The 54,693-nt window shown below is 65.1% G+C and carries 60 protein-coding genes and 1 pseudogene (1 of these 61 only partly in view); 18 read left to right on the forward strand and 43 right to left on the reverse strand.

Annotation, left to right across the window (positions count from 1 at the left end; genetic code table 11):
• Positions 1-197: 197 nt before the first annotated feature.
• The gene (locus tag RBB18_RS09800; protein ID WP_103763898.1) at positions 198-737 is read left to right on the forward strand and encodes a hypothetical protein; all 540 of its coding nucleotides are present in this window, start codon (positions 198-200) and stop codon (positions 735-737) included.
• A 49-nt stretch (positions 738-786) separates the two neighbouring features.
• Here RBB18_RS09800 and RBB18_RS09805 read toward each other — a convergent pair whose 3' ends face one another.
• Positions 787-1,665 (reverse strand): DMT family transporter, encoded by an 879-nt coding sequence (locus RBB18_RS09805; protein ID WP_103763899.1) that lies wholly within the window; start codon positions 1,663-1,665, stop codon positions 787-789.
• A gap of 295 nt (positions 1,666-1,960) precedes the next feature.
• Between RBB18_RS09805 and RBB18_RS09810 the strand changes: the two genes are divergently transcribed.
• Entirely contained in the window at positions 1,961-2,224 is a 264-nt protein-coding gene (locus RBB18_RS09810; RefSeq protein ID WP_103763900.1) for a glycine zipper 2TM domain-containing protein, read from the forward strand.
• A 67-nt stretch (positions 2,225-2,291) separates the two neighbouring features.
• Here the strand turns inward: RBB18_RS09810 and queF are convergent, their stop codons facing one another.
• The 9 genes and pseudogenes from queF to RBB18_RS09855 form a co-directional block, all read right to left on the reverse strand.
• Complete coding sequence (queF, locus tag RBB18_RS09815) at positions 2,292-2,756, reverse strand: preQ(1) synthase (protein WP_103763901.1); 465 nt, start codon at positions 2,754-2,756, stop codon at positions 2,292-2,294.
• An 11-nt stretch (positions 2,757-2,767) separates the two neighbouring features.
• Positions 2,768-3,514 (reverse strand): 7-carboxy-7-deazaguanine synthase QueE, encoded by a 747-nt coding sequence (gene queE / locus RBB18_RS09820; protein WP_103763902.1) that lies wholly within the window; start codon positions 3,512-3,514, stop codon positions 2,768-2,770.
• The gene (locus RBB18_RS09825; protein WP_103763903.1) at positions 3,493-3,849 is read right to left on the reverse strand and encodes a 6-pyruvoyl tetrahydropterin synthase family protein; all 357 of its coding nucleotides are present in this window, start codon (positions 3,847-3,849) and stop codon (positions 3,493-3,495) included. The genes queE and RBB18_RS09825 overlap by 22 nt, the downstream gene beginning before the upstream one ends.
• Positions 3,849-4,541, reverse strand: coding sequence for a 7-cyano-7-deazaguanine synthase QueC (queC, locus tag RBB18_RS09830; protein WP_103763904.1), 693 nt, complete (start codon positions 4,539-4,541; stop codon positions 3,849-3,851). The genes RBB18_RS09825 and queC overlap by 1 nt, the downstream gene beginning before the upstream one ends.
• Positions 4,542-4,590: 49 nt before the next feature.
• Positions 4,591-5,978, reverse strand: a pseudogene (locus tag RBB18_RS09835) (MATE family efflux transporter).
• Between the two features lie 113 nt (positions 5,979-6,091).
• Positions 6,092-7,006 (reverse strand): nickel/cobalt transporter, encoded by a 915-nt coding sequence (locus RBB18_RS09840; RefSeq protein WP_103763906.1) that lies wholly within the window; start codon positions 7,004-7,006, stop codon positions 6,092-6,094.
• A complete protein-coding gene (locus tag RBB18_RS09845) occupies positions 6,991-7,629 on the reverse strand; it encodes a DUF1007 family protein (protein ID WP_306111275.1) in 639 nt (212 codons plus the stop codon). The genes RBB18_RS09840 and RBB18_RS09845 overlap by 16 nt, the downstream gene beginning before the upstream one ends.
• 127 nt (positions 7,630-7,756) lie before the next feature.
• A complete protein-coding gene (gene ppk2, locus RBB18_RS09850) occupies positions 7,757-8,656 on the reverse strand; it encodes a polyphosphate kinase 2 (RefSeq protein WP_306111312.1) in 900 nt (299 codons plus the stop codon).
• Positions 8,657-8,851: 195 nt separating this feature from the next.
• A complete protein-coding gene (locus tag RBB18_RS09855) occupies positions 8,852-9,163 on the reverse strand; it encodes an ETC complex I subunit (RefSeq protein WP_103763909.1) in 312 nt (103 codons plus the stop codon).
• 224 nt (positions 9,164-9,387) lie between these two features.
• Between RBB18_RS09855 and uvrB the strand changes: the two genes are divergently transcribed.
• Entirely contained in the window at positions 9,388-11,586 is a 2,199-nt protein-coding gene (uvrB, locus tag RBB18_RS09860) for an excinuclease ABC subunit UvrB (RefSeq protein WP_306111276.1), read from the forward strand.
• Between the two features lie 216 nt (positions 11,587-11,802).
• Here uvrB and RBB18_RS09865 read toward each other — a convergent pair whose 3' ends face one another.
• Together RBB18_RS09865 and RBB18_RS09870 are read right to left on the reverse strand one after the other, a co-directional pair.
• Complete coding sequence (locus RBB18_RS09865; protein WP_306111277.1) at positions 11,803-12,120, reverse strand: antibiotic biosynthesis monooxygenase; 318 nt, start codon at positions 12,118-12,120, stop codon at positions 11,803-11,805.
• A gap of 40 nt (positions 12,121-12,160) precedes the next feature.
• Complete coding sequence (locus tag RBB18_RS09870) at positions 12,161-12,862, reverse strand: hypothetical protein (protein ID WP_274593416.1); 702 nt, start codon at positions 12,860-12,862, stop codon at positions 12,161-12,163.
• Positions 12,863-13,026: 164 nt separating this feature from the next.
• Between RBB18_RS09870 and RBB18_RS09875 the strand changes: the two genes are divergently transcribed.
• The gene (locus RBB18_RS09875) at positions 13,027-13,521 is read left to right on the forward strand and encodes a hypothetical protein (RefSeq protein WP_306111278.1); all 495 of its coding nucleotides are present in this window, start codon (positions 13,027-13,029) and stop codon (positions 13,519-13,521) included.
• A gap of 58 nt (positions 13,522-13,579) precedes the next feature.
• Here RBB18_RS09875 and RBB18_RS09880 read toward each other — a convergent pair whose 3' ends face one another.
• The 8 genes from RBB18_RS09880 to RBB18_RS09915 form a co-directional block, all read right to left on the reverse strand.
• A complete protein-coding gene (locus RBB18_RS09880) occupies positions 13,580-14,329 on the reverse strand; it encodes a hypothetical protein (RefSeq protein ID WP_306111279.1) in 750 nt (249 codons plus the stop codon).
• A 76-nt stretch (positions 14,330-14,405) separates the two neighbouring features.
• Positions 14,406-15,377, reverse strand: a complete 972-nt coding sequence (locus RBB18_RS09885; protein ID WP_274593414.1) for an SH3 domain-containing protein — start codon at positions 15,375-15,377, stop codon at positions 14,406-14,408.
• A gap of 178 nt (positions 15,378-15,555) precedes the next feature.
• Positions 15,556-15,783, reverse strand: coding sequence for a zf-TFIIB domain-containing protein (locus tag RBB18_RS09890; RefSeq protein ID WP_152475150.1), 228 nt, complete (start codon positions 15,781-15,783; stop codon positions 15,556-15,558).
• A gap of 67 nt (positions 15,784-15,850) precedes the next feature.
• Positions 15,851-16,258 (reverse strand): universal stress protein, encoded by a 408-nt coding sequence (locus RBB18_RS09895; RefSeq protein WP_103764085.1) that lies wholly within the window; start codon positions 16,256-16,258, stop codon positions 15,851-15,853.
• A gap of 66 nt (positions 16,259-16,324) precedes the next feature.
• Complete coding sequence (locus RBB18_RS09900; RefSeq protein WP_306111280.1) at positions 16,325-17,224, reverse strand: DMT family transporter; 900 nt, start codon at positions 17,222-17,224, stop codon at positions 16,325-16,327.
• A gap of 99 nt (positions 17,225-17,323) precedes the next feature.
• Entirely contained in the window at positions 17,324-17,722 is a 399-nt protein-coding gene (locus RBB18_RS09905; protein WP_306111281.1) for a DUF4864 domain-containing protein, read from the reverse strand.
• Between the two features lie 60 nt (positions 17,723-17,782).
• Entirely contained in the window at positions 17,783-18,226 is a 444-nt protein-coding gene (locus RBB18_RS09910; RefSeq protein ID WP_103763919.1) for a c-type cytochrome, read from the reverse strand.
• Between the two features lie 153 nt (positions 18,227-18,379).
• Positions 18,380-19,030, reverse strand: a complete 651-nt coding sequence (locus tag RBB18_RS09915) for a DUF3047 domain-containing protein (RefSeq protein WP_103763920.1) — start codon at positions 19,028-19,030, stop codon at positions 18,380-18,382.
• Positions 19,031-19,190: 160 nt separating this feature from the next.
• Between RBB18_RS09915 and RBB18_RS09920 the strand changes: the two genes are divergently transcribed.
• Complete coding sequence (locus RBB18_RS09920; RefSeq protein ID WP_103763921.1) at positions 19,191-19,373, forward strand: hypothetical protein; 183 nt, start codon at positions 19,191-19,193, stop codon at positions 19,371-19,373.
• A 65-nt stretch (positions 19,374-19,438) separates the two neighbouring features.
• Entirely contained in the window at positions 19,439-19,729 is a 291-nt protein-coding gene (locus RBB18_RS09925) for a hypothetical protein (RefSeq protein WP_103763922.1), read from the forward strand.
• Here the strand turns inward: RBB18_RS09925 and RBB18_RS09930 are convergent.
• From RBB18_RS09930 to RBB18_RS09940, 3 genes are read right to left on the reverse strand one after another with little or no spacing between them, the layout of a single operon-like run.
• Entirely contained in the window at positions 19,726-20,709 is a 984-nt protein-coding gene (locus RBB18_RS09930) for an Ldh family oxidoreductase (RefSeq protein WP_306111282.1), read from the reverse strand. The genes RBB18_RS09925 and RBB18_RS09930 overlap by 4 nt on opposite strands.
• A 35-nt stretch (positions 20,710-20,744) precedes the next feature.
• Complete coding sequence (locus RBB18_RS09935) at positions 20,745-21,428, reverse strand: ABC transporter ATP-binding protein (RefSeq protein ID WP_103763924.1); 684 nt, start codon at positions 21,426-21,428, stop codon at positions 20,745-20,747.
• Entirely contained in the window at positions 21,421-22,734 is a 1,314-nt protein-coding gene (locus RBB18_RS09940; RefSeq protein WP_103763925.1) for a lipoprotein-releasing ABC transporter permease subunit, read from the reverse strand. The genes RBB18_RS09935 and RBB18_RS09940 overlap by 8 nt, the downstream gene beginning before the upstream one ends.
• Before the next feature lie 128 nt (positions 22,735-22,862).
• On the opposite strand from RBB18_RS09940, the gene RBB18_RS09945 reads away from it, so the two are divergent.
• Positions 22,863-24,185, forward strand: coding sequence for a ferredoxin reductase family protein (locus RBB18_RS09945; RefSeq protein ID WP_306111283.1), 1,323 nt, complete (start codon positions 22,863-22,865; stop codon positions 24,183-24,185).
• A 114-nt stretch (positions 24,186-24,299) separates the two neighbouring features.
• Here the strand turns inward: RBB18_RS09945 and RBB18_RS09950 are convergent, their stop codons facing one another.
• Both RBB18_RS09950 and proS read right to left on the reverse strand, forming a co-directional pair.
• A complete protein-coding gene (locus RBB18_RS09950; RefSeq protein WP_306111284.1) occupies positions 24,300-24,809 on the reverse strand; it encodes a DUF2937 family protein in 510 nt (169 codons plus the stop codon).
• 122 nt (positions 24,810-24,931) lie between these two features.
• The gene (gene proS, locus RBB18_RS09955) at positions 24,932-26,326 is read right to left on the reverse strand and encodes a proline--tRNA ligase (protein WP_306111285.1); all 1,395 of its coding nucleotides are present in this window, start codon (positions 26,324-26,326) and stop codon (positions 24,932-24,934) included.
• A 134-nt stretch (positions 26,327-26,460) separates the two neighbouring features.
• Here proS and RBB18_RS09960 point away from each other — a divergent pair, with 134 nt between their 5' ends.
• The 4 genes from RBB18_RS09960 to RBB18_RS09975 are packed head-to-tail and all read left to right on the forward strand — an operon-like array spanning position 26,461 to position 32,055.
• Positions 26,461-27,528: an AI-2E family transporter gene (locus tag RBB18_RS09960; protein ID WP_274593404.1), complete on the forward strand. Its 1,068-nt coding sequence runs from the start codon at positions 26,461-26,463 to the stop codon at positions 27,526-27,528.
• A complete protein-coding gene (locus RBB18_RS09965; protein ID WP_274593403.1) occupies positions 27,528-28,202 on the forward strand; it encodes a DnaA ATPase domain-containing protein in 675 nt (224 codons plus the stop codon). The genes RBB18_RS09960 and RBB18_RS09965 overlap by 1 nt, the downstream gene beginning before the upstream one ends.
• 48 nt (positions 28,203-28,250) lie before the next feature.
• On the forward strand, positions 28,251-30,425 hold the full coding sequence (locus RBB18_RS09970) for an RNA degradosome polyphosphate kinase (protein WP_103763931.1): 2,175 nt from the start codon (positions 28,251-28,253) through the stop codon (positions 30,423-30,425).
• Between the two features lie 52 nt (positions 30,426-30,477).
• On the forward strand, positions 30,478-32,055 hold the full coding sequence (locus RBB18_RS09975; protein WP_103763932.1) for a Ppx/GppA family phosphatase: 1,578 nt from the start codon (positions 30,478-30,480) through the stop codon (positions 32,053-32,055).
• 30 nt (positions 32,056-32,085) lie between these two features.
• Here the strand turns inward: RBB18_RS09975 and RBB18_RS09980 are convergent, their stop codons facing one another.
• The 8 genes from RBB18_RS09980 to RBB18_RS10015 are packed head-to-tail and all read right to left on the reverse strand — an operon-like array spanning position 32,086 to position 38,852.
• Positions 32,086-32,448, reverse strand: a complete 363-nt coding sequence (locus RBB18_RS09980) for a hypothetical protein (protein WP_103763933.1) — start codon at positions 32,446-32,448, stop codon at positions 32,086-32,088.
• Between the two features lie 31 nt (positions 32,449-32,479).
• On the reverse strand, positions 32,480-33,517 hold the full coding sequence (locus RBB18_RS09985) for an endonuclease/exonuclease/phosphatase family protein (RefSeq protein WP_103763934.1): 1,038 nt from the start codon (positions 33,515-33,517) through the stop codon (positions 32,480-32,482).
• 3 nt (positions 33,518-33,520) lie between these two features.
• The gene (locus RBB18_RS09990; RefSeq protein WP_103764086.1) at positions 33,521-34,201 is read right to left on the reverse strand and encodes a molecular chaperone DjiA; all 681 of its coding nucleotides are present in this window, start codon (positions 34,199-34,201) and stop codon (positions 33,521-33,523) included.
• Between the two features lie 10 nt (positions 34,202-34,211).
• Positions 34,212-34,721 carry a GNAT family N-acetyltransferase gene (locus RBB18_RS09995; protein WP_306111286.1) on the reverse strand — a complete coding sequence of 170 codons (510 nt, stop codon included), beginning with the start codon at positions 34,719-34,721 and terminating at the stop codon, positions 34,212-34,214.
• Complete coding sequence (locus tag RBB18_RS10000; RefSeq protein ID WP_306111287.1) at positions 34,718-35,329, reverse strand: VOC family protein; 612 nt, start codon at positions 35,327-35,329, stop codon at positions 34,718-34,720. The genes RBB18_RS09995 and RBB18_RS10000 overlap by 4 nt, the downstream gene beginning before the upstream one ends.
• A 1-nt stretch (position 35,330) precedes the next feature.
• Entirely contained in the window at positions 35,331-35,813 is a 483-nt protein-coding gene (locus RBB18_RS10005) for an MAPEG family protein (protein WP_103763937.1), read from the reverse strand.
• Positions 35,813-37,945, reverse strand: coding sequence for a methylmalonyl-CoA mutase (gene scpA / locus RBB18_RS10010; protein WP_103763938.1), 2,133 nt, complete (start codon positions 37,943-37,945; stop codon positions 35,813-35,815). The genes RBB18_RS10005 and scpA overlap by 1 nt, the downstream gene beginning before the upstream one ends.
• On the reverse strand, positions 37,917-38,852 hold the full coding sequence (locus RBB18_RS10015; protein ID WP_306111288.1) for a hypothetical protein: 936 nt from the start codon (positions 38,850-38,852) through the stop codon (positions 37,917-37,919). The genes scpA and RBB18_RS10015 overlap by 29 nt, the downstream gene beginning before the upstream one ends.
• Before the next feature lie 175 nt (positions 38,853-39,027).
• On the opposite strand from RBB18_RS10015, the gene RBB18_RS10020 reads away from it, so the two are divergent.
• Positions 39,028-39,483 carry a DUF4174 domain-containing protein gene (locus tag RBB18_RS10020; RefSeq protein ID WP_306111289.1) on the forward strand — a complete coding sequence of 152 codons (456 nt, stop codon included), beginning with the start codon at positions 39,028-39,030 and terminating at the stop codon, positions 39,481-39,483.
• A 13-nt stretch (positions 39,484-39,496) separates the two neighbouring features.
• On the opposite strand, the gene RBB18_RS10025 is transcribed toward RBB18_RS10020, so the two are convergent.
• From RBB18_RS10025 to RBB18_RS10065, 9 genes are all read right to left on the reverse strand, one after another.
• Positions 39,497-40,012 carry a hypothetical protein gene (locus RBB18_RS10025; RefSeq protein ID WP_306111290.1) on the reverse strand — a complete coding sequence of 172 codons (516 nt, stop codon included), beginning with the start codon at positions 40,010-40,012 and terminating at the stop codon, positions 39,497-39,499.
• A 4-nt stretch (positions 40,013-40,016) separates the two neighbouring features.
• Positions 40,017-42,062 carry an acetyl/propionyl/methylcrotonyl-CoA carboxylase subunit alpha gene (locus tag RBB18_RS10030; RefSeq protein WP_306111291.1) on the reverse strand — a complete coding sequence of 682 codons (2,046 nt, stop codon included), beginning with the start codon at positions 42,060-42,062 and terminating at the stop codon, positions 40,017-40,019.
• Positions 42,063-42,198: 136 nt separating this feature from the next.
• Positions 42,199-42,405 (reverse strand): hypothetical protein, encoded by a 207-nt coding sequence (locus RBB18_RS10035; RefSeq protein WP_103763943.1) that lies wholly within the window; start codon positions 42,403-42,405, stop codon positions 42,199-42,201.
• Between the two features lie 373 nt (positions 42,406-42,778).
• Complete coding sequence (locus tag RBB18_RS10040) at positions 42,779-43,138, reverse strand: hypothetical protein (RefSeq protein WP_306111292.1); 360 nt, start codon at positions 43,136-43,138, stop codon at positions 42,779-42,781.
• Positions 43,139-43,228: 90 nt separating this feature from the next.
• A complete protein-coding gene (locus RBB18_RS10045) occupies positions 43,229-43,375 on the reverse strand; it encodes a hypothetical protein (protein ID WP_170067231.1) in 147 nt (48 codons plus the stop codon).
• Positions 43,376-43,589: 214 nt separating this feature from the next.
• On the reverse strand, positions 43,590-43,994 hold the full coding sequence (locus tag RBB18_RS10050) for a DUF6497 family protein (protein WP_306111293.1): 405 nt from the start codon (positions 43,992-43,994) through the stop codon (positions 43,590-43,592).
• On the reverse strand, positions 43,991-44,323 hold the full coding sequence (locus tag RBB18_RS10055; protein ID WP_306111294.1) for a hypothetical protein: 333 nt from the start codon (positions 44,321-44,323) through the stop codon (positions 43,991-43,993). Before RBB18_RS10055 ends, RBB18_RS10050 begins: the two co-directional genes overlap by 4 nt.
• Positions 44,324-44,492: 169 nt before the next feature.
• Positions 44,493-45,200 (reverse strand): hypothetical protein, encoded by a 708-nt coding sequence (locus RBB18_RS10060; protein WP_306111295.1) that lies wholly within the window; start codon positions 45,198-45,200, stop codon positions 44,493-44,495.
• A gap of 9 nt (positions 45,201-45,209) precedes the next feature.
• Positions 45,210-46,742: an acyl-CoA carboxylase subunit beta gene (locus tag RBB18_RS10065; RefSeq protein WP_103763946.1), complete on the reverse strand. Its 1,533-nt coding sequence runs from the start codon at positions 46,740-46,742 to the stop codon at positions 45,210-45,212.
• A 324-nt stretch (positions 46,743-47,066) separates the two neighbouring features.
• Between RBB18_RS10065 and RBB18_RS10070 the strand changes: the two genes are divergently transcribed.
• From RBB18_RS10070 to RBB18_RS10080, 3 genes are all read left to right on the forward strand, one after another.
• Positions 47,067-47,336 (forward strand): hypothetical protein, encoded by a 270-nt coding sequence (locus tag RBB18_RS10070; protein WP_306111296.1) that lies wholly within the window; start codon positions 47,067-47,069, stop codon positions 47,334-47,336.
• A 107-nt stretch (positions 47,337-47,443) separates the two neighbouring features.
• Positions 47,444-48,658, forward strand: a complete 1,215-nt coding sequence (locus RBB18_RS10075; RefSeq protein ID WP_103763948.1) for a multidrug effflux MFS transporter — start codon at positions 47,444-47,446, stop codon at positions 48,656-48,658.
• Positions 48,659-48,729: 71 nt separating this feature from the next.
• The gene (locus RBB18_RS10080) at positions 48,730-50,130 is read left to right on the forward strand and encodes a short-chain fatty acyl-CoA regulator family protein (RefSeq protein WP_306111297.1); all 1,401 of its coding nucleotides are present in this window, start codon (positions 48,730-48,732) and stop codon (positions 50,128-50,130) included.
• Between the two features lie 143 nt (positions 50,131-50,273).
• Here the strand turns inward: RBB18_RS10080 and RBB18_RS10085 are convergent, their stop codons facing one another.
• Positions 50,274-51,830: an ABC transporter substrate-binding protein gene (locus RBB18_RS10085; protein ID WP_103764088.1), complete on the reverse strand. Its 1,557-nt coding sequence runs from the start codon at positions 51,828-51,830 to the stop codon at positions 50,274-50,276.
• 303 nt (positions 51,831-52,133) lie between these two features.
• On the opposite strand from RBB18_RS10085, the gene betI reads away from it, so the two are divergent.
• The 3 genes in view from betI to RBB18_RS10100 are tightly spaced (each overlapping or abutting the next) and all read left to right on the forward strand, a layout consistent with a single transcriptional unit that may run on beyond the window.
• Positions 52,134-52,724 (forward strand): transcriptional regulator BetI, encoded by a 591-nt coding sequence (betI, locus tag RBB18_RS10090; RefSeq protein WP_170067232.1) that lies wholly within the window; start codon positions 52,134-52,136, stop codon positions 52,722-52,724.
• Positions 52,721-54,235: a choline-sulfatase gene (gene betC / locus RBB18_RS10095; protein WP_306111298.1), complete on the forward strand. Its 1,515-nt coding sequence runs from the start codon at positions 52,721-52,723 to the stop codon at positions 54,233-54,235. The genes betI and betC overlap by 4 nt, the downstream gene beginning before the upstream one ends.
• Positions 54,235-54,693, forward strand: partial view of a glutathione S-transferase family protein gene (locus RBB18_RS10100; RefSeq protein WP_103763952.1) — the 5' portion only. It continues 189 nt past the right edge of the window; 459 of the gene's 648 nt are visible here — the first part of the coding sequence; the start codon lies at positions 54,235-54,237; its stop codon lies beyond the right edge, outside the window. Before betC ends, RBB18_RS10100 begins: the two co-directional genes overlap by 1 nt.

Consider the following 54,693-nt stretch of genomic DNA (forward strand, 5'->3'; position numbering starts at 1 on the left):
ACGGCGCCCTCGGCGACACCTCCACACTCGCAGACCCCTCCGTCGTCGACGACCTCATCGACAACAGAATGAACAAGAGCTGACCTCGTAGGGTGGGCATCCTGCCCACCTCACCACGCCACGGGGCCGGTGCCGCAGGTGCCGGCCCTTTTTCCTGCCCTGCCGTCTTTGCCTCCGTCAGAGGACGCCCTCTCGAAATGCGCAACTGGAAAATCGCCGCAGCGGAACTATTTCTCTTTCTCGAAATATCCACCGGAGGATCCCTCATCGCACATCCCATCCGCGCCCTCATCTCTGCCGCCGTCCTTGCCGCGACACCCGCGCTGGCCGAACAGCCGGTGTCGGGCCAGCTTGGCGAAGGCAAGCCCAACGACATCCACCTGGAGATGACCCGCGATGCCGACGGCGGCGTCGCGATTTCGCAATCCGAATTCCGGCTGGCCCATGGCGGCTACTACCGGCTCAACGTGGTCTGCCCGCAGGCGGTCACGCCCGAGACCGGCTTTCATTTCGAGTCCCCGCAGCTGATGGAAAACGCACATATCCGCGTTCTGTCGGTCCTCGAAAGCGAAATGGAGTTCTACGCCCAGGGTCTCAGCTTCCGCGCGATCCAGTGCGACGGCAAGGGCGGTGCCCGGTTCAGCTTTCACCCCATGCGCAAGGGCGAATACCCGTTTCTGGTCAAGGATCATTCCGCCCCGCCAAAAGAGGCCCGTGGCGTTTTCATCGTAGAGTGACGTGACGCAACAGGGTCGCACGCGCCTCCCACCCCGCGCATTGCCGCCGCTATGCCGCCTTGCGCGTCGCCAGCACCACGCCGACACCGGCCAGCGCCATGCCGCCCCAGGCCAGGGGAGGCATCACCTCGCCCAGCATGACCCACGCGATCACCGCGGCCAGCGGCGGCACCAGGAAGAAAAGCGCCGATACCTTGGCGACGTCACCCACCCGGATCATCGCCAGGAGCAGCCCCACCGCCAGCAGCGAATTGCCCACCACCAGGTAGAACAGCACGCCGACGAACGGCCAGCTCCAGTTGATCGACAGATCCTCCTGCAGCGCCAGCAACGGCAGGATCCCCAATAGCCCGGCGGCATAACCGACAAGGTTCGAGGTCACCGGGTGGTGTCGCAGCCCGTACCGCTTTTCCCAAAGCGACGCGGTGACGATGCCCCCAAGTCCGATCATCGCAAAGACGAACCCCATGAGGCTGGGCGGCTCCACCGCCGAGCGTGCTCCGATCACCATGCCAGCCCCGACAAGCCCCAGGATCAAGCCGGACCACTGCTTCAACCCCGCGCGCTCGCCTGTCCAGCGCGGCGCGATCAGCGCCACCAGGATCGGCTGCAGCGTCATCAAAAGCGCCAACGTCCCCACCGCGACACCCGCTTCCAGCGCGCAGTACGACATACCGAAATAAACCGATTGGATCAGTAGGCCGACAATGGCCAGATGTCCCCATTCCGCGCGGCTTTGCGGCAAAGGCGGACGCAGCACGGCCCAAAGTACCGCCATCGCCACCACCACCAACCCAAAACGCAGCGCCAGGATCGTCATCGGCGCGGCATAGACCAGCCCGACCTTCGCCACGCCATAGCCTCCCGACCACAGCAAGAGAAAGATGAACGGTGCAAGCCGTAGCCAGACGGGGCGGTCTGATGACATGAAAGGGCGCAGGTCCTTCGGCTGATCCGTCGCTGTTATGGGCCGACGGCGCCCCGAGCAACAGCCCTTTTTGCCCGCAAGTCTGTGTGCGGGTTCCGGTCCGCCCTCTGCGCCATGGCTGCCGAGAGCTTCAGACCAAAAGGTATCCTGATTACACCACCCTGATGTAGGGAAGCGTATTTCCGCCGACAGCCCTGCCACTTACGCAGATTTACGCGGATGAAAAATCATGTGACCTGACGTGGAACTCTTGGGCTCTAAAGTCGTTGGAGGTACAGCAAAAGGAAGAGGACTCATGAAAAAACACATCACAGCACTTGCTACCGCCGCCGCCCTGACCGTCACTGCATGTGACACACTGACCGAGGAGGAACAGGGCGCCCTGATCGGCGCAGGCGCAGGCGCCGTTGCCGCCCAGGCCTTTGACGCAAATCTCGGCTGGACCGTTGTGACCGCAGCTGGCGGCGCCGCTGCAGGCGCGCTTATCGCGCGGAACCAGCGCACCGACCAATGCGCCTATGCGGACGGCCGTGGCGGTTATGTGACGCGCCCCTGCTAAGCATCGGAAAATTTTTCGAATTTTCGAGCCCCAGAGTCTTCGCACGAAGACTCTGGGGCTTTGCGTTTCAGCCCCGCCCGCGATACGGTGGCACGCCCTGATCCGGCACCCAGACACCGGCCGGTATCTCACCGGTCTGCCAAAAGACGTCGATCGGGATACCCCCACGCGGATACCAGTATCCCCCGATCCGCAGCCATTGCGGTTCCAGATAATCCACCAGACGTCGCGCGATCGAAATGGTGCAGTCCTCGTGAAAAGCCCCGTGATTACGGAAACTTGTGAGGAAAAGCTTAAGCGACTTGCTTTCCACCAGCCACTTGCCCGGAACATAGTCGATCACCAGATGCGCGAAATCCGGCTGGCCGGTCATCGGGCATAGCGATGTGAATTCCGGTGCGGTGAACCGCACGTTATAGGCCACATCCGTCTGCGGGTTCTCGACCCGCTCCAGTTCGGCCTCTTCGGGGCTTTGCGGCACTTTCGTTTCGCCGCCCAGCTGCTTGAGATCCTTGTAGATATTGTCCGCCATTCCGTCCTCCGTCAGACCCCGCGCATGTTGCCCCACAGGGTCACGTGCAATTGCGGCAGCACCCGCGCGTCATACCACTTTTCTTCGGTCACCCTGTCCACCAGCCAGCGCATCCGCGCTTCCAGCCCGTCGCGGTCGACTTGGGCCGTGTCGTCATCGGGCGGCGGCGGCGTATGGTTGCCCGGCTGCAGGTAGACGGGCAGTTGCGGAAACATCGCCGCGGCCTCGCGCGCATAGGCAAAATCCGCCTCGTCGAACACTACGAGCTTCAGGATGGTCTGCGTGCCCTGGCCCGCCTCGACGCATTCCGCCACCAGCCCCCAGTCGGTCGGCATCCCGCTCGACGGCGGCTTGGGCGACAGCACCAGCATGTCCAGCGCCTCGAACCAACCGCGCACGACCGACCCTTGGGTTTCCATGGCGAAATAACAGCCCTGTTCCTGGCCAAGCCGGATCAGGTCCGCCATCGGCTGAATCGCCGGGTTGCCCCCCGAGAGCGTGATCAGGATCGGCTTGCCCCCTGCCAGGCGCGCCACTTCTTCCATGATCGCCTCGGGCGTCATTGCCTTCCACGTATCGCGATAGTCATTGTCCACCGCGTGCATGCTGTCGCACCACGAACAGCGGAAATCGCAGCCACCCGTGCGCACGAACACCGTCGGCTGGCCGATCAAAGCCCCCTCGCCCTGGATCGTCGGCCCGAAAATCTCGGAGACACGGATGAGGTGCTTCTCGCTCACGGCCGATACTCCGCCCATGTCTTCGGCGTCTCGCTGACCTTTGCCGCCGCCACCTCGGGCCACCGCGCATGGCACCAGTCATGGAAATGCTTCGCCAACCGCTCGGCGGTCACACAATCATCTCCCAGCACATCATTCAGGTGCCGATGATCCAGCGTCTCATCAACGTACCGCTTGAACTCCGCCAGATCGAGGTAATCCCGCACGAACCCATGCCCGTTCAACTCGGCGGCGCGAAGCTCGATAACGACCACATAGTTATGCCCGTGCAGCCGCGCGCATTGATGGTCCTCGGGCAACCCGTGCAACTGGTGACTGGCCGAGAAATGAAACTCCTTGGTGATCGTATACATCACGCCACCCCCGTCGCCGCTTTCCAGAACGTCTCATCCGCGTAGGCGGTCGGGTCCGGGACACCCGCCAAGTGAAACGCCTCGCGCCGCTCCACGCAGGTGCCGCAGCGCCCGCAATGCACGTCGCCGCCCTTGTAGCACGACCATGTCTCGGCAAAGGGCGTGTTCCAGCGCGCGCCCTCGGCAACGATATCCGCCTTCGACCCCGTCAGGAACGGCGTGTACAGCTGCACCTCGGCCACGCCCTCCAGCGCCTGATCCTGCATCGCCTGGAACGCCTCGACGAACCCGGGCCGGCAGTCAGGGTAGATGAAATGATCTCCGCCATGCACGGCGGCCGCCACCGCCTCGGCCTTCTCGGCGGCGGCCATGCCAAAGGCGATGGCCAGCATGATCGCGTTGCGGTTCGGCACGATGGTGATCTTCATCGTCTCTTCCGCGTAATGCCCGTCCGGCACGTCCACGTCATCGGTCAGGGCCGAGCCACCCAGCGCCGCGCCCACGCCCGAGATGTCCACCACCTTGTGCGGCACGCCCAGCCGCTTGGCACAGGCCGCGGCATATGCCACTTCCTTCACATGCCGCTGGCCATAGTCGAAAGACAACAGCCCCCGCAGCGTCCCCTCGCCCGCCACCTTGTGGGCAAGCGACACGGAATCAAGCCCGCCAGAGCAGATCACGATCGTATCCATTGATTTGGTCCTTGTTTTTTAACGCGGGTAGGCTGCGACCGCAGGGCGTTCACCTAGCGGTTTCGCGGCTCTCTTGCAAGACCCGCGCCGCCACGTTCCGGCCCGACCACCACCAGAAGCGCCACATCAGGAACACGCCTGCCAGCGCCAGCCCCACGGCCAGCCCCAGCCAGATGCCCACACCGCCCCAATCCAGCCAGAACCCCATCGCGTAACTTACCGGCAGCCCACGATCCAATAGCTGACGACGGCGATCAGCATCGGCACCCGCGTGTCCTGCACGCCGCGCAACAGGCCCAAGGCCATCACCTGCGCCGCGTCCACCAGCTGAAACAGGGCCGCCGCCGCCAACAGGCCCACGCCCACGGCGACCACCGCGTCGCGCTCCGGCTCATCAGGGTTCAGGAACGCCGCGATCATCGGCTCCGGCAGCGTCAGGAACAGCACCACCGTCACCGCCGCAAAGACGCCCGACAGCGCCAAGACCACCTTCGCCCCGTCCCGCAGTCCCGGCCCGTCACCGCGCCCGAACGCGTTGCCCGCCCGGATCGTCGCCGCGTTGCTCAGCCCCAGATGCACCATGAACGTGACCGAACTGACCTGCAGCGCGATCCCGTGCGCGGCCAGTGCGATCGTCCCCAGCCAGCCCATCATCACCGTCGAGGCGGCGAACAGGCTCACCTCCGCAAGGCTGGTCATCCCGATGGGCCAGCCCAGCCGGAACACCTGCCCGAACGCCTCCCAATCCGGCCGCCAGACGCGGCGGAACAATGCGTGCTCGGGCGTAACCTTGGCCGCATAAACCGCCAGCGCCACGAAGCTCGCGCTCGTCACCACCAGCGACGCCACGGCGGCCCCGCGCACCCCCATCTCCGGCGCGCCCCAGTTTCCGAAGATCAGTGCGTAGTTCACCACCACGTTCAGCCCAACCGCCGCCACAGTGACCCAAAGAACCACTTGCGTGCGTTCCAGGGCCGCCAGGTGCGACTTCAGCACCATAACCAGCAGCGCCGGGAACAACGCGAAGCCCACGATCCGCGCATACTCCCCGGCCAGCGCCGACGTATCCGCCTCCTGCCCCGCCCACACGAACAGCGGCCCCGACCAGATCATCACCGGCAACGCACAGGCGGCAAACAGCACCGAGGCCCAGCCGCCCATCCGCGTCACCCGCCGCACTTGCGTTTCATCCCCCGCGCCCTGCGCTGCCGCCACCAGCGGCATCACGGCCCAGGCAAAGCCCGACCCGAAAATGAACAGAACGAAAAAGAGCGTGCCCCCCAGCACCTCCGCCGCCAGCGCCTCGACCGAGTACCAGCCGAGCATCAGCGCGTCCGTCAGCGTGATCGCCAATTGCGCAAGGTGGCTGCCCACGAGCGGCAGCCCCAGATTCAGCGCCGCCCGGGCGTGTGCACGATATGTCGTCACATCGGTCATACCCCAGCCCATAGAGGCTTTCCCGCGTCCGCAATACCCCTTTCGACTGGCCCGCACAACCTCGTACACAGCCTCGCTTTTTCTTGCCAGAAATACTCATGGCGCAGCGTCGCCTACAGCACCGCCGCCACCAGTTGCAACGACACCACGGCGATCAGCGCCCCGGCGGCCATCTCGATCACCGGCAGCGCCCTTGCGCCCGCCCCTCCCGTGGCCAGCCGCGCCAACACGCCTGTCCGCAAGCTGACGGCAGCCACGGCCACAACCATGGTCACGCTCGCCGTGCCCAGCCCCATGATGAAGGCGCCGGCAATGCCCGCCAGGTCGATCCCGAAGCGCCATGTCAGGATCAGCAGGAACAGCGCCCCGGTACAGGGCCGGATCGCCACCGCGCCCACCAACGCAGCCGCCTCCCGCCAGCCATGCACATTGGCCGCTTCCTCCACGCTCGGCCCGTGTCGATGCCCGCAGGTCGAACAGACGCCGTCACCGTGATCGTGGGAATGGTCGTGGTGATGCCCGTGGCCGTGGCCCCTCGCCCGCCACAGCTTCATCGCCCCGCGCAGCACCAGCCACACGCCCACCAGCGCAATCGCGCCATAGCTCACCGCCGCCAGTGTCCGATCGGCCAGCCCCGTCACGGCCTCGCGCCCCAGCCCCAGCGCGTAAAGTCCCGCATAGACCAGCAGCACCGCCGCCGCCGCCTGCGCCAGGCTCGACGCCAGCGCCAGGCCCACCAGCCGCTTGACCGGCACCGCGCGACCCACGCCGTACCCGCCGATCAACAGCTTCCCATGCCCCGGCCCCGCCGCGTGAAAAAACCCGTAGGCAAAGCAGATCCCCCACAGGCCCATCAACGCCCCGGCCTCCCCGGCCCGCAACTTCTGCAAATAGCCCGCCATCGCCTGCTGCACCTCGCGCTGACCCTCCAGCGCCCAGGCCTGCACGGCACCTGCCCCGCCAAAGCCCCACAGCCAGACCGCCAGCGCCACCACGACAAGACCAAGCGCCGTCACGATCCCGCGCATGTCACCTCGGCGGTAAAGGCATAGTGGACACCCACCTTCGCCTCTTCAAAGAACAGCTCGTCGTTGCTGTTGCCCATTTCGGCCACCCGCGCATCGGCGGCATCCGTGTCCGGCGGCACGATCCGCGCCGTGCAGCCGTCTGGCAGGCCGTCTATGCCCACCAGGCTCAGCGCGGCATAGTAATAGGGATCATAAGGCTTCAGCCGCAGCACCTCGCCCGCATCGATCTCCCGCGCCGCAACCGGCCTGCGATGCCGCGTCACCAGCGCCCCATCCTGCATCCCCACCGACAGCGCCTCCGCCGGACCCAGCGCCACCGCTCCGTCCTCGTCATAGGCAAACAACGCGCCGTCAAAGCCCTCGGGCCAGTCCTGCAGGTCAAAGCCCAGCAACAGGGCCTTTTCCTCCTCCGTCAGGCTCAGATCCGCATCCGCATCCAGCCCCCGGTCACTCAACACCAGCATGGTGAATAGTGGATCATAGACCCACGTCACCTCGACCCCGTCAACGCGCCCCTCCGCATCGGTCTCCAGGGCAAGCGTCACATCCACAAAGACATGCGGATGCGCCTGCGCCATCGGCGCGGCAATCAGGCCACAGAGAAAGGTCAGGCAACGCCACATGCCGCAAGGTCTAGGCCCTCGCCGCCCCCACGGCAAGAGCCCCTGCACCGGCCATCGCGCGCCACCGGAAAATGCGCATTTTCCGGCCCATTTCCTGCGCAGGAAATGGCCGCGGCCGTCGCGCGCCTCAAGACCCCTTGCGCGTGTCGGGATGCAGCGACTTGCCCAGAATATGATCCGTGCCGTGCAACACATGCTGCGCCGTCGACACGATCAGCGGGTCAGGCCTTTGCACGATCTCCTCGTCCTTGCCCGGATAGTCCAGCGAGGCCAGGAAATGCCGCATGCAATTCAACCGCGCACGCTTCTTGTCGTTCGACTTGACGACGGTCCAAGGCGCATCGGCAGTGTCGGTGTAGAAGAACATCGCCTCCTTCGCCTCGGTGTAGTCATCCCACTTGCCAAGGCTCTGCTTGTCGATCGGGCTCAGCTTCCACTGCTTCAGCGGGTCCGTGGCGCGGCTGTCGAACCGCCGCTTCTGCTCCTCCTGCGTGACCGAGAACCAGTACTTGTACAGCCGAATGCCCGACCGCGTCAGCATCCGCTCCAACTCGGGCGTCTGGCGCATGAACTCCAGGTATTCATGCGGCTGGCAAAAGCCCATCACCCGCTCCACGCCGGCCCGGTTGTACCACGACCGGTCATAGAACACCATTTCGCCCACAGTCGGCAATTCGTTGATATACCTCTGGAAATACCACTGCCCCTGCTCTTCCCAGGTGGGTTTGTTCAACGCCACCACGCGGGCCTGCCGCGGGTTCAGATGCTCGGTGAACCGCTTGATCGTGCCCCCCTTGCCCGCCGCATCGCGCCCCTCGAACAGCAGCACGAATTTCTGCTCGGCCTCCTGCGCCCAGTGCTGCACTTTCAACAACTCGGCCTGCAACGGTGCCTTCTCCGCCTCGTAGGCGTCGCGGCTCATCTTCTCCTCGTAGGGATACTCGCCCGTCTCGAAGGCGCGGCGAAACGCGGTCACGCTGTCCTGCCCGCTCTCCGCCGTCCCGTTACCACGGGCCTTGGCGTTCATCTGTTCCACGACAGCCATCGCGCATCTCCTTCGCTCAATCAAATCAAGCGAAGTATACCGCCCTCTGCCATCCGGCACCTTGATCCCTGTCAAGCTCGCGCGGGCAAGAGCGCCGCATCGAACTGCCCCGCGGCAGAGGCAAAGCTCTGCACCCACGGCACCGGCCCGCCATCCCGCGCGCCCGATGCAATGGGCTCAGTGGGTCCAGGCGCCCCGGCGGTTGGTGGCGAAATTCTCGCCATAGCCGCCCCTCCGGATGTTGGGCTTGCGCTTGTGCGGCTCTGCCACGACCACGTCGATGCCGTGCTCCTTGGCATAGTCCAGCGCCGCCTCCTTGCTGGAAAAACGCAACCGCACCTGCGCCTGCGTGTCCGACGAACTGGTCCAGCCCATCAATGGATCCACGTCGCGCCCGGTCTCGTTGACATGCTCCAGCACCCAGGTGTTGGTTTTGGCCTGCCCCGATTGGGTGGCTGTCCGCGCGGGCTGGTAGATACGTGCTGGCATGATACGTCTCCGATCTGGTCTTGTCCTCCCGATTACCCCAAGCGGCCCCACTGTCACAAGAGGCCATTTGCGCGCGCCCCGCGGCTTTTTCTTGCCAAAAATACTCAAATCCCCACGCGCACCTCCTGACAAATCCCGTCACCATTCCAGGCACCATCGCCCGCCCGCCTTGAACTTGGGCTCGCAGGCATCAAGTCTGGGGCAAGTTTCAAGGAATCGCCCCCATGCCCTACGCCCATTCCGACAAGTCCACCGCCCTGATGCACGCGCCCGCACCCGACGTGAAGGCGCGCGAAAAGCTCGAGGGCGGCAAGCGGTTCGAGATGGTGACCGAGTTCTCGCCCGCCGGCGACCAGCCCACCGCCATCGCCGAGCTGTCCTCGGGCGTCAACGACGGCGAGCGGGACCAGGTCCTGCTCGGCGCCACCGGCACCGGCAAGACCTACACCATGGCATCGGTGATCGAGGAAACCCAGCGTCCCGCCATCATCCTCGCGCCCAACAAGACGCTGGCGGCCCAGCTTTACGGCGAGTTCAAGAATTTCTTTCCCAACAACGCGGTCGAGTATTTCGTCAGCTACTACGACTACTACCAGCCCGAGGCCTACGTGCCGCGCTCGGACACCTATATCGAGAAGGAATCCCAGATCAACGAACAGATCGACCGGATGCGCCACTCCGCCACCCGCGCGCTTCTGGAACGCGACGACGTGATCATCGTGGCCTCGGTCTCCTGCATCTACGGCATCGGGTCGGTCGAGACCTACGGCGCCATGACACAAGATCTGAAAGTGGGCTCCGACTACGATCAGCGCGCCGTCATGGCCGACCTTGTCGCCCAGCAATACCGCCGCAACGACCAGGCCTTCCAGCGTGGTACATTCCGCGTACGCGGTGACAGCCTCGAGATCTTCCCCGCCCACCTGGAGGACCGCGCCTGGAAGTTGAGCTTCTTCGGGGAAGAACTTGAATCCATTACGGAATTCGATCCCCTGACGGGCGAGAAAACCGACAGCTTCGACCAGATCCGCGTCTATGCCAACTCGCACTACGTGACGCCCAAACCGACGATGCAACAAGCCATCATCGGCATCAAGAAAGAGCTGCGCACCCGCCTCGACCAGATGGTCGGCGAAGGCAAACTGCTCGAGGCACAGCGGCTGGAACAACGCACCAATTTCGACCTCGAAATGCTCGAGGCGACCGGCGTCTGCAACGGCATCGAGAACTATTCACGCTACCTGACGGGCCGCGCCCCGGGCGAGCCGCCCCCCACGCTGTTCGAGTTCATTCCCGACAATGCCATTGTTTTCGCGGACGAATCCCACGTCTCCGTCCCCCAGATCGGCGGCATGTACAAGGGCGACTACCGGCGCAAATTCACCCTGGCCGAACACGGCTTCCGCCTGCCCAGCTGCATGGACAACCGCCCCCTGAAGTTCGAAGAATGGGACGCCATGCGCCCGCAATCGGTCTTCGTCTCCGCCACCCCGGCCAAGTGGGAGATCGAGCAAACCGGCGGCGTCTTCACCGAACAGGTGATCCGCCCCACCGGCCTCCTGGATCCCCAGGTCGAGATCCGCCCGGTCGAGATGCAGGTCGACGACCTGCTGGACGAGGTGCGCCGCGTGTCCGAGGCCGGCTACCGCACGCTGGTGACCACCCTCACCAAGCGCATGGCCGAGGACCTGACCGAGTACCTGCACGAACAGGGCATCCGCGTCCGCTACATGCACTCCGACATCGATACCATTGAAAGGATTGAGATTCTTCGCGATCTGCGCCTTGGCGCTTTCGACGTTCTGATCGGCATCAACCTGCTGCGCGAAGGGCTGGATATCCCCGAATGCGGCCTCGTCGCCATTCTGGACGCGGACAAGGAAGGCTTCCTGCGCTCCGAGACCTCGCTGATCCAGACCATCGGCCGCGCCGCGCGCAACGCCGAGGGCCGCGTGATCATGTATGCCGACCGCATGACCGGCAGCATGGAACGCGCCATCGGAGAGACCAACCGCCGCCGCGAAAAGCAGATCGCCTATAATGAAGAACACGGCATAACCCCCGAAACCATCAGGAAAAACGTCGAGGACATCCTGCAAGGCCTCTACAAGGGCGACGTCGACATGAACCGCGTCACGGCCAAGGTCGACAGGCCCCTCGTCGGCGCCAACCTGCAGGCCCATCTGGACGGCTTGCGCACCGAGATGCGCAAGGCGGCCGAGAACCTTGAATTCGAAGAAGCCGCCCGCCTGCGCGACGAGGTCAAACGCCTCGAGGCCGTCGACCTCGCCGTCCACGACGACCCCCTGGCGCGGCAGTCCGCCGTCGAGGCCGCGTCGGACACCGCCACGAAGTCACAGGGCCGGTCGACGGCGGGTCGCCCGGGGCAACGAGGTGGGAATGTGAAGCGGAAGAAGCGGTAGCGCGGCAAGACAATTCCGCATTCCGCAAGACCCGTGCTGGGCCAGCGCCGACCCGCGGGGTGGCGCATCCGACGGCTGGTCGGCTCACTTTATCCCCGCCACATCCGCCCGCGTTCGGGTCGATGCGCTTACCTCACCCAAGCGCCGCCCCTGGGGGCGGGTCGGCGCTGGCCCGGCACCTTCGGTGCTATTCGGGCCGGGTCTGCCAAAGACCCCTTAAAACACCCCCGCCACCTCGTACATCACCGGCTCGAACCGCGAGCACATCGCCGCAAACTCCCGGTTCCGCCGCCGCATCTCCTCGGACCGCAGCATCGCCTGGAAATCCTCCCGCCGCTGCCATTGCGAGTAATTGGCGATCCGCGTCTGCGCGTCGTTCACATGCAGCGCGGCGGCGATGAACCCGGTCTGTTTCGAGATAAATTCCGCATAAGCCGCCTCCAGCGCCTCCAGCAAATCCGCGCAGGTGCCCGGCGAGCATTCGAACGTTGTGACGACAGTCTGGCACGTGGCCCCGGCCTCGATCTTCAACATGGGCGATTCCTCCTCTGCTCGAGCCTAGCACAGCACCGCCTCAAAACGAGATCGTATCCACCAGTCGCACCCGCACGCCCTCGATCACCTGTTCCTGCCCCGGTACGCGTGCGGTCCGCAGCGTCTTCTGCTGCTGCAGGATCCGGTCCACCACCGCCTGGTCCCGCGGCGACAGCCGGTTCTCGTCACAGGCGTCCGTCCGGGCCCACAGGTTGCGCGAGATCGGCCCCGCGATGGCGCTCGCCACCGTGTCCTGGCTGAAATCCCGCGCCACGATCCGCCGGTCACGCTCCAGCGTCTTCAACGTCTCGACGAAAATATCGACCGTTTCCTGAAACGCCATGTCGCGAGTCTTCAGCTGTTCCGGCGTCGCCTCCGGGTCCTGCACGCAGCGTCGCGCGGCGAAAAGCCAGTCATGCACGATATAGACCGGTCCGTAACTCCAGGGCGAAAACCCCCGGAACGCCTGCGCCACGCGCGGAATCGACCCGCCATCGGTATACATCACGCCGGGCGCGATGACGGCCGGCACGCTCCCCTCGGGACGGATGAAACGCAACTCGAATCCCGGCACCGGCACATAGACGAACCGCCCGCCGCTGCCCGAGCCCGCAGTGCTCTGTTCCAGCCAATAGACCGACACCGCGCCGTCGAATTCCCCCGCCCGGGCGCTCTCGAAATCCACCTCGGCACAGCCCGAAAGGCCCGCCAAGGCCAAGAAAATCGCCCCAAGCCGCTGCATCCAACCCCCTTCTTTTCAAGCGTCGCGCCGGGTCATCATGGCACGTTTCCGCCGATTTCCAAAACCTGCCGGGAACCACCATGCCCACGACGCGGTTGTATCGCCGAACGCCACGAGGGATGCGCCACGGGGCCATCCGGCGTTCGCAGAAAAGGAGTAGAATGATGAAATCGTTTCTCAGAACCACCGCGCTGGCAGCCCTGCTTTCCCTGCCGCTCGCCGCGACCGCAGCTGAAACCGCTGTCTCGGACATTTCCGTCGAGGCCGACCTGAGCTCCATCCAGAACGCCACCGCCGCCAATGTCTGGGCCAACCTGCCCGCCGACCTGAAAAGTACTCTGGCCGTGCAACTGGCCGACCAGATCGCCCCCGAGGGCGAAGACGGCGCCCAGATCATGATCGACATCACCTCGGTCGAGCTGGCCTCGTCCTTCGAGAACGTCGCCGACCTGGCCGACTCGAAGATTTCCGGCGACGTGGTCATCGAACGGCCCGGCGACCAGTATGACGAAGCCTACAGCCTGACCGTCAACGCCGAGCAGGCCGCGGTTCTGCTTCCGGCGGACGCCGACATCATGCTGCTCGCCCCCGGCAGCATGGAGTTCTACAACGCGATGGTCGGCGCCTTCGCCAACAACATCGCCGAGAAGATGCAGTAAGCGACCAAATCCCTAACGGTCTTCGCCCGTCCCGCTTCGCCGGGGCGGGCGATTTCGTTCAGACGCGCAGCGCGCGTTCCGACAATTTCTGGAAAAAGGGCGCGTGGTGCCGCAGGTAGTCCAGCAGATGCGGCGCCTTCTCGACCAGCGCGTCGAATTCCATCTCCTTGCGCAGCATTTCCTCCGGGTCCGCCGTGCGGATGCCCGAGGACGTGCGCGCTTCTTCGTGCCACGCGCTGACATGCTCCCAATCCTCGGGCGGGGCCTGCCAGTCGAACGCGGCCTCGGTCCACTCCAGCCCGATCCGCGCCCAAAGCGCGCGCATGATGCCCTTGGGGTCGGCCCGCACCGCCTCTGCCTCGATTACCACGGGCGACAGCCCTTCGGCCTCGGCCGCCTGGTACAGCCGCCATTGCGCCTCCAGCCCGACGTTCTCCAGCGTGAAGTCCGGATCCAGCTTGTGATAACTCAGCAGCGACGCCACCGGCGGACGGACCAGGAAAACATGGGTGATCCGGCGCAGCATCCGCGCGTCCTCCAGCATCCGCGGCACCACGTAAAACGCCATGTCCTTGAAAAACACCGGGCCAGCCTCGGCCCGCTCCTGCAACATGTCGCAGATGCCCTCATAAGTGGTCGGATGCCCCGGCACCGGCTCGAACCCCGGAAAATCCCGGCCCTGGCCCACGTAATAGTCGTACATGAACGGCTCGTGCAGCACGTCCAGGTCGCCGCGTTCGCGCATGATCCGTTCCGTCGCCGTGGACATCGACCGCGGATGCGCCCAAAGCGCGATGATCTTGTGCATGCAACGGCCCTCCTGCGACGGACCCTACAAAGCGCGCGTCAGAGTTTCTAGGCCTTTCACCCGCCGGCTCCCTCGCTCAGAGCGACCCCTCGTCGGTCAGTGACATGGGCCGCGTGGTGGACCCGTCGCGATAGGCAATGCACTGCCACGGCGCCTGCCCCGGCCCCACGCCCACGATCACCTCCGTGCCCGCCTCGGAAAAACTCGAACTCAGCAGGACCACGTCAGGATTGTTGGTCTCCTCGGTCACAGCCTGCAGACAGGCCTGCTCGGCGGCGCTTGGCATATCGGAGGCCGCTGCGTCCGAGCCGCTCGCCGTCCCGGTCGTCCCTGCCGACGGGTCGTTGCTGCCTTCCACAAGGTAGTCTCCTGCGGCCCAGCCCTCAAAACCCGGATCGGCCAGTGTCGCCACCCGGCACCAGCGCCGCGCTTCTTCCATCCGGCAGCCCAGGTTGCGGACGTTCTGCCCGTTGTTCAGCGTCGTCACCACGGCCGCGCCGCCCGACGGAGCTTCGCGCAGATTCAGCACACCGCCGCCCGACGTCGCCACGCGGTAAAAATCCGGCCCGCCCTGCAGCCCGTCGGCATAGTCGTTCTGTACCGTGTCACCGGTCGCGCCCTCGATGCTGATGGAAAGCTCGTAGTCAGACACTTCCTCGCGCCGTGCCGCGCTGCGCATCATGTAGACCGAGATCGTGTAGGTCCCGGATGCAGGCAGCACCCCGTCGAACCGGTTCAGATCGGGCACCATCTCGCCCATCGTCCCGGCATTGGCAATTGCCTCGTCGCCCGGCCCCTTTCCGGGGGCGTAGACGTTGAAATAGGTGGCCAGGTTCGTCGGCTCCAATCTGACCTGCATCCGCTGCCCGGCCTCTGCACCCAACGTGTAAAGCACGCTTTCATAGCCGGTGATGCTGTCGGTGATCGTCGTGCCGCTGGTGCCCGCGTCGAAGCGGACCGTTTCCGTCCGCGTGTCATCCTGCGCCACCAAAGCGGCAGGCGCCCCACAAGCAATCGCCATTGTCAGGAAAAATGCTCTCGCGTTCATCAGTGGTCTCCCTTGAACTGTAGCTGTTCAGTCAAAGGCCCCGATAACTAATGAAAACTCGCTTGTTTAAAGAAATGGGCCTGCCCGCCGAACCGCGGGCAAGCCCAGCATAGCAAATTCCTGACGCCAGCAGCCCAAGAAAGAACCGTCGGTCAAAACGACAGATCCCGGGGCAGCCTCAGAAGTCGAACAGCTCTTCCAGGAACCCGCCGCGCTTTTTCTTCTTCTGCGGGCGGCTGTCGGCCTGCCAGACGCGGGCATCCGGCGCCTCGGGCGTGGTCCGCTCGATGATCTTGTCCAGCTCGCCACGGTCAAGCCACACCCCACGGCATTGCGGGCAATAGTCGATCTCGACACCGGCGCGGTCGGTGATCACCAGCGTTTCTCCGTCAACCGGACATTTCATCGGGCAGTCCTCCTGTAATCCTGTTCATTGCATTCCAGATGGGCATCGCCCGCCGGTTTCTCAAGCCTCAGCGCAGGACATGCACCGCGCAGGCGGCATGCCGCACAACGTATTGCGCGGTCGATCCCAGCAGCAGGTCCTGCATCCCCGGGCGGTGCCCCGCGATCACGATGCAATCGACCTTGTGGCTGTCGGCATAGTCCACGATGGTGCGCCCCGAATGGCCATCCACCACCACGCCGGCGGCGTGCTCCAGGCCCGAGGCTGCGCTGTCCAGCTCCGCCTGAATCGCGATCTTGCGTTCTTTCACGTAACCGCCGGGCAGATAGGTCGCGGCATAGCTCGGGATCTGCTCGATGACGTGAAACAGCGTGATCTTCGCGCTGTGCTCGGCCAGCACTTCGGCCACGTGCATCGCGCCTGCCGCATCGCGATCTTCGTCAAAGGACACAGGCACAAGGATATGGGTATACATGACGGTCTCCTCCTCTTTGGACACGCCATTGTCCCACAGCCGCGCCCCCGCCCACCTTGACATGGATCACCCCCGGCGCAACACGCGCCCGTCCGTCACCAGCAGCCCCAGCGCGATCAGGCCGAACCCGACCCACGCCTCCGCGCTTAGTCGCTCGCCCAGGAACACCGCGCCAAGCCCCGCCGCAAAGGGCGGGATCATCAGCGTCACCAGCATCAGGTTCGCCGCGCCCGCGCGCCGCAGGATGGCGAAGTAAAGCAGGTAGGCCAGCGCCGTCGACAGCGCCGCCAGCGACACCAGCGCCGCCCAGACATGCATCGAAAGGTCGAACCGCGGCACCCCGTCCACCCACAGCGCCACGGGCAGCATCAGCAGGCTCGATCCGATCAGCATCCCCAGCGCGTTCATCTGGGGCGCCTGCCCCGCCAGCGCCCGCTTGGCCCAGACACTGGCCAGCGCATAGCTCAGCGCCGCGCCCAACACCGCAAGCTGTGCAAGGTTGCGAAGGTCCACACCGCGCAGCAGGTCCGGCCCCATGATCGCCGCCACGCCCGCCAGGCCCAGCAAGGCGCCCACGATCTTGCGCGGCACCATCGGCTCGTCGCGCAACAGCAGCCCCGCCACCACCGCACCGAACACCGCCGTCGTCCCATTCAGGATCGAGGCCAGCCCGCTCTGGATCGCCACCTGCGCCCAGAAGATCAATGAGAACGGGAGCGCGTTGTTCAGCGCCCCCATCACGAGATAGGCGCCCCAGATCCTTGGCTCCCTTGGCAGCTGCAGCCCCAGCGTTCGCACGACCACCAGCAGAATCGGCACCGCCCAGACGACCCGATGCAGCGTGATGGTCAGCGGCGGAACCTCGGTCAGCGCAATTTCCGCGAAAAAGAACGACCCGCCCCAGACGGCGGCCAGCGCCAGCAGCATCAGGGCGGAGGATGGGGATATGGACGGGCTGTCGCTCATGCCCGTTGGTCGCATGACACCCTTGTCCGGACGACCCGTTTCTTGCGGCAAATACCGCGCGTCAGGTCAGTCCGGCCTGCCGTCCGGCAAGCCGCGGCGTCAGGCCACGCCGTCGCCGGTGCGCTTCAATTGCACACCGTTGATCTTCCAGCCGCCTGGCCCCTGGATCATCTCGTATTCCAGCTCGTAATACACGCCGTCCGCACCGCGGATCAGCACGTCCTGAACCAGTGCATCGCCCTTGTCCCGCTCACCCAGGAATTCCACTTCGGCCGGGCGCCAGACCATCGGATAGCCGTTGCGCACCATCTGCCCGAACCGCTCGGGCGAGCCGAAGATGCCCTGGATCATCGGGCTGGCATGGGTGAAGGCCCTGTCGAAATCGTCCTGCTGAAACGCGTCAAGCTGGTCCGTGATAACCTGACGCGCAGCGTCGTCGGCACGCGCCGGCATGGCCAAAAGGAAGATCACTACAAGAAAAGAAAGAAAACGGGTCATCAACACACTCCTCTGAGAGGGATGATAGCCCGTCCTGCCCGCGCATCAATGCCGTGCCGGCTACTGCTCCTGCAGCGACTGCAAAAACACCACCAGATCCGCAACCGGTTGCGACACCATCACCGGCTGTCCAGCCCCCGTGCGCACCGCGATCTGGCGCGTCGTGTCAAAGAAATCGCCGTAGACCGGCATGCTGGACCCGTGCGACACCAGCGGGTCGCGCCCGTCGATCCTCTGCGCCACGCGCTCCACCGGGAAAGTGCCGCCATGGCGGGCGGTCAGCGTTGTCAGGTCCGAGGGCTGCACCAGCAGCACCTCGCGCATCGGCCCGTGACCATCGGCACGGGGTCCGTGACAGCTAACGCAATGCTGTGCATAAAGCGCGGCACCGGCTCCGGCGTCCCCTTCCGCCAGGACCGGCCCCGCGCCCAAGGCCAGACATGCAACCGCCCCGATCAGCCGCGGGCGTCCGGCCCATCCTTCATGCGTGCTGAATGCTCTCATATGCTCCTCCGGGCGTGCAGGGATGCCGCGCCCCGGCCACCGGCATCTGTGCTCCGGCGCGGTTCGAACGGCATCGCAGGAATCATTCTGCACCCCGGTCGCGCGCCGCGCCTTGATCTGGATCAGATGCGCGATGTATTGGCGCGCAGGGCTCTACCGCACCTGCAACCCCGAAATCCGCGCGCGGATCATACTATCGGTGTCGTCACTGTCGCCGGACACGGCCAGTCCCACCAGCGATGTCGCCGGCCCGCCAAAGGCGCGGCGGAAATCGGCGTTGAGGTCCACGCTCTCGCGCGCCTCGCCCGTCCCCGCACCGCGCAGCACCACCGTCTTGCCCCGCGCACCGAGATAGGGGCTGTTCAGAACCTCGCCGCGCGCGTGGTCACCGCCCCAGACATAGACCAGCACCCGCACGTCCTCGTTCGACAACAGCCGCGTCACCCGGCTGCCCTGCGCACGCTCGGCCGCGCCTTCCGGCAGGAACACGAAGTAAAGCGCCAGGTTGCGGTCGTCCCCACCCTTGCGCGCCAGGTTGGTGGGCGGCACGCTTTGCGACACCTGCCAGTTCCACGATGCCCCGCTGGCCTGCCACGCGCTCTTGGGCAATTCGCGGTAAAGCAGAGACACTGCGGCGTCCGAGGTCACGTCCAACGCCCCGCCCCTGCGGGCATAGTCGTTGCCCGAGAACAGCGAGAACCTTTGATGCTTCCAGCTTCCATCAAACGATACCGGCGCGGCATGGGCATCGGATACCGAAAAAGATGTCATAGCGGCCAAGGCCACCGGCAGAACGAAACGCATGATCATAACCTCCCTGTTGTCTGCCTTGCAGTTAGACGCCCCGCCCACACGGGCCAGTCACCTATGCGTGAAGCACAAGTCGCCGCGCATCTCGATTGAACGGATCCGTTCCCCCTGGCGACCCATCTGCATCCGTCACAGAGCAAAGGACACGCCACCCATGCCACCACCCTTCGCCTTCCCCTGGAAACCCGCCCTGCGCCTCGGCACCGGCCTGATCGTGATGGCCCTCACCGCGCCCGACGCCCACAGCGCCGCCCTGCCTTGCGACCCGGCCCTGGACCGGCTGCCGCCACCCGGCGCCCGCGCCGCTCCGAACGAGCCTTGCCACCCGGCAAACTGAAACCGCTCTTCTGTTTTTGGTGCCCGCGCCCTATATCTCTGGTGTCAGACAACAGGAGCCTTTTGATGCACCGCGTCCTCACCATGACAGCCCTCTGCGCCAGCCTTGCCGGCACCGCCTTCGCACAGGATTTCGACGAGCCCGACCCGGCCGACCTGGTGCCCGCGCATTTCAGCGCCGCCAGTTTCGCGGCCCTCGACCAGTACGATCTCTACGACGTGACACTGGCGCTCAAGCGTGGCCGCAACATCCGGCTGGCCGATTGCACGCCGTCGCAAAGCCGCGCGATTTTCGAGGCTTCCTACGATCGGCGCGCGCCTGCAATGGACATGCTGCGCGCCACCTGCGCGGGTTAATCCGCGCCCGCCAGCCGCTGCGCCAGCGCCCACGCATCCGGGTCGACATTGACCGGGTCCTGCACGGCGCGCGCCTGCCCCGGCATCCGCGCGCGCTCGTCCCGCTGCACTGCGCCCGACACCTGCGTCAGCCGGTCAAAGAACGCGCCACCCGAAACATCGGGGTCCACGATCAGGTAGAAATCTCCGATATCGTGCGGGTCGCCATCGGGCGCTTTCAGCGGGCCAAGGTCCACGCCCGCCCGGCTGCCGGTCATGCCCGCCGCCAACAGTTCCGCCATCAGGCCGAACCCCCAACCCTTGTAGCCCCCCATGCTGACCAGCGAGCCTTTCAGCGCCGCCTCCGGGTCCGTGGTGGGCTTGCCGTCCGCATCGACGGCCCAGCCTTCGGGGATCGTCTCGCCCGCCGCCTTGGCCATGGTGATCTTGCCCAGCGCAACCGTGGTCGTGGATTGGTCGAACAGCATCGCCACCCCGCCCTTGCCATCCGGCACGGCAAAGGAAATCGGGTTCGTGCCGATCACGCGGGATTTTCCTCCCGGCGGCGCCACCACCGGCGTCGCGTTGGTCATGCCCAGCACGATGAACCCGGCCCGCGCGATCTGCGCCGTGAAATAGCCCAGGCTGGTGCAGGTATGCGCATGACAGACAGCAAGGCTGATCGTGCCCATCTCCTTCGCCGCCTTCACCGCTTCCGGCAGCGCCTTCGAGAACGCCGCCTGGGCAAACCCGAATTTCGCATCCACCTCGACCACGCCGGGCCGCGGCTTGCGCACCTCCGGCACCGCGTCGCCCTTGACGCGCCCCGTCCGCAACTGCTGGCAATAGCTTTCGAGGTAATAAAGCCCGCAGATCCGGTTACCGAGGCCTTCCGCCTCGCGCACCGCCGCGGCGACCTCGCCCGCGATCCACTGCTCGGCCCCATGTTTCATCAGCGCCGCCTTCGCCGTCGTCTCGATCTCGCCCAACGTCACCTGCATGGCATCCCCCGTTTTCGCTTGCGTAGGGTGGGGTTTCACCCCACCACGATCCGCCCGTTCTCCAGCTTGACCACCCGGTCCATCCGCGCCGCAAGCTCCAGATTATGCGTCGCGATCAGCGCGGCCAGCCCGGTGCCCCGCACCAGTTCCACCAGCGCCGCGAACACCTGGTCCGACGTGCCGGGGTCCAGGTTCCCCGTCGGCTCGTCCGCCAGCAACAGGCGCGGCGAATTGGCCAGCGCCCGGCAGAACGCCACCCGCTGCTGCTCGCCGCCCGACATGGCACTGGGCCGGTGCTTCGCCCGGTCGGCAATACCCACTTGGCTTAGCAACTCGGTCGCCCGCGCGTCGGCCACCTTGCGGCTGATGCCATCGGCCAGCTGCGGCAGCACGATGTTCTCTTCCGCCGTGAACTCGGGCAAAAGGTGGTGAAACTGATAGACGAAACCCACCTCCTGCCGCCGCATGATCGTGCGCCGCCGGTCCGACCGGCCCACCATGTCCTCGCCGCCGATCTCGACCGTGCCGGCATCGGCCGTGTCCAGCAACCCCGCGATATGCAACAGCGTCGACTTGCCCGCCCCCGAGGGCGCCACCAGCGCCACCATTTCGCCCGCGCCGATCGTCAGGTCGATGCCCGACAGTACACTCACCTCGTTGGCCTTGCCCTTGTTATAGGCCTTCTCGACCCCCGCCAGATTCAGCATCGCCTCACTCATAACGCAGCGCCTCCACCGGGTTCATCCGTGCCGCCCGCCGGGCGGGGAAAATCGTCACCACGAAGCTCAGGAACAGCGACAGGCCCACGGCACTCATCACGTCCCAGAACTCCAGCTTGGCGGGCAGGAAATAGATCCCCCGCGTGTCGGGTGTCCAGATCGGCTGCTCGCTGAAACTGTCGATCACCGCGAAAATCTGGTCGATATAGATGGCAAAGAGACACCCCAGCACCGTCCCCATCACCGTGCCGATGATCCCGATGAAAGCACCGCACATGAAGAACACGCGCAGCACCGACCCCTCGGTCAGCCCCATGGTGCGCAGGATGCCGATATCCCGCCCCTTGTTCTTGACCAGCATGATCAAGCCGCTGGTGATGTTCATCGCCGCAATCAGCACGAGGATCGACAGGATGATGAACATCACGTTGTCCTCCACCTCCAGCGCCCGCAGGAACCCGCTGCTGGAATCCCGCCAGGTCCAGATCTGCGTGTTCTCCCCGGCGGCGCGCAGCAGGGCCAGCGACATGTCGTTCACACGCTCGGGTTCCTCGATCATCACCTCGATCTCGTCCGCCTTCCCCTCGCTGTTAAAAAAACTCTGCGCCTCCTCGAACGGCAGATATACACGGACGCGGTCGATATCATACCGCCCTGCGCTGAACACATAGACCACGTCATAGGCATTCACCCGAGGGCTGGTGCCCAGCGCCGTGCGGTTGCCGGTGGGGTTGATCACCCTGATCTTGTCGCCCACGCCGATCCCCAGCGTACTCGCCACGCCGGAGCCGATGGCGATGGGAAAGACCCCTGTCTCGGCCGCGTCCTGCGCGAAATCCTCAATACTCCCCTGGGAGGTCTCGGGGTCTGCGATCCGTGGCAGCCCCTTCAGATCCTCCAGCGTGATCCCCCGCACCTCGACCCCCGCATTGCGGTCGCCCACGGTGGCCAGAACCTGGTTCTTGATCAACGGAGCCGCCCGCGTGACGCCCTCGACCTGCCGCAACCGCTCCGCCATCGCCTCGTAATCGGTGATCTGCCGGTCGATCCGCCCCGTCTGCTGGTCCACCGTGCCGGCACTGTAAACCGTCACATGCGCGTTCGACCCCAGGATCGTATCCACGAACTCCGCCCGGAACCCGGCGCGCACCGCCAGCGTCGCAATCAGCGCGAACACCGCCAGCGTGATGCCAATGAGGCTGATCCACGTCATGACGCTGACCCCGCCCTCGGCCCGCTTGGCACGCAGGTAGCGCCACGCGATCATCGTCTCGAAGGCGGAAAACGGCTTGGGCTGTGCTGCCACGATGGAACCCCCGGGTAATTCAGTTGTCCCTGCGGTGTATCGTGGCCCCGGTCAAGGTCAACCCCGTCTTCACATCGGTTTCAAATCATGCCGATATATGCAGCAGAGACACAGGGGGGAAACGTACAATGCCTGCCGGTGCCCTGATCGGCTTCTACCTTCTGCTGGGCCTCCTGCCCCTCGGGCTCGCCTGGGCGCAGGGGCTGGAGCCGCGCACCGCCTTGGACGAACTGGCGACCGGACTTGGCCTCGTCGCCCTCGCGATGATCCTGCTGGAATTCCTGCTGCTCGGACGCTTCCGATCCGTCACCGCGCGGGTCGGAAGCGACGTGGTCATGCGCAGTCACCAGCTTCTGGCGCGCGCGGCGCTGGTCTTCGCCCTGCTCCACCCGTTCCTGTACATCTCGCCCCGGGCACAGGCGCCGGTCTGGGACGTCACCCGACAAACAGTGGCCGAGACCTCCTGGCATGCGCTCTGGCCCGGCATCGCGGCCTGGCTCCTGCTTGGCGGTCTGGTCGGCATGGCAATCGGACGTGACGCCACCGGCCTGCGCTACCAGCACTGGCGTCTTCTGCATGGGCTTGCCGCTCTGGTCGTTGCGGGCTTCGGCGTGCTGCACGCCCTGCGCGCCGGGCGCTACAGCGCCGAGCCGTTCCTGGCCTGGGTCTGGCTCGGCCTGCTGACCGTGGCCGTCGCGGCGCTCCTCTATGTCTACCTGATCGCGCCGCTTTTGCGCCTGCGCCGCCCCTTCCGCATCACGGATATCCGGCATGAGGCCGATCGCACCTGGGTTCTCGCCCTCACCCCCGACTTCGACGGCACGTTGCCCTACCGCGCCGGTCAGTTCGCCTGGCTCAATGTCGGGCATTCGGCCTTTTCGCTGAACGAGAACCCGTTTTCGATCTGCTCCGCGCCCGCGGCCGGGGGCGACGTGCAATTCCTGATAAAGGAGCTTGGGGATTTCACCGGCACCCTCGACCGCCTCCGCCCCGGCACCCGCGCCTGGCTTGAGGCGCCCCACGGTCACCTCACGCTCGACGGTCGGGAAAAGGCCACAGGCATCGCGCTGATCGCTGGCGGCGTCGGCCTGGCCCCGATCATCGGCATTCTGCGCCAGTTGCGCGCCACCGGCGACACCCGGCCCACCACGCTGATTTACGGCAACCGCCACGCCGGCCAGATCGCCTTCGCCAAGGACCTGAAGGCGCTGGAACGCGACCACGGCACCAAGGTCATCCATGTCCTGTCCGAGCCGCCCGCCGACTGGACCGGCGAAACCGGCTATGTCACCCCCGACCTGCTGCGCCGGGAATTCGGCACGCCGGACCAGCGTGACTGGCTCTATGTCCTCTGTGGCCCGCCGGTGATGCTGCGCGTGGTCGAAGACAGCCTCATCGCCCTCGGGATTCCACCCCGCAACATCCTGTCCGAGCAGTTCGTCTATGAATGATCGATCTTCCGCGAAAGCAACACGCAACCGCATCCGTCGCGCGGTCTTCTTGATCGTCGGCCTCCTCGCGCTTGCGCTCGCGGCCTTCGCCCTGCGCGGGCTTGTTTGACAGGCCTACTCCGCCGGTGTCGCAACCGGCTTGCGCCGCACCATTCGGCCCAATCCACCCAGCAGCATCGCGATCAGCGTGTACCCCGCCAGGAACCCACCAAGGCCAAAGCCCGCCCCCGCCACCGTCGCCGGCACGGCAGGCTCGAAATCGCCCCAGGTCTTCTGCGCCAGCTCCGGGTCCAGGTACTGCCACCCGATCAGCGCCGCGCTGACCGAGTTCGTGGTTTGCAGATGCTCCAGATGGGCAGACAACCGCTCATGCCGGATCAGGACCTGCCCCATGCTCTCGCTTCGCGCCTGCGCCATGGCGGTGCCGCGCGCAAGGTCACTCAGCGCCGCGTCGCGGCTCAGGCCAAGCGCCGCGGCATCGGAGTCGAACCTTTCGACCACCCATGCCAATTCATCCACGGCGCCCGACAAACGCTGCTTATACTGTTGCGAAAACTCGGGAAATTGCGACGCGGCCAGCGCACAGCACAGCCCGCCCGCCAGGGCCAGTCCCTTGGTAATCATCGCTCTGCCTCTTTTTGTCTTTTATTGTTTTGAGGCAAGTATAGCGCGTTTCGCACGAATCCAGAAATAAAGATTGCCGTGAACGGTTGTGGCACCGGCTCAGTCCCGGCGCCGCAAGCCCGTTACATCCAGGTGTGAAACGACCGATCCGCCATCGGCTCTACCGTGCCGGCCTCACCGCGATGCGGCGCGTAGATCTCGGCGATCTTCTCGACTGCGGCCTCGGGCGCCATCTCCTCGCTCTCGCCCGTCCGGCGGCTGGTCAGTTCCACCACGCCGTTCTTCAGCCCACGCGGCCCCACGGTGATCCGCCACGGCAGGCCGATCAGGTCCATCGTCGCGAACTTGCCGCCCGCCCGCTCGTCGCGGTCATCATAGAGCGGATCCAGCCCCTTGGCCTTCAGCGCCGAATACAGCTTCTCGCAAGCCGCATCCGCCTCGCCGTCCCCCTGTTTCAGGTTCACGATCCCGGCGTGGAACGGCGTCACGCCCTCGGGCCAGATGATGCCCTTGTCGTCATGGCTGGCCTCGATAATCGCACCCACAAGGCGGCTGACGCCGATCCCGTGGCTGCCCATATGCACCGGCACCGGCTTGCCGTCGGGGCCCTGCACCGTGGCGCCCATCGGCTCGGAATACTTCGTCCCGAAATAAAAGATCTGGCCCACTTCAATGCCCCGCGCCACGCGGCGGCGGTCCTCGGGGATCTTGTTGAACACCTCTTCATCGTGCGTTTCGTCCGTCCGCGCGTAACGCGATGTGAACTCTTCCAGCACCGCCTGGCATTGCGCCTTGTCGCTGTAATCGATCTCGCGCTCGCCGAATTTCAGGTCGGTGATCTGGCTATCATAGAACACCTCGGACTCGCCGGTCTCGGCCAGCACCAGGAATTCATGCGTGTCGTCCCCCCCGATCGGGCCGGAATCCGCCCGCATCGGAATGGCCTGCAAGCCCATCCGCTCATAGGTGCGCAGGTAGCTGACCAGGTGGCGGTTATACGCGTGCAGCGCGTCTTCCTTCGTCAGGTCGAAGTTATAGCCGTCCTTCATGAAGAATTCGCGCCCCCGCATCACGCCGAAACGCGGCCGGATCTCATCGCGGAATTTCCACTGGATATGATACAGCGTCAGCGGCAGATCCCGGTAACTGCCCACATGGGCGCGGAAGATATCGGTGATCAGTTCCTCGTTCGTCGGACCATAGAGCATATCCCGATCCTGCCGGTCGCGAATGCGCAGCATTTCCGGGCCATAGGCATCGTACCGCCCGCTTTCGCGCCACAGGTCCGCCGATTGCAGCGTCGGCATCAGCATCGGGATATGCCCCGCCCGCACCTGCTCCTCGTGCACGATATTCTCCAGCTTGCGCAACACCTTGAAGCCCAACGGCAGCCACGAATAGATACCCGCGCTGGCCTGCTTGATCATCCCCGCCCGCAGCATCAGGCGGTGGCTCGCGATCTGCGCCTCCGAGGGCGTCTCCTTCAGAACCGGCAGGAAATACTTGGACAGGCGCATGGGGAACCTCTGGTCATTGCGTGCTTAGGCCCCGTTTATGACCTCAAGGCCCGCCAGACAAGCCGGAAGGCGCTTGCAACGCTGCCCCCCTTGCGCGAAAAGCAAGGAGACGCATTTCGTTCTTCCGAGGTGGCATGGCCCTTCCCGTCCGGACACAATTTCAATTCTGGGGCATCGCCATCGCGCTGTTCCTCGTTGTCATGTGGTTCCTTGGCGACGTGATCCTGCCCTTCGTGCTGGGCGGCGCCGTGGCCTATTTCCTCGACCCGGTGGCGGACCGGATCGAACGCCTGGGCGCCTCGCGCGCCGTGGCGGTCGCGCTTATCACGCTGGTGGCGATCTGCATCTTCGTCATCATGGCGCTGCTGGTCATTCCCACATTGGTCAATCAGACCGCCAACCTGATCGACATCGCGCCGCAGCTCTTCAACGACCTGCAAAACTTCCTCACCACCCGCTTTCCCGATCTCGTCGACCAGGATTCCACCCTGCGCCAGTCGCTGGCCACGCTCGGCACCACCATCCAGGAACGCGGCGGGCAGGTGGTCGAAACCGTGCTGACGTCGGTCGGCTCGCTAGTCAACGTGGTGGTCCTCCTGGTGATCGTGCCGGTCGTGGCCTTCTACCTGCTCTACGACTGGGACCGCATGATTGCCGAGATCGACCGCCTTCTGCCGCGCGAACATGCCCCGGTGATCCGCCGTCTGGCGCGCGAGATCGACCAGACGCTCGCCAGCTTCATCCGCGGCATGGGCACGGTCTGCCTGATCCTCGGCACGTACTATGCCGTGGCGCTGATGCTGGTGGGCCTGCAATTCGGACTGGTCGTCGGCGCCTTTGCCGGGCTCGTGACATTCATCCCCTACGTGGGCGCCATCCTCGGCGGCGCGCTGGCCATCGGCCTCGCGCTTTTCCAGTTCTGGGGCGACTGGCTGTCCATCGGACTCGTCGCCGGCATCTTCGTGCTGGGACAGGTGGTCGAGGGCAACATCCTCACGCCCAAGCTGGTCGGTGAATCCGTTGGCCTCCACCCGGTCTGGCTGATCTTCGCACTATCGGTCTTCGGCGCGCTCTTCGGCTTTGTGGGCATGCTGGTCGCGGTGCCGGTGGCAGCGGCCATCGGCGTTCTTGCCCGCTTCGGCGTACAGCAATACATGGACAGTGCCCTCTATACCGGGCAAGGCGACCGGGACACCGAATAATGGCACAGCAGCTCAGCTTCGACCTGCCCGCCAAACCGGCACACGGGCGGGAGGATTTTTTCGTTTCCGCCGCCAATGCGCAGGCCGTCGCCCTGATAGATACGTGGGAATCTTGGCCCGCCCGCAAGCTGGTGCTGCACGGCCCGCCCGGCGCGGGCAAGACCCACCTCGCCCATGTCTGGGCGGCGCAAAGCGGCGCCACGATCCTGCCCGCCGCTGACCTGCCCGGCGCCGACATTCCCGCCCTCGCCCGCAGCCACGTGGCGGTCGAGGATTGCGAGACCATCGCCGGACAGGACGCCTCAGAGACCGCCCTTTTCCACCTGCACAACCTGACGCTGGCCGAGGGCCATTCCCTGCTGCTGACGGCCAGCACAGCGCCCAAGTACTGGAACCTCGCGTTGCCCGACCTTGCCAGCCGCGTGCAGGGCACGCCCGCCGTGGAACTCGACCTGCCCGACGACATGTTGCTGACGGCGATCCTCGCCAAGCTCTTCGACGACCGCCAGTTGACGCCCACGCCGGACGTCATTCCCTACCTTCTGCGCCGCATCGACCGCTCGTTCGAGGCCGCCCGCCAGGTCGTCGCCCTGCTCGATTCCGCCGCACTTTCGCGCAAACGCGCGCTCACCCGTCCCTTTGCCCGCGACGTGCTGGACAAGGCAGGGATGTAACGGCACAGTCGTCACCTTATCGTTACGTCGCAATCCCATAAGGGCCACATGACAAACGCCGATTTCCTCAAGTCCACCGCCCCGGCCCCCGTGACGATCGACGGCCTCGACATCACCGGCCCCGGACGCTTCTTCAACCGAGAGCTCAGCTGGCTGGGCTTCAACTGGCGCGTTCTCGAAGAGGCGCAGAACCCGCGCGTCCCCCTTCTGGAACGCCTGCGATTCCTGTCGATCTCGGCCAACAACCTCGACGAGTTCTACAATGTCCGCGTCGCGGGCCTGCGCGAGCTGGCCCATGCCGGCAACACCACGCCTGCCGCCGATGGCCTCACCCCCGCCGAACAGCTTGTCCTGATCGACGAAGACGCCCGCAAGCTTCTGGCCCAGCAACAGGGCACCCTCGAAGACCTGCGGCAGGAAATGGAGGCCGAGGGCATCATCATCCTCGACATCGACAGCCTGACCAAGGACGACCGCGCGCATCTCAGCGACATCTTCCTCGAACAGGTTTTCCCGGTCCTGTCGCCCTTGGCCGTCGATCCCGCGCACCCTTTCCCCTTCATCCCGAACCTCGGCTATTCGCTGGCCCTCCAGATGCAGCGCAAGTCCGACAAGCGCCCGCTTCAGGCGCTCCTGCCGATCCCCAACCAGATCGACCGCTTCATCACCGTCCCGTCCGAGCCGGGCCAGTTCCGCGCCCTGCCGCTCGAAGACCTGTTGCTGCTGAACCTCGATCACCTTTTCCCGGGCTATACCTACAAGGCGCACTGCAATTTCCGCGTCCTGCGCGACAGCGACCTCGAAGTCGAGGAAGAGGCCGAGGACCTCGTGCGCGAGTTCGAGGTCGCCCTCAAACGCCGCCGCCGCGGCGAGGTGGTGCGTCTGAAGATCTCCTCCGGCGCGCCCGAGGAATTGCGCCGCACCATCATGCAGAAGCTCGAAGTCCGCCCCGAGGAGGTGGTCGAGGTCGACGGCATGATCGGGCTGGCGGATCTCAAGGAAATGGTGCTCGACAGCCGCCCCGATCTTCTGTGGCCCAGCTTCACGCCCCGCGTGCCCGAGCGCGTGCAGGACCATGACGGCGACATGTTCGCGGCCATCCGGCAAAAGGACATGCTGCTGCACCACCCGTACGAGACCTTCGACATGGTCATCCGCTTCCTGACGCAGGCGGCCCGCGATCCCGACGTGGTGGCGATCAAGCAGACTCTCTACCGCACCTCAAAGGACAGCCCCATCGTCGAGGCGCTCTGCGAGGCCGCCGAAGACGGCAAGTCCGTCACCGCGCTCGTGGAACTCAAGGCCCGCTTCGACGAGGCCGCCAATATCCGCCAGTCGCGGCGACTGGAACGCGCGGGTGCCCACGTGGTCTATGGCTTCATAGACCTCAAGACCCACGCCAAGATCTCCACCGTGGTCCGGCGCGAGGGCGACAAGCTGGTGACCTACACCCATTACGGCACCGGCAACTATCACCCCATCACGGCCAAGATCTACACCGACCTCAGCCTCTTCACATGCGATTCCTCGCTGGGCCGCGACGCCACCAAGGTCTTCAACTACCTCTCCGGCTACGCCCAGCCCGAAAAGCTGGAAAACCTCGCGATCTCGCCCACCACGCTGAAGCCGCGCCTGCTGGAAATGATCGCCGCCGAGATCGAGCATGCCAAATCCGGCAAACCGGCCGAGATCTGGGCCAAGATGAATTCCATCATCGAACCCGACGTGATCGACGCGCTCTATGCCGCCTCACAGGCCGGCGTGAAGATCTGCCTTGTCGTGCGCGGCATCTGCGGCATCCGCCCGGGGATAAAGGGGCTTTCGGAAAACATCCGCGTCAAGTCCATCGTCGGGCGCTTCCTCGAGCATTCCCGCATCGTCTGTTTCGGCAACGGCGCGGGCCTGCCCTCGAAAAAAGCCAAGGTCTACATGTCCTCCGCCGACTGGATGGGCCGCAACCTCAACCGCCGCGTCGAAACCCTCGTCGAGATCACAAACCCCACCGTCAAGGCCCAGATCGTGGGCCAGGTCATGGCCGCCAACCTCGCCGACGTGGCGCAGACATGGGTCATGTCCCCAGACGGCAGCTTCCACCGCGAATTGACCGAGGAAGGCACCTTCGCCTTCAACTGCCACCGCTTCTTCATGGAAAACCCGTCGCTGTCGGGCCGCGGCTCCGCCGGGGCGGCGGACGTGCCGAAACTCACCCATACCGACGATTGACCCTTCCGGCCCCCTGTCGCATATAGGGGGCCGTTACCAAGCCGGGGATGTCATGGACGGCACGACCGATCCTGAACACAGCGAATGGGGCCCCTTCGGGCGCCCGCTTTTCGACAAGGACGCGGCCAAGGCGCTCAGCCGCGTGGGCGTGGTCGACGTTGGCTCCAACTCCGTCCGCATGGTCGTGTTCGACGGCGCCGCCCGCAGCCCGGCCTATTTCTACAACGAGAAAATCATGTGCGGCCTCGGCCAGGGCCTGTCGGAAACCGGCCGCCTGAACCCCGAGGGCCGCGAACGCGCGCTGGCCGCCATGAAGCGCTTCGCCCGGCTGGCCGAGAACATGGACACCGGCCCGCTGACCGCCGTGGCCACCGCCGCCGTGCGCGAGGCCACCGACGGCGACGATTTCCGCGACGAGATCAAGCGCGAAACAGGCGTCCACCTCTGGGTCGTCGACGGCCCCGAAGAGGCGCGCCTGTCGGCCCAGGGTGTCCTTCTGGGCTGGCCCGGCTCCTATGGCCTTGTCTGCGACATCGGCGGCTCGTCCATGGAACTGGCCGAGATCAACGGCGGACAGGTCGGCAAGCGCCTGACCTCCCGCCTTGGCCCCTTCTCCCTGCAGGAGGTCAAGGGCGGCAAGAAGGCCCGCAAGGCCTATATCAAGGACACGCTGGAGCGCATGCACGACCAGCTGGGTGAGCAGAAGAACCGCCTCTTTCTCGTCGGCGGCTCGTGGCGCGCTATCGCCAAGATCGACATGGAACGCCGCGGCTATCCCCTGCACGTGCTGCACGAATACCGCATGACCCCCAAGGACGTGCGCAAGACCGCCGACTACATCGCCGACAACGACTCCGAAGAGCTCCGCAACCGCGCCGGCGTTTCCTCTCAGCGGATGGCCCTCGTCCCCGACGCCGCCGAGGTGCTGCGCCGCCTGGTCAAGACCTTCGGCCCCCGCGACATCGCCGTGTCCAGCTACGGCATCCGCGAGGGGCTCTTGTACGAACAGATGCCCCAACAGTTGCGCGACCGCGACCCCCTGATCGAGGCCTGCCGCTTTGCCGAGGCCAAGGATGCGCGCCTGCCCGGCTATGGCCGCGCAATCTATCACTTCGTGGAACCGCTCTTTCGTAGTGCCAAGCACGACAAGCTGCGCATCATCCGCGCCGCCTGCCTCTTGCACGATGTCAGCTGGCGCTCGCATCCCGACTACCGCGCGCAAGACTGTTTCGACAACGCCACCCGCGCCAACCTGGGCGGGCTCAAGCATTCCGAGCGGGTTTTTCTCGGCCTTGCCCTGATGCACCGCTATTCCAACAAGCGTGATGGCACCCAGTTCGAGAAACTCGCCGAACTTCTGGACGAGCGTGACCAGCACCAGGCCGAAGTTCTGGGCAAGGCCATGCGCTTTGCCGCCATGTTCTGGCTGCGCAAGGACACGCAGCTGGGCGAGCTGACATGGCACCCCAAGAAGAAGCAGCTTGTCCTGCGTCTGACGGAAGAAGCCGTGCCGCTCTACGGCGAAGTGGCGCAGACGCGCCTCGCCTCGCTCGCCGACACGCTTCAGGCCGAATTTGACGTCAAGCTGCTGCGCCCGCGCCGCGCGAAGGCCGTGCCGGGCAAGTCCTAGGACCAATCAAGGCACCAAAGGCGACCCGCGTCAGATCTCGATTTCCTCGTCGGGGTCGATCTCTTGCTCTAGCGGTGTCTTGCGGCGAATGATGATATCGCCGTTCGGCATCATCTCGGGCGCGTGATAATTGCTCAGATCATCGATCTGGCCCATCAGGTCGGCAAAGGCCGGGCCCATCTCCTCGACGAAATTCCGCAGCGCCGGCTGCATGTCCTTCGCCATTCCTTCAAGATCGCGCATCGCCGGCTCCATCTCGCGCATGATGCCTTCCATGAACATCTGCGCCCCGCGCTCCATCAGGGAAAAGCCTTCGTCCTCTTCCTCCTGCGCCAGGGCGGGCGCGGCGGCAAGGCACAACGACAGGGCGGCGATGGGTACGATGCGTTTCATACGCCCAATATAGCGCGTTTGCGTGACGATTTTAAGATGTCAGGTCGATATCCAGCGTGACCGGGAAGTGATCCGACGCCGCCAGCAGCGCATCGCGCAGGTCCGGAACCTTCCAGCAATCGGGGTCCTCGAACGGGTGCCAGATGCGCCATTTCGGTCCCTTCGCCCGCAACCCACTGGAAATCATGATGTAATCCAAGAGCGCCTGAAGGTACCGTCCCTCGTCCTTCAGGTAGAACCGCGCGGTGCTGTTCTGGGCGCCGATCCGCTGGGTCAGCGCCCGTCGTGCGTGCGGATCATAAAGCCTTAAGCCGCCCGCCTCGGCCCCGTCCATGATCACCTCGATCGACGAGCGGCCAAACAGGTTCTCGTATTCATCCAGACCCGGACCGTCATTCAGGTCTCCCAGCAGCATCAGGTGCTCACCTGCCTCCAGATGCGCCCGGACGCGCTTGCGCAGCCACACAGCCTGCGCCTGCTGCTTGCGCCGGTTGGCAATGGACAGCCGCATCACCTCGTCCCGCGTGGTGGCCCCGTGCGGCGCCTTCGACTTCAGATGCGCGCCGATCATGCGAAACCCGAACCCACCCTTCACCTCCACCGCCACTTCCAGCGGCGGCTTGGAGAACGTCACCAGATCCTCCGTCGCGTCGATATCCAGGTCGATCCGGAACACGCCGTCGAAGCGCGGCGCCCCACTCGACCCTTTCTTGCCGGTTTCCTCGCCCTTGGGATCATGCCGACAGGTCATCACGTCCGGGTCGTAAAGCAGCGCGATCTCCTGCTGCGTATCATTCACGAACCCCATCAACGCCTTGCGCGCGCGCAGGTCCATCAGCCTCGCGAACGCCTCCAGCGCCTTGACCGTATCGCGCTTGCCATTGCTGTCCGGCGCCTCGATCACCATCACCGCGTCGGCATCCATCGCCGTGAACACCATTCCCAGAGCGGCAAGCTGATCGCCCCGCGTCACACCGTACCGCGCCGAAGGTCCATTGTCGTCCAGCACCGCATCATGGTCATCGAAAAGCGCGTTGAACCACTCGATGTTATAAGTGGCGAACCGCATCGCTCAGGCCGCCTCGCGCTGGATCTGCTCCCACGCGTCGTTGACGTCGGTCAGGCGCTTTTCGGCCAGCTTGATCGCCTCCTGCGGCACGCCGCGCGCCACCATCCGGTCGGGATGCATCTCGCGCACCTTGTCGCGCCAGACCTTGCGGATCTCGGCCAGCGGCGTGTGGGGCGTGACCCCCAGCACCGCATAGGGATCGGGCCGCGCATCCGGCACGAAGCGGCTTTTCAGCGTGTTGAACTCCCGCTCGGGCAGGCCAAAGATCGTGGCCACCTCCGACAGGAAAATATCCTCGTTCGGATGGTACACCCCGTCCGCCACCGCGATGTGAAAAAGCCCTTCCAGCAAGTCGTTCAGCGTCGCTGCATCTTCGCCGAACATCGCCTTGATCCGCTTGGCATATTCCTCGAACCCCGCCACGTCCTGCCGCGCGAGGTTGAACACCCTCGCCGCACCCGCCTCGTCGTCGCGGGCGATCTGGAACACCTCGCGGAACGCCGTCACCTCGTCGCGCGTCACCTGCCCGTCCGCCTTGGCCATCTTCGCGCCCAGAGCGATCACGGCAATGGCAAAGGCCACCGTCCGCTCCGGCGGCGTGCGCAACCGGTCGAACACGCTTGTCAGCGGCTCACCACTGGCCAGCGCCGACAGCGCCTCGGATATGCGACTCCAGATCGACATGGCGGCCAACCTAAAGGGCGTGGCCCCCGGGGGACAGGAGTTTCTGCATCAGAACAAGATCGATCCGCCGCCCGAATTTGAGCCCGGCCTGCGGAACGCGCCCCACCTCGACGAAGCCGATCCTGCGGTGAAAGGCAATGCCGCCGTCGTTCTCGGCACTGATCCCGCCGATCAGGGAATGCACGCCGCCCGCGCGGGCATGTTCCTCCAGCGCCGCCATCAGGGCCCGGCCCACCCCATGGCCCTCCGCGCCGGGGCGCAGCAGCACCGTATGCTCCAGCGTCTCGCGATAGCCCGAGCCGTTGCGGTACGGCCCGTAGGTGGCATAGCCCAGCAACTCGCCCGCGTCCTCGGCCACCAGAAACCCGTGGCCCGCCTCGTCCCGCGTCTTTATGGCCAGCGCCATTTCCAGCATGGTCTTCTCGTCTTCGGTGAAACTGACCGTCGTCTCGCGGATATAGTGATTGACGATCCCCGCCAGCGCCGCCGCGTCGCTGGCCTCCGCCGCCCGGACCTTCATGCCAGCACGCACGCCCCGCGCGGCGTGGTCAACTCCGCCCGCAACGCCGCCGGGCCGGTCTCATAGACGACACGTCCGTCGCTCAACACTGGCCCAAGCGCCGCCTCCAGCGCCTTTGCCTCCGGGTGCGTCACCACCAGCCGGTCCAGCCGACAGCCCGACGCCGGCAACATCTGCGCGGGGTGCTGCGCGCATTGCCATTCGATCACGGCCGGAAACAGGTTGTCCCACGGCAGCCGCCCATTCTCGGGCACCGCCATCTGCCAGCGCAAGTCGCCCCGCGCCAGCGGCACCGGCACACCCGCCTGCGGAAACCGCGCCACCACCGCGCCAAGATCGGGCGTATTGCAGATCCAGTTCGTCGGCCTCGGCCGCCCCTCGAACCGGTCCAGATCGAACCACCGCGCATAGCCCGGCGCGGGTGCCTCGGGGTCGATCGCGATAACTTCCAGGTAAAGCCCGTCCTCCAACCCAAGCAGCATGTTATGCGTGCCGAAATGCGCGTGCTGCCCCCCGGGCCGCAACGCGATGCCCAAGCTCTCCTCTGCATAGGCACGGCCCTCGTCCAGCGTCTCGGACGCCACCGCGAAATGATCCAGTTTCAGCATGTTACCCCACCGTAAGCCGCCACAGCACCCAGAGCGCCGCCAGCACTGTCGGATAGAACGTCGCCGCGAACCCGAAGGCCCGCAAGGGCGGCGCCACGTGGTACCCCACCCAGAACGCCACCCGCGCCACGGCAAAGCCGATCCCCAGCGCCAGCACCGTGCCCGCGCCCAGGAAAAAGCCAACCAGCGGCCAGATGCACAAGGCCAGCACCACCTGCTCGACCGTGTTCTGCAACACCCTGGCGTCGATCGCAGCACCGCCCGTCAGCGGCTGCCCGTCGATCGTGTCATCGTCGAAAAACCGCCGCTGCGCCAGCCGTCCGATCATCAGCACAAGCACCACGCCGGGGCCGAACGCAGCCCCCATCAGCGTCGGCTGCATCATCGCCATCGGCACCGGAATCTGGCGCCCGATCCACAGCACGGCCACGGCCCAGACGAGCCCCGCCGCCATGCCGACCAGGATCGTGGGCCGCTTTTGCATCAGGCTGCCCGCGCCTCGCGGATCAGCCGCAGGATATCCTGCGCCGCCTCGGGGATGTTGGTGCCGGGGCCGAAAATGGCCTTCACACCCGCCTTGGTCAGGAACTCGTAATCCTGTTGCGGAATGACCCCGCCGCAGATCACGATGATATCGCCCGCATCCTTGTCCTTCAGCGCATCGATCAGCTGCGGCGCCAACGTCTTGTGCCCTGCCGCCTGGCTGGAAATGCCGATCACGTGCACGTCGTTGTCGATGGCATCCTGCGCCGCCTCGTCCGGCGTCTGGAACAGCGGGCCGACATCCACGTCGAAGCCAATGTCGGCAAAGGCCGTGGCGATCACCTTGGCGCCCCGGTCATGCCCGTCCTGCCCCATCTTGACGACCAGCATCCGGGGCCGACGCCCCTCGTCCTCGGCAAAGGCCTCGACCGATTTCTGGATCGCGGCAAACCCCTCGTCACCCTCGTAGGCCTTGCCGTAGACCCCGGCCAGCGTTTTCACCTCGGCGCGGTGCCGTCCGAATTCCTTTTCCATGGCCATGCTGATTTCCCCCACAGTAGCCCGTGCCCGTGCCGCCTCGACCGCGGCCTCCAGCAGGTTGCCGCCGTCCTTGGCGCGGCGCGTCAGTTCATCCAGTGCTTTCGTGCAGGCGTCCTCGTCACGCTCGGCGCGGATGCGCTCCAGCGCCTCGACCTGCCCCTTGCGCACCTTGACGTTGTCCACGTCCAGGATGTCGATCGGATCTTCCTTGTCCTTGCGGTACTTGTTGACGCCGACGATCACCTCGTCGCCCCGGTCGATCATCGCCTGACGGGTCGCGGCACTTTCCTCGATCCGCAGCTTGGGCATGCCGCTGGCGACGGCCTTGGTCATGCCGCCCATTTCCTCGACCTCTTCCATCAGCTCCCACGCCTTTTCGGCCAGCTCGGCGGTCAGGCTTTCCACGTAATAGGACCCCGCCAGCGGGTCGACCACCGCCGTCACACCGGTCTCTTCCTGCAGGATCAACTGCGTGTTCCGCGCGATCCGCGCGCTGAAATCCGTGGGCAGCGCGATCGCCTCGTCCAGCGCGTTGGTGTGCAGGCTCTGCGTGCCCCCCAGAACTGCGCTCATCGCCTCGTAGGCGGTGCGCACCACGTTGTTGTAGGGGTCCTGTTCCTGCAGGCTGACCCCGCTGGTCTGGCAATGGGTCCGCAGCATCTTCGAGCGGTCGTTCTTCGCCCCGAACTCCGTCATGATCCTGTGCCACAGCAGGCGCGCCGCGCGCAGCTTCGCCGCCTCCATGAAGAAATTCATGCCGATGGCGAAAAAGAACGACAGCCGCCCGGCAAAGCGGTCCACGTCCATCCCCGCCTCGATCGCGGCCTTCACGTATTCGCGCCCGTCCGCCAGCGTATAGGCCAGCTCCTGCACCAGGTTCGCGCCCGCCTCCTGCATGTGATAGCCCGAGATGCTGATTGAGTTGAAGCGCGGCATCTCGTTCGCCGTGAACTCGATGATGTCGCTGACGATCCGCATGCTGGGCTCGGGCGGATAGATATAGGTGTTGCGCACCATGAACTCTTTCAGGATGTCGTTCTGGATGGTGCCCGACAGGGCGCTGCGGTCATGCCCCTGTTCCTCGCCCGCGACGATGAAGCTGGCCAGCACGGGGATCACCGCGCCGTTCATCGTCATGCTGACGCTCACCTGGTCCAGCGGGATGCCGTCGAACAGCACCTTCATGTCCTCGACGCTGTCGATGGCCACGCCCGCCTTGCCCACGTCGCCCACCACGCGCGGGTGATCGCTGTCGTAACCACGGTGCGTCGCCAGGTCGAAGGCGACGCTGACGCCCTGCTGCCCGGCCGCAAGGTTGCGGCGGTAGAACGCGTTCGATTCCTCGGCCGTGGAAAAGCCCGCGTATTGCCGGATCGTCCAGGGCCGCCCGGCATACATCGTGGCTTTCACGCCGCGCGTGAACGGCGCTTGCCCGGGGATGGTGCCAAGGTGGTCCATCCCCTCGACATCTTCCTCGGTGTAAAGCGGTTTGACGTCGATCCCCTCAAGGGTCTTCCACGTCAGGTCGTCCAGCGGGCGGCCCTTCAGCTCGCCTTCCGCGATCTTACGCCAATCGTCGGTTTTCGATCCCATCGTCTTGTCCTCTTCGCTTCTGGTCCGGGCGCGGGGTTGTCCCCGTCTTGGCCGGTCCGGTTTCCTCTGTCAGTTGCGCCAATCCTTCCGCCCCGGCACGCAGCCAGAACAGGTCATCGGCATAGGCCTCGCGCATGTCACGCAAGGCGGTGTCGTCGAACGGTTGCCACTTGCCAGGCCCCTCGGGCAGGCGCGCGGGGTCGCCGCCGCGATCCTTCACGATCCGGCGCAACTGGCCCAGGCCGGGGCCCTTGTTCATCCACTCCCGCGCATGGGCGCGCGGCATCGGGCCAAGCCCTGTCATGTGTTCCAGCACCCGCTCGGGCAGGCCACCGAAAATCTCGTAGGGCAGCACGGTCAGCTCGACCTTGGGCAGCGCGCAGGCCGCGTCCAGCACCACGTCGCGCCACAGCCGCGGCGAGGCCGCCAGCCTGTCCAGCGCCGCGCGGTGGGGCACGCGATGCCCCCGCGCCACGCCGTAGGACACGACCGACGCCCAGAAACTCTCGTGGCTGCGGATCGACAGGCAGGCCCGCGTCACCTGGCCGTCAAAGGCGTGGGCGAACCGTGCCAGCCGCTGGCCGATATCGGGATAAAGCCGCCCCTGCCGCAGGCAGCGACGCGGCGCGCCGATCATGTTCTCGTCGCTGATCACCAGCACCCGCGTCCCCGCGCGACGCGCCTTGGCTATATTGATCGCAATGCGGGCACGCGCGCGGTCCAACTGGTCCTGCGGCGGGCGCGGGCTGTCCACCGGCATCACCCCGGTCAGCAGGCCATCGCGCGTCTGTTTCGGGCCCCAGGCGGTGACGCCCATCCGCGACAACGCGGCGCGATTTTCCGCCAGATAAGCCTGAAATGTCGTGGTAGCCGTGCGGTGGGCCCCGATATGCAGAACAACATCCATGATCACGCGCCTTTCCCGTGCGGCCCGCGATACACGGGCGGTCGACCTTGCGTCGCGCAACCCTGCACCGCGGGACCTGACCACGGGATTAACGGTAAAATTTTCGCGGCCCTGCGGCCAAACGGCCTTCGCTTTCGGCGCCCCGGGCCTTATATCTGGTCGAGCAGGAGGCCAAATGCGCAAGCTGATCGTTCTTTCTTTTCTGGCGCTTACTTCGTTTTCATTCGTCGCGAACAGCGCCCGCGCGACCGATGTATCGCTGAATGACGGGATCATACTTCCCGGCGAAAGCGTCGATTTGAAAGAATTTCTCTGGATAAAGCGCCCCATCGTCGTCTTTGCGGACAACGCCTCGGACCCGCGATACATCGAACAGATGAACTTCATCACCGACCGGCTGGATGATCTGGACCGGCGCGACGTCGTGGTCCTGACAGACACCGACCCGTCCGCCGACAGTGTCCTGCGTCGCACGCTGCGCCCGCGCGGCTTCATGCTGGCGCTCATCGGCAAGGACGGCAAGGTCGAGCTGCGCAAACCCGCGCCGTGGAGCGTGCGCGAGCTTTCGCGCGCGATCGACAAGATGCCCATCCGGCAACAGGAAATCCGCGACCGGCTGAGCGGCAACTGATCCCCCGCGCCATTCATGCCCGCTCTCCCACCGCGACCACCAGAACGCGGTTGGCGCGGTCCATCAGCATCAGCGTGCCCTCGGTCGTCTCATAGGCCAGCACGGTCTCAGGCCGCATCAGAAGGCGGCGGAATTCCACCCCCACCTTGCCCTCCATGCAGGGCCGCGCCTCCAGCCCTGCGCGGCGCATCCCCATGCCAAAGGTGCGCTGCATGTTGACCGCATCGACCATCGCCGCATCCGGCGTCATCTCCGGGTCGTCCAGCGCCGCAACGCCTCGGCGCGGCAATGCGCGCAGCATGTCGGGCACATTGCGCTCCACCGGCACCCCGGCGCCGATATCCGAGCTTACCAGCCGAAACGCCGCCGCGGAACACCGCGCCTTGGACGAAAACGCCAGCGTTTCCCCCAGGCTGAACCACGGCGCCAGCCGCGCCCGCATCGACACCTCGTCGTCGCGCGTGCAGGCGCCCAGCAGGACCGCGCCCGCCATCGCCACCGGCAGGATATGATGGCCGCTAAGGCTCACCGCGTCATTCGAACTCCATGATCACGTCATCCACCGCCAGGCTGTCACCCGGACCGGCGTTGATCTTGGTCACCAGGGCCTTTTTCTCGGCCCGCAGGATGTTTTCCATCTTCATCGCCTCCACGGTGCACAGCGCCTGGCCTTCCTGCACCTCGTCGCCCTCCGCGACGTTCACGCTGACGATCAGGCCCGGCATCGGGCACAGCAGCATCTTCGATGTATCAGCGGCAAGTTTCTCGGGCATTAACAGCGCCAGTTCCGCCTGCCGGGGCGTGCGCACATGCACCTTCAGATCCGCGCCCCGGTTGCGGATGCGGAACCCGCCCGAGACCTTGCCGACCTTCAGCACCAGCGTCTCGTCATCCACGTTCAGCACCGCCAGCGCGTCGCCCGGCGTCCAGCCGCTGGAGACCCGGTGGCTGCCGCCATCCGCAAAGGTCACCGTCGCGCCATCGCGATCCGCGTCGATGCTGACCTCGAAACTGATGCCTTGCAGGCTGACGACCCAATCCTCGCCCACGCGGCGCTCGTGGTTGTCCATCCGGCCCGACACCCGCGTGCGCCGGATTTCCGCCACCCGGTGCATCGCAGCACAACTGGCCGCGATCCGCCGCAGCGCCGCCTCTTCCAGTTCCACGCCCTCGAACCCGTCCGGGTACTCTTCGGCAATGAACGCCGTGGTCATGTCGCCCGACACGAACTTGGGATGATCCATCACCGCGCTGAGGAACGGCAGGTTGTGCCCGATCCCTTCCAGTTCGAAGCTGTCCAGCGCAACGCGCATCGCCTCGATGGCCGCGCCCCGGTCGGGCGCCCATGTGCACAGCTTGGCGATCATCGGGTCGTAATACATGCTGATCTCGCCGCCCTCATAAACGCCGGTATCATTGCGCACCGCCGTCTCTCCGGCCTCGGCCTCGTCCTGCCACTTGCCCTTGTCCAGCAGCGGCCCAGCCGCCACCTCCACCGGCGGGCGATAGCGTACCAGCCGCCCAATGGAGGGCAGGAAGTTCCGATACGGATCCTCGGCATAAAGCCGGCTTTCCATCGCCCAGCCCGTCAGCGTGACGTCGTCCTGGTTCAGCGACAGCTTTTCGCCCGCCGCGACGCGGATCATCTGCTCCACCAGGTCCACGCCGGTGATCAGCTCCGTCACCGGATGCTCCACCTGCAGGCGCGTGTTCATCTCGAGGAAATAGAAGTTCTTGTCGCCATCGACGATGAACTCCACCGTGCCCGCGCTGGAATAGCCCACCGCATGGGCCAGCGCCACGGCCTGCTCGCCCATCGCCTTGCGGGTTTCGGCGTCCAGGAACGGGCTCGGCGCTTCCTCGATCACCTTCTGGTTCCGCCGCTGGATCGAGCATTCCCGTTCGCCCAGGTAAATCCCGTTGCCGTGGCTGTCGCACAGCACCTGGATCTCGATATGGCGCGGTTGCGTCACGAACTTCTCGATGAACATCCGGTCGTCGCCGAAACTGCTGGCCGCCTCGTTCTTCGACGCCTGGAAGCCCTCGCGCACCTCCTCGGCATTCCACGCGATCCGCATACCCTTGCCGCCGCCGCCCGCGCTGGCCTTCAGCATCACCGGAAAGCCGATCTCTTCCGAGATCTTCAGCGCCTCCTCGGCATCCTCGATCAGGCCCATATGGCCGGGCACGGTGTTCACATCCGCCTCGGCGGCGATCTTCTTTGAGGTAATCTTGTCGCCCATCGCCTCGATCGCGCCCTTGGGCGGCCCGATAAAGGCCACGCCCGCGGCCTCCAGCGCCTCGGCGAACTTGGGGTTCTCCGACAGGAAACCATAGCCGGGATGCACCGCCTCGGCGCCCGTCTGCTTTAGGGCGTCCATCACCTTGTCGATGACGATATATGACTCCGAGGCGGGCGGCGGGCCAATATGCACCGCCTCGTCGGCCATCTCCACATGCAGCGCGTGGCGGTCGGCGTCCGAATAGATCGCCACAGTCGATATGCCCATCTTGCGCGCCGTCTTGATGACCCGGCAGGCGATCTCGCCCCGGTTGGCGATCAGGATTTTCTTGAACATCTCACGTCCCCTTCAGTCTTGCCCGCCCCGGCACGCCCGCCGGTCGGAAGTGATACGAAAAAGACCACCGCCCCGCTGCCGCGAGGGGTGGTCTGATACAGGTTGAATCGCCCGGAAACCGGGCGCGCTATTCAGGCTACAGGCATTTTTCCGGGTAGACTTGGCAGAACGCCACGTTGCCCGCGGCGCCGACGGCCGCCCCGGTAAGCAGCGATCCCCCCACGACGGCCGCTGCGCCGGTGCCCGCGGCCCCGCCGAAAAGCGCCTGTTCCGGCACGGTGTTGCCGCAGGCCGCAAGCGGGCCCAGAAGCCCCAGAACAAGGAAAGGTTTGACCAACTGCATCGTATATCGCCTCGCGCGCTATGATTATGACTGCGCGCAGTCAATGCCATGGCGGGCCCCGCGTCAAAGCGGTCCTTGCCCCGCCGCCGGATTTGGGCGACCTCCCGCCTACCTTTGCAAACCTCTGACCGTGCAGCAAAAAAGGGCGGCCTTTGCAATACTGCAAAAGGCCGCCCATCAGGGGAAGGGTAACGGTTTAGACGGTATGTCTCGGCCCATTGGGGAAAGGCCGCCACTACAGGTTCGAAATTGCACGCAATCGCTCGTTGCGCCAAGCTGGAAATCTCAGCTTGCGGATGATCGGCTGTAATTCGCGTGTATTTCCAAGGCGTCGGCAAAAACGTGCCTAAATAAGGGACCGGAATTGAGCCAATCATTCCCACCCCCCTCCGTCGAAGGCGTCGGGAAAGGCGCGCTGCGCCGCCGGAACATCCAGAATCAGCAACGCCTCGTAACTCTCCGAATCGAACGGATCTTCCGCCGGCAGCACCTCGCGCCCAAAGAGCCAGCTCAGCCGCCCGGCATCCAGGTTGCCCCGCTCGAAGGGCTGACCCCCGAAATTCTCCCACAGCGCGCGGACAAAAGCCGCATCCGCCCGCTTGTCCGCAGGCCGGCGGTCGCGATAGCGTTCGCGCCGCACGATGGCGGTGGCGCCCTTCGGATTGGCGCGGCGAATGGTGAACTGGAAATCGCTGCCCGGCAGTCGGCCCGGGAACCCGCGGTGCTTGATCATGACCCACCTCCGCCATTGCGAAGGGACCGCCGGATCTCGTCTTGGGTCAGGACAGGCCCGAGGGCCTGCCCCTGTCGTGTGTCCGCGTGCTTACTTGAGCTTGCCGGTGTAAGTCGGCTCGGTCGAGATCGGCTCGGGATCGACCACGACGAATTCTTCTTCTTGCTGCTGCTGGGCGCAGGCTGCCACGAGGGCAACCAGACCAACCGCGAGGACGCTCTTGATGCTGTTCGACATTTTTGTCTCCTGTCTCTGTACTCCAACAGATGACGCGCATAACGCCCCACCTGCCCCTCGTTCAAGGGATGGGTCACGGGTTTGTAACCGAGTGTGAACATAGCGGAATCCATCCGATTTTCATACGTGGCCGGCGCAATCCCGCCCGCCTGTGTCTGGAAAGCCTCAAACCGGCGAGGGCCTGCGCTTTGACCCGCAAGATATTGTGCTTCCATCAGAACAGCTCCAAGATACAGGCGGCGTCCGCGACCGAGAAGCTCTCGAAAATCTGCACCACATCTGGGTCGAATTGCCCGAATTGCGAGGGCCTGTCGGCCAGCGAGATCACGATGCGATCCGGGGTCGTTTCGCTCATGTCGATCCGCTCCAGCGCATACCCGTTGCAAAGGTATTCCAGGTCGGCGGCCTGGGTCTCGAAATCCTCCGTGCCGGTAAAGCCCTCGGCAATGAAGCGAAAGCGCACCGTCAGCCCCATCGCCGCCTCGCCGGTGATGACCTCCTGCAATTCCGCCTCCAGCCCCGACGGCAGGACAAGGCGCTCCTCCTCTTGCGCCTCGCCCTGCTCTGGGGCGGCCAGCGCGATCAGCGCGGCCAGCGTCCCTGCACATATCCCCTTCATCGCGCCCACCTCGTCCAGCGCGCCACATGGCGCGGATCGGCCAAAAGCGCCGCGATGCTCTCCTCTAGCCGGGCGCGGTCGTGCCGCCCCTCGACCTGCCCGCCCGCGGTCACGGTGACGCCACCGCCGGCCTCGGCAACCCGCACCACCGGCGCAAACCCCCGCACCTGCCGCAAGGCGCGCCACAGGTCCTGCCGCACCTGCTGCGCCAGCGCCAGCTTGCGCACAGGGCCAAAGCGCGCCTCGGCGCTCACGTCGAACCGCACCGGCACCCGCCGCGCCACGGTCACGGCATCCGCCTCACGCAGGATATGAAACCCCTTGCTCATTCTTGCTCGCACCCTCGACCGTCCTCGTAGGGTGGGTGAAAACCCACCATCCGCGCAACTTGGGCTTTCGCCCACCCTACACCGCCCTCTAGAGCGGAATATTGTCGTTCTTCTTCCACGACAGCTTGCTGTGCCGAGCATTGACCGCACCGTGTCTCTACCAAAAAAGTCATGGTTTTGGCAGCAACCCTACAACCGCTGAAGCGTCTGCAGTTAGACCTAAAGGTGTGCTCGCGCCATTGTATCCCAGCCGAGCCCAGCGCCTGATTTTCTCCCAGCGGGTCTCAAATTCCTTGTCAATTTCCGCAAACTCGATTGCGAATGAGGCAACAATTGATTTGATTTTGCGACGCACTTCAGCATCGGACGCCGCAACTGCCTCTGCTTGCGCCTGATGGCACACCATGTTCATTGAAAGAAGCAGATTTCTTTTAGCGTATTCGTCTATTGGCCAATCACTTATGTCTGCGATCAACTCTTGGGTGTGTGCGATAAAGGCCGGTCGATCCAGTTCGTAGGTATCAGCGTCTAGGGCTTCAGTTACAGCGGCTGAAATCACGTCAACTTCCGACATTGCAGAATAGAACCAAGCGCGCAGGTTTGATGGTGATGCGGACGCCAAAGAGGCGCACAAATCCTCTCTAAGATCTCGCAATTTCCGCGTGTAAATGTCGCGCCTCTCTTCCCGCCGGAACTCGCAGGTTGCCACCTCTTCCACAGCATCCGTCAACAGGTGTAAAATGTTCAGAAAACCATCAGGACCGTCGCTCTTAATCGCCTCAGAAACTATTGAAACTATCTGCTCGCCTTTGTTCTCGCGGCGAACAACGCGTACAACTTTGTGAAGGACCTGTTGTAGTCTTTCGATCGCCAACATTGATCTGCCTCACAACGGAATATTGTCGTGCTTCTTCCACGGCAGCTTGCGCTTCTTGTGGCGCAGCGCGGCAAAGGCCCGGCTCACCCGCTTGCGCGTGCTGCGCGGCTGGATCACCTCGTCGATGAATCCCCGCTCGGCGGCCACGAAGGGGTTGGCGAAACGCGCCTCGTAATCCGCCGTGTGCTTGGCGATCTTCTCGTCATCGCCCAGGTCAGCGCGGTGGATGATCTCCGTCGCGCCCTTGGCGCCCATCACCGCGATCTCGGACGTGGGCCAGGCATAGTTGATGTCCCCCCGCAGGTGCTTGGAAGACATCACCACGTAAGCCCCGCCATAGGCCTTGCGCGTGATCACCGTCACCTTCGGCACCGTCGCCTCGCCATAGGCAAAGAGCAGCTTCGCGCCGTGCTTGATCACCCCGTTATGCTCCTGGCTTGTACCGGGCAAAAAGCCCGGCACATCCACGAAAGTCAGGATCGGGATCTCGAAACAATCGCAGAACCGCACGAACCGCGCCGCCTTGCGGCTGCTGTCGATGTCCAGACACCCGGCCAGCACCATCGGCTGGTTCGCCACGACTCCCACCGTGCGCCCTTCCAGACGAATGAACCCGGTGACCATGTTCTTCGCGAAATCCTCCTGGATCTCGTAGAAATCGCCCTCGTCGGCGATCTTCACGATCAACTCCTTCATGTCGTAAGGCATGTTGGGGTTGTCGGGGATCAGCGTATCCAGGCTGGTCTCGGCGCGGTTCACATCGTCGAAGAACGGGCGCACCGGCACAGGCTCGCGGTTGTTCAGCGGCAGGAAGTCCACCAGCCGCCGCACCTCGGCCATCGCCTCCACGTCGTTCTCGAAGGCCGCATCGGCGACCGAGGACTTTTTCGTATGGGTCGAGGCCCCGCCTAGCTCCTCGGCCGTGACCTGCTCGTTGGTGACGGTCTTCACCACGTCGGGGCCGGTCACGAACATGTAGGAACTGTCGCGCACCATGAAGATGAAGTCGGTCATCGCGGGGCTATACACCGCCCCACCCGCGCAGGGCCCGGTGATCACGCTGATCTGCGGCACCACGCCCGACGCCTCGATATTGCGCTGGAACACCTCGCCATAGCCCGCAAGGCTGTCCACGCCTTCCTGGATCCGCGCACCGCCCGAGTCGTTGATGCCGATGACCGGCGCGCCATTCTGCATCGCCATGTCCATGATCTTGCAGATCTTCATTGCGTGCGTATGCGACACCGATCCGCCCAGCACGGTGAAATCCTGGCTGAAGACGTACACCTGACGCCCGTTGATCGTGCCCCAGCCGGTCACCACGCCATCGCCGTAGGGCCGGTTCTTCTCCATCCCGAAATCGGTACAGCGATGGGCGACGAACATGTCGAACTCTTCGAAACTGTCCTCGTCCAGCAGAAGGTCGATCCGCTCCCGCGCGGTCAGCTTGCCCTTCTCGTGCTGGCCGTCGATACGTTTCTGCCCGCCGCCCAGCCGCGCGTTGCCGCGGCGCGTGTCCAGTTCCTGCAGGATATCTTTCATGCTGTCCCCCTCGTTGACTGGCGCGACCCTACTGGTTGCGCGCGGGCCATCCAAGAAAATTTCCGCAAATTTGCCAAATCTGGCGAAGCGGTGCTTGCTAACTTGCAAATCTGCAAATTTACCCTCTTGGCGCCGCTCTCGGATGACACGAAGCCCTCCGAACAATCACCAGCCAACAGAAAACGGAGGGCCACTCCCCAACTGCAGGGCGCACCGACGCCGGACACGACCCGTATCACGCAAAGACCGGCGTACAGAACTGTGCTATACCTTGGATTAGCGGAGGACGAACCGATGAGTTTTGTTTCAATCACGACATGGAGAATGGTGGGGGAGACCGAGACCTTCGCGCACGTGAAGGAACTGATGGAGCGAAAATACTTTCCGGGGCTTCTTGCCCTGGGCGCCGAACATTCGATGCTCGTCGATACCGACCTGGACCGGTTCGCCATTGTGACGGTCTACCCCTCCCGCGAGGTGCGCGATCAAACCTTCGCACGCATATCGGCACTTCGCAGCGAAGGCGCGGAAGAATTCGGGGCAGAATTGATGGATGCCTACGCCGGAGACATGCTGGCTTCGTCCGGGAACTGAAACCATTCGCCTGAGGCCCGAGGCGACAGCAAGGGGCAAAACGCGGACAGCATTCCGCTCACCGCCCCGTCTGGACATCCCCCGCACTCCGGGATAGCGCCTTCGCCATGCCCACCGTCCGCTTCCTCGACCGCAGCACACCGCCGCATATCTTCACCCTGATCGTGCTGGCAGGGATCTCGACGCTGGCGCTCAACATCTTCCTGCCGTCCCTGCCCGGCATGACCGCCTATTTCGAGACCGATTACGGCGTGATGCAACTTGCCGTCGCGGGCTATCTCGGGATCAACGCCATCTTGCAACTGCTGATCGGCCCGATCTCCGACCGGGTCGGGCGCCGCCCGGTGATCCTTGGCGGGCTGGTGATCTTTCTGCTCGCAACGCTTGGCTGCCTGCTGTCGACCAACATCTGGATCTTCCTGATCTTCCGCATGTTCCAGGGCGGCATCGTCGCCGCGATGGTCCTGTCGCGCGCCGTGGTGCGCGACATGGTCCCGGCCGACCGGGCCGCTTCGATGATCGGCTATGTCACCATGGGCATGTCGGTCGTGCCCATGATCGGCCCGGCCATCGGCGGTGCGCTGGATGCCGCCTTCGGCTGGCACGGCAGCTTCTGGGCGCTTTTCGCCATGGCCGCGGCCGTCCTCTGGCTGGTCTGGAACGACCTCGGCGAAACCGCCCCGCTCGAAGGCCGCACCTTCCGCGACCAGTTCGTCGAATACCCCGAACTTTTCACTTCCTACCGCTTCTGGGGCTACGCGCTGGCCGCCGCGCTCTCCTCCGGCGCCTTCTTCGCCTACCTGGGCGGCGCGCCCTTCGTGGGCACAGAGGTTTTCGGACTCAGCCCGTCGGAACTCGGCCTCTTCTTCGGCGCCCCCGCCGTTGGCTATTTCACCGGCAACTTCCTGTCGGGCCGCTTCTCCACCCGGATCGGCATCAACCGCATGGTCTTCTACGGCGCGCTCGCCAACGCCATCGGCCACGGCATCAACCTCGCCACACTCTATGCCGGGATCAGCACGCCGGTCACCTTCTTCGGCCTGATGACATTGATGGGCCTCGGCAACGGCATGACCATCCCCAACGCCACCGCCGGCGCGCTGTCCGTCCGCCCCAGCCTCGCGGGCACCGCCAGCGGCCTTGCCGGCTTCCTGATGATCGGCGGCGGCGCCGGGCTTTCGGCTCTGGCCGGTGCCCTGCTGGGCCCCGGCACCGGGGCCTTCCCGCTGGTGTGGCTGATGCTGCTGACGGCCATTGGCGGCATCCTCGCCATTACACTCGTCATCCTGCGCGAACGGCAGTTGGGCGCGCCCTCTATCTGAACCCTGCCCTTGCGCACACCGCTTTGCAAATCTAAACCTTCGCTTACGCAAACCTGCAAAGCGAGCCACCCATGGCCACCCAGAAACTCTATGCCGGCGCCAAGCTGCGCGAAACGCGCCAGCGCCTCGCCCTGACGCAAAAGGATTTCGCCGCCAAGCTCGGCGTCTCCCTGCCCTACCTGAACCAGATGGAGAACAACAATCGCCCGGTCTCCACCACGGTCATCCTCGCCCTGGCGCAGGAATTCGGCTTCGACGTCACGGAACTGGCGACCGGCGACGCAGAACGGCTGGTGACGGACATGCGCGAGGCGATGGCCGATGCCGTCTTCGCCGACGACACGCCCAGCCTCAGCGACCTGCGCCTGACCGCCTCCAACGCCCCCGCCATGGCCCGCGCCTTTCTCGAACTGCACCGCGCCTACCGCGACACCCACGAACGCCTCGCCTCCCTCGACGAGGCGCTGGGGCGCGAGGATGCACGCCCCCAGACCTCTCCCTGGGATGAGGTGCGCGACTTTTTCCATTACTGCGACAACTACATCGACGCCGTCGACCGCGCAGCGGAACATTTCGCCGGCCCCGCGTCCGGTCCCCGCCGCATCACCGACCTGGCCGAGTCGCGGCTGGATGCGCTCGGCATCAAGGTCGTGGACAGCGACGACCCGAGGATGCGCCACTACGACCGCGACGCGCGCATCCTGTACCTCTCGAACCACGCCGAGCCCGAGACCCGCCGCTTTCAGCTCCTCCTGCAAGTGGCTCTGCTGACACAGGAAAAGCTGATCGAGGCCACGCTCGATTTCGCCCGATTCCAGTCCGACGCGGCGCGCGACATCGCCAAGATCGGCCTTGCGAACTACTTCGCCGGGGCGGCGCTGATGCCCTACACGGCGTTCCTTCAGGCGGCGCAAGACCACCGGCACGACCTCGAACGCCTCGCCACCCGCTTCGGCGCGTCCATCGAACAGGTCTGCCATCGCCTCTCTACCCTGCAACGCCCCGGCGCCAAGGGTGTGCCCTTCTTCTTCGTCCGGGTCGACCAGGCCGGTACGATCACCAAACGCCATTCCGCCACGCGGTTGCAATTCGCCCGCTTCGGCGGTGCCTGCCCGCTCTGGAACGTCCACCGCGCGTTCGAGACCCCCGGCCGCTTCCTGCGCCAGCTGGCCGAAACCCCCGACGGCGTGCGCTACATCAGCCTTGCCCGCGACGTCTCCAAGCGCGGCGGGCACTTTGGCGCCCCCGTCCGCCGCTTCGCCATCGCCCTCGGCTGCGAGGTGAAACACGCCGACGCCCTGGTCTACGCCGACGACCTCGACCTGACGCTCTCACAAGCCTACGAGCCCATCGGCATCTCCTGCCGCATCTGCGAGCGCACGCACTGTCACCAGCGCTCGGTCCCGCCCCTGGAACGCCGTCTGCAGGTTACCCCCGACGAACGCGGCGTTCTGCCCTACAAGGTAGGATAGCCGCGCGGCAGCCCTTGAACCCACCCGTCCCGGACTTGATCCGGGACCTCTTGCGTAGGGTGGGTTTCCAACCCACCACCCCCAAAAAAGAAAACCCCCGGCCAAACCGGGGGTCCTCCAATGCTCACGGATAAAGCCTGAAATCAGGCCATCCACCAGCGCTCCATCCAGCGCTCGCCGTCCATTTCCCAGTTCGACGCCATTTCGCCGTGCGCGACCTTGTCGCCGACCGCGAAGACATAGTTGGCAAACATCGGGATCACGACGCCGCCCTGGTTGGCCACCAGGTCCTGCATCTCGTAATACATCTCCCGGCGCTTGTCCTCGTCCAGCTCGGCGCGGGCCTTGACCAGCAGCTCCTCGAACCGGTCATTGCACCAGAAGCTGTCATTCCACGCCGCCCCGCACTGGTAGGCGGTGGCGAACATCTGGTCCTCGACCGGACGGCCGCCCCAGTAGACGGCGGTGAACGGCTTCTTCATCCACACGTCCGACCAGTAGCCGTCCTTGGGTTCGCGCACCACGTTGATGTTGATGCCCGCTTCCTTGGCCGAGGCCTGGTACAAAATTGCCGCATCCACCGCGCCGCTGAACGCCGCATCCGACGACGACAGGTTGATGTCGATGCTGTCCAGACCGGCTTCCTTGAGGTGGAACTTCGCCTTGTCGGGGTCGTACGTCTTCTGCTCCATCTCGGAGTTATGATAGCGCTGACCCTCGCCGATGGGATGGTCATTCCCGACCGAGCCATAACCGAACAGGATCTTCTCGACCATTTCCTCGCGGTTGATCCCCCATTTCAGGGCCTGACGGATGTTGTTGTCCGTGTAAGGATCGGTGTTGGTGGACATCGCGAAGGTGTAATGCTGCGTGCCCGCGACCGACTCGATGCTCACGCCGGGGTTGCGGCCCAGCAGGTTCGCGGCCTTCAGGTCGACCCGGTCGATCGCATGCACGTCGCCCGAGACCAGCGCCGTGGTCCGCGCGTTCTGGTCCACCACGCACAGCATCTCGATCGTGTCGAACCACGCCACGTCGTCGCGCCAGTGGTTCGGGTTGCGCTCGAACTGGCTGCTCACCCCGGCGTCGAAATTCTTCAGGATGTAGCTGCCGCAGCCATTGCCGGACTGCCAGTCGATACCGTCTTCCGTCGCCGGGCAGACCACCAGGTGATAATCCGACAGGATGAACGGGAAGTCGGCGTTGCCGCCATCCAGCGTGAAGACGACCGTGTCGTCGCCCTCGGTGGTGATGTCGGCGATCGGCGCCACGATCGGCCCCGCGGCCGAGGTCGAATTCTCGCCCCGGTGATGGTTGATCGACGCCACCACGTCCTCCACGGTCAGCGACTTGCCGTCATGGAACGTCACGCCCTGGCGGATCTTGAAGCGCCACTCGCTGGCATCCTCCGACGCTTCCCAGCTTTCGGCCAGTTCCGGCACCAGCGAGCCGTCGGGGGCAACTTCGGTCAGACGCCCGTGAACGCCAAAGCCCAGCGCCAGCATGTAACCGTTCTCCCACTGGCCCGGGTCCAGCGTATCCGTCGTCTGGCCGTGACCCTTGGCCACGCGCAGGTCACCGCCGCGTTTCGGCGTGCTCTGGGCGAAGGCGCCCATCGGCAGGGCCGCCGCGGCACCCGCCGCGACCGTGGTTTTCAGAAATCCGCGACGGTCCAGAAGTCCGCCTTTGATCAATGACATGTCATGTTCTCCCTTGTTGACACGATACTGTTTTATGCTCTGCGCATGACGCGCATATGTCTCGGATGGTCCGATGCGTCCCGGCGCGCGCTTGTCGTACACGCAGCGCCTCGCGTCGGTCCGGAATGTCCGGAAACGACATTGCGGCAACCTTAGACGCCACGCACGACCACGTGCAACGCGAAAGCTACGGACATCCCATCCTTACTCCCCAGCCTTCTGTTGGTGCCGACAATACGTTTATTGATTGACGAGTCAATCAAAACTCAATACCGACTCCCGTTATCACCTTCGGAGGACGAATTGCCCAAGATCGGAATGGAACCGCTTCGGCGCTCGGCGCTGGTCGAGGCCACGATCCACGAGATCGGCGCGCGCGGCTCGCTCGACGTGACCGTCAGCCAGATCGCCCGCCGCGCCGGCATGTCCTCGGCGCTGGCGCATCACTATTTCGGCTCCAAGGAACAGATCTTCGCCGCCGCCATGCGCCATATCCTCACCCTCTACGGGGCCGAGGTGCGCGGCGCGCTCATCATGGCCAGGACGCCCCGCCAGCGGCTCGAGGCCATCGTCCGCGCCAGCTTCGCCCCCGGCCAGTTCCGCGACGAGATGATCGCCGCCTGGCTCAACTTCTACGTCCAGGCCCAGAAATCCGACGAGGCGCGCCGCCTTCTGCATGTCTACCACCGCCGCCTGCGCTCCAATCTGCACCACGCCTTCCGCCAGCTTGCCCCGGCGGAGGAGGCCCGCACCCTCACGCGCGGTCTGGCCGCGATGATCGACGGTCTTTATATCCGGCAGGCGCTGCACAGCGCACCGCTCTCGGGCGAAACCGCCATCGGTGTGCTGCTGCACTACATCGACACCTCACTCCCGGAAGGCGCCCCCACATGACACGTCCCAATATCCTCATCTTCATGGTCGACCAGCTGAACGGAAAATTCTTTCCCGACGGCCCCGCCGACTGGCTGCACGCGCCCAACCTCAAGGCGCTCGCCGCCCGCTCGACCCGGTTCAAGAACGCCTACACCGCCTCGCCGCTCTGCGCGCCCGGCCGCGCCAGTTACATGTCCGGCCTCCTGCCGTCGCGCAGCCGCGTCTATGACAACGCCGCCGAATTCTCCGCCGACATTCCCACCTACGCGCACCACCTGCGCCGCGCGGGCTACCAGACCTGCCTGTCGGGCAAGATGCACTTCGTCGGCCCCGACCAGCTTCACGGCTTCGAGGAACGCCTGACCACCGACATCTACCCCGCCGATTTCGGCTGGACGCCCGACTACCGCAAACCGGGCGAGCGGATCGACTGGTGGTACCACAACATGGGCTCGGTCACCGGCTCCGGCGTGGCCGAGATTTCCAACCAGATGGAATATGACGACGAGGTCGCTTATAACGCCACCCGCAAGGTCTATGACTACGGGCGCGGCAAGGACGACCGCCCGTGGTGCCTGACGGTCAGCTTCACCCACCCGCACGATCCTTACGTCGCGCGCAAGAAATACTGGGACCTCTACGAAGACTGCGAGCACCTCCTGCCCGAAGTGCCCGCGATGGATTACGAGGATCACGACCCCCACTCCCAGCGCATCTTCGACGCCAACGACTGGCGCAGCTTCGATATCACCGAAGAGGACATCCGCCGCTCCCGCCGCGCCTATTTCGCCAACATCTCCTATCTCGACGACAAGATCGGCGAGGTGATGGAGGCCCTGCGCGGCACGCGGCAAGAGGACGACACGATCATCCTCTTCGTTTCCGACCACGGCGACATGCTGGGCGAGCGCGGCCTGTGGTTCAAGATGTCCTTCTTCGAGGGCTCGTCGCGGGTGCCACTCATGATCTCCGCCCCGTCGATGAAACTCGGCCTCGTCACCGAGCCGGTCAGCAACATCGACGTCTGCCCCACCCTGTGCGACCTCGCCGGCGTGGACATGTCCGAGGTCATGCCCTGGGTCGCCGGCGAAAGCCTCGTGCCGACGGGACAGGGCTCAGCCCGCAAAAGCCCCGTCGCCATGGAATACGCCGCCGAGGCCTCCTATTCGCCGCTCGTCGCCCTGCGGCACGGACGCTGGAAATACACCAACTGCGCGCTCGACCCCGAACAGCTCTTCGACCTTGACGCCGACCCGTACGAGCTCACCAACCTGGCCGAAGACCCCGCGCACAAGGCCACCCTCGAACGCTTCCGCGTCGAGGCCGCCGCCCGCTGGGACCTAGAGGCGTTCGATGCCCAGGTCCGCGAAAGCCAGGCCCGCCGCTGGGTCGTCTACGAGGCGCTGCGCCAGGGCGGCTACTTCCCGTGGGACTACCAGCCGCTGCAAAAGGCCTCTGAGCGCTACATGCGCAACCACATGGACCTCAACGTGGTCGAGGAAAACGCCCGCTACCCGAGGGGCGAATGATGCTCACCGTCTATGGCCGCGCCACCTCCTCCAACGTGCAACTGGTCATGTGGACCCTCGCCGAGCTTGGCCTCGACTGCGAGCGGCTCGACTATGGCCACGCCCATGGCGGCCTCGACACGCCCGAATTCGGGTCGATGAACCCGCACCGCAAGGTCCCCGTCTTGCGCGACGGCGACCTCGTGGTCTGGGAAAGCACCGCCATCCTGCGCTACCTCGCGTCGCGCTACGGCGACGGCGGCGCCTTCTGGCCCGCCGATCCTGCCTTGCGCGCGCCCGTCGACATGTGGGCCGAATGGGCCAAGAGCACGCTGGTCGCAGGCTTCACCCACCCCATATTCTGGCCCCGCGTCCGCACACCCGCCGCCGACCGCGACGAGGCCCGCCTCGCCGCCGCCATCACCGCTTTCGACGGCCACCTCGCGCGCCTCGCCGACCAGCTCGACGCACAGCCCTAC

The sequence above is a fragment of the Roseovarius sp. MMSF_3298 genome (genome assembly GCF_030733705.1).
Classification (GTDB): Bacteria; Pseudomonadota; Alphaproteobacteria; order Rhodobacterales; family Rhodobacteraceae; genus Roseovarius; species Roseovarius confluentis.

Coding starts and splice junctions, on each gene's coding strand:
- RBB18_RS09800 (WP_103763898.1), top strand. CDS start 198: ATGCGCAACTGGAAAATCGCCGCAGCGGAACTATTTCTCTTTCTCGAA.
- RBB18_RS09805 (WP_103763899.1), bottom strand. CDS start 1,665: ATGTCATCAGACCGCCCCGTCTGGCTACGGCTTGCACCGTTCATCTTT.
- RBB18_RS09810 (WP_103763900.1), top strand. CDS start 1,961: ATGAAAAAACACATCACAGCACTTGCTACCGCCGCCGCCCTGACCGTC.
- queF (WP_103763901.1), bottom strand. CDS start 2,756: ATGGCGGACAATATCTACAAGGATCTCAAGCAGCTGGGCGGCGAAACG.
- queE (WP_103763902.1), bottom strand. CDS start 3,514: ATGGGCGGAGTATCGGCCGTGAGCGAGAAGCACCTCATCCGTGTCTCC.
- RBB18_RS09825 (WP_103763903.1), bottom strand. CDS start 3,849: ATGTATACGATCACCAAGGAGTTTCATTTCTCGGCCAGTCACCAGTTG.
- queC (WP_103763904.1), bottom strand. CDS start 4,541: ATGGATACGATCGTGATCTGCTCTGGCGGGCTTGATTCCGTGTCGCTT.
- RBB18_RS09840 (WP_103763906.1), bottom strand. CDS start 7,006: ATGCGCGGGATCGTGACGGCGCTTGGTCTTGTCGTGGTGGCGCTGGCG.
- RBB18_RS09845 (WP_306111275.1), bottom strand. CDS start 7,629: ATGTGGCGTTGCCTGACCTTTCTCTGTGGCCTGATTGCCGCGCCGATG.
- ppk2 (WP_306111312.1), bottom strand. CDS start 8,656: ATGAACGCCAAGGCCCGTGGTAACGGGACGGCGGAGAGCGGGCAGGAC.
- RBB18_RS09855 (WP_103763909.1), bottom strand. CDS start 9,163: ATGCCAGCACGTATCTACCAGCCCGCGCGGACAGCCACCCAATCGGGG.
- uvrB (WP_306111276.1), top strand. CDS start 9,388: ATGCCCTACGCCCATTCCGACAAGTCCACCGCCCTGATGCACGCGCCC.
- RBB18_RS09865 (WP_306111277.1), bottom strand. CDS start 12,120: ATGTTGAAGATCGAGGCCGGGGCCACGTGCCAGACTGTCGTCACAACG.
- RBB18_RS09870 (WP_274593416.1), bottom strand. CDS start 12,862: ATGCAGCGGCTTGGGGCGATTTTCTTGGCCTTGGCGGGCCTTTCGGGC.
- RBB18_RS09875 (WP_306111278.1), top strand. CDS start 13,027: ATGAAATCGTTTCTCAGAACCACCGCGCTGGCAGCCCTGCTTTCCCTG.
- RBB18_RS09880 (WP_306111279.1), bottom strand. CDS start 14,329: ATGCACAAGATCATCGCGCTTTGGGCGCATCCGCGGTCGATGTCCACG.
- RBB18_RS09885 (WP_274593414.1), bottom strand. CDS start 15,377: ATGAACGCGAGAGCATTTTTCCTGACAATGGCGATTGCTTGTGGGGCG.
- RBB18_RS09890 (WP_152475150.1), bottom strand. CDS start 15,783: ATGAAATGTCCGGTTGACGGAGAAACGCTGGTGATCACCGACCGCGCC.
- RBB18_RS09895 (WP_103764085.1), bottom strand. CDS start 16,258: ATGTATACCCATATCCTTGTGCCTGTGTCCTTTGACGAAGATCGCGAT.
- RBB18_RS09900 (WP_306111280.1), bottom strand. CDS start 17,224: ATGAGCGACAGCCCGTCCATATCCCCATCCTCCGCCCTGATGCTGCTG.
- RBB18_RS09905 (WP_306111281.1), bottom strand. CDS start 17,722: ATGACCCGTTTTCTTTCTTTTCTTGTAGTGATCTTCCTTTTGGCCATG.
- RBB18_RS09910 (WP_103763919.1), bottom strand. CDS start 18,226: ATGAGAGCATTCAGCACGCATGAAGGATGGGCCGGACGCCCGCGGCTG.
- RBB18_RS09915 (WP_103763920.1), bottom strand. CDS start 19,030: ATGCGTTTCGTTCTGCCGGTGGCCTTGGCCGCTATGACATCTTTTTCG.
- RBB18_RS09920 (WP_103763921.1), top strand. CDS start 19,191: ATGCCACCACCCTTCGCCTTCCCCTGGAAACCCGCCCTGCGCCTCGGC.
- RBB18_RS09925 (WP_103763922.1), top strand. CDS start 19,439: ATGCACCGCGTCCTCACCATGACAGCCCTCTGCGCCAGCCTTGCCGGC.
- RBB18_RS09930 (WP_306111282.1), bottom strand. CDS start 20,709: ATGCAGGTGACGTTGGGCGAGATCGAGACGACGGCGAAGGCGGCGCTG.
- RBB18_RS09935 (WP_103763924.1), bottom strand. CDS start 21,428: ATGAGTGAGGCGATGCTGAATCTGGCGGGGGTCGAGAAGGCCTATAAC.
- RBB18_RS09945 (WP_306111283.1), top strand. CDS start 22,863: ATGCCTGCCGGTGCCCTGATCGGCTTCTACCTTCTGCTGGGCCTCCTG.
- RBB18_RS09950 (WP_306111284.1), bottom strand. CDS start 24,809: ATGATTACCAAGGGACTGGCCCTGGCGGGCGGGCTGTGCTGTGCGCTG.
- proS (WP_306111285.1), bottom strand. CDS start 26,326: ATGCGCCTGTCCAAGTATTTCCTGCCGGTTCTGAAGGAGACGCCCTCG.
- RBB18_RS09960 (WP_274593404.1), top strand. CDS start 26,461: ATGGCCCTTCCCGTCCGGACACAATTTCAATTCTGGGGCATCGCCATC.
- RBB18_RS09965 (WP_274593403.1), top strand. CDS start 27,528: ATGGCACAGCAGCTCAGCTTCGACCTGCCCGCCAAACCGGCACACGGG.
- RBB18_RS09970 (WP_103763931.1), top strand. CDS start 28,251: ATGACAAACGCCGATTTCCTCAAGTCCACCGCCCCGGCCCCCGTGACG.
- RBB18_RS09975 (WP_103763932.1), top strand. CDS start 30,478: ATGGACGGCACGACCGATCCTGAACACAGCGAATGGGGCCCCTTCGGG.
- RBB18_RS09980 (WP_103763933.1), bottom strand. CDS start 32,448: ATGAAACGCATCGTACCCATCGCCGCCCTGTCGTTGTGCCTTGCCGCC.
- RBB18_RS09985 (WP_103763934.1), bottom strand. CDS start 33,517: ATGCGGTTCGCCACTTATAACATCGAGTGGTTCAACGCGCTTTTCGAT.
- RBB18_RS09990 (WP_103764086.1), bottom strand. CDS start 34,201: ATGTCGATCTGGAGTCGCATATCCGAGGCGCTGTCGGCGCTGGCCAGT.
- RBB18_RS09995 (WP_306111286.1), bottom strand. CDS start 34,721: ATGAAGGTCCGGGCGGCGGAGGCCAGCGACGCGGCGGCGCTGGCGGGG.
- RBB18_RS10000 (WP_306111287.1), bottom strand. CDS start 35,329: ATGCTGAAACTGGATCATTTCGCGGTGGCGTCCGAGACGCTGGACGAG.
- RBB18_RS10005 (WP_103763937.1), bottom strand. CDS start 35,813: ATGCAAAAGCGGCCCACGATCCTGGTCGGCATGGCGGCGGGGCTCGTC.
- scpA (WP_103763938.1), bottom strand. CDS start 37,945: ATGGGATCGAAAACCGACGATTGGCGTAAGATCGCGGAAGGCGAGCTG.
- RBB18_RS10015 (WP_306111288.1), bottom strand. CDS start 38,852: ATGGATGTTGTTCTGCATATCGGGGCCCACCGCACGGCTACCACGACA.
- RBB18_RS10020 (WP_306111289.1), top strand. CDS start 39,028: ATGCGCAAGCTGATCGTTCTTTCTTTTCTGGCGCTTACTTCGTTTTCA.
- RBB18_RS10030 (WP_306111291.1), bottom strand. CDS start 42,062: ATGTTCAAGAAAATCCTGATCGCCAACCGGGGCGAGATCGCCTGCCGG.
- RBB18_RS10035 (WP_103763943.1), bottom strand. CDS start 42,405: ATGCAGTTGGTCAAACCTTTCCTTGTTCTGGGGCTTCTGGGCCCGCTT.
- RBB18_RS10040 (WP_306111292.1), bottom strand. CDS start 43,138: ATGATCAAGCACCGCGGGTTCCCGGGCCGACTGCCGGGCAGCGATTTC.
- RBB18_RS10045 (WP_170067231.1), bottom strand. CDS start 43,375: ATGTCGAACAGCATCAAGAGCGTCCTCGCGGTTGGTCTGGTTGCCCTC.
- RBB18_RS10050 (WP_306111293.1), bottom strand. CDS start 43,994: ATGAAGGGGATATGTGCAGGGACGCTGGCCGCGCTGATCGCGCTGGCC.
- RBB18_RS10055 (WP_306111294.1), bottom strand. CDS start 44,323: ATGAGCAAGGGGTTTCATATCCTGCGTGAGGCGGATGCCGTGACCGTG.
- RBB18_RS10060 (WP_306111295.1), bottom strand. CDS start 45,200: ATGTTGGCGATCGAAAGACTACAACAGGTCCTTCACAAAGTTGTACGC.
- RBB18_RS10065 (WP_103763946.1), bottom strand. CDS start 46,742: ATGAAAGATATCCTGCAGGAACTGGACACGCGCCGCGGCAACGCGCGG.
- RBB18_RS10070 (WP_306111296.1), top strand. CDS start 47,067: ATGGTGGGGGAGACCGAGACCTTCGCGCACGTGAAGGAACTGATGGAG.
- RBB18_RS10075 (WP_103763948.1), top strand. CDS start 47,444: ATGCCCACCGTCCGCTTCCTCGACCGCAGCACACCGCCGCATATCTTC.
- RBB18_RS10080 (WP_306111297.1), top strand. CDS start 48,730: ATGGCCACCCAGAAACTCTATGCCGGCGCCAAGCTGCGCGAAACGCGC.
- RBB18_RS10085 (WP_103764088.1), bottom strand. CDS start 51,830: ATGTCATTGATCAAAGGCGGACTTCTGGACCGTCGCGGATTTCTGAAA.
- betC (WP_306111298.1), top strand. CDS start 52,721: ATGACACGTCCCAATATCCTCATCTTCATGGTCGACCAGCTGAACGGA.